This window comes from Serratia sp. (in: enterobacteria), from assembly GCF_052400455.1.
GTDB lineage: Bacteria > Pseudomonadota > Gammaproteobacteria > Enterobacterales > Enterobacteriaceae > Serratia > Serratia ureilytica.
On record NZ_CP185812.1, the window covers coordinates 4,323,701 to 4,381,371 of the forward strand.

The 57,671-nt window shown below is 59.4% G+C and carries 48 protein-coding genes, 1 tRNA gene and 1 pseudogene (2 of these 50 running past the window's edge); 35 read left to right on the forward strand and 15 right to left on the reverse strand.

Annotated elements, in window-relative coordinates; all coding sequences use genetic code 11:
* A protein-coding gene (gene hemW / locus ACORQT_RS20850) for a radical SAM family heme chaperone HemW (RefSeq protein ID WP_033651320.1) crosses the window boundary here: on the forward strand, window positions 1-537 show its final stretch. 606 nt of this gene lie to the left of the window's left edge; 537 of the gene's 1,143 nt are visible here — the last part of the coding sequence; its start codon lies beyond the left edge, outside the window; it ends in the stop codon at window positions 535-537.
* A gap of 36 nt (window positions 538-573) precedes the next feature.
* Here hemW and ACORQT_RS20855 read toward each other — a convergent pair.
* The 5 genes and pseudogenes from ACORQT_RS20855 to trmB all read right to left on the reverse strand — a co-directional run.
* Window positions 574-657, reverse strand: a pseudogene (locus ACORQT_RS20855) (DUF2442 domain-containing protein); the annotation flags it as partial.
* Between the two features lie 122 nt (window positions 658-779).
* The gene (locus tag ACORQT_RS20860; protein WP_038879295.1) at window positions 780-1,502 is read right to left on the reverse strand and encodes a DUF2884 domain-containing protein; all 723 of its coding nucleotides are present in this window, start codon (window positions 1,500-1,502) and stop codon (window positions 780-782) included.
* 30 nt (window positions 1,503-1,532) lie between these two features.
* Window positions 1,533-2,456, reverse strand: coding sequence for a glutaminase B (gene glsB, locus ACORQT_RS20865; protein ID WP_042785792.1), 924 nt, complete (start codon window positions 2,454-2,456; stop codon window positions 1,533-1,535).
* A 95-nt stretch (window positions 2,457-2,551) separates the two neighbouring features.
* Window positions 2,552-2,878, reverse strand: coding sequence for a YggL family protein (locus tag ACORQT_RS20870; RefSeq protein WP_004937412.1), 327 nt, complete (start codon window positions 2,876-2,878; stop codon window positions 2,552-2,554).
* Window positions 2,878-3,597, reverse strand: coding sequence for a tRNA (guanosine(46)-N7)-methyltransferase TrmB (trmB, locus tag ACORQT_RS20875; protein ID WP_004937410.1), 720 nt, complete (start codon window positions 3,595-3,597; stop codon window positions 2,878-2,880). Before trmB ends, ACORQT_RS20870 begins: the two co-directional genes overlap by 1 nt.
* A gap of 175 nt (window positions 3,598-3,772) precedes the next feature.
* On the opposite strand from trmB, the gene mutY reads away from it, so the two are divergent.
* The 3 genes from mutY (at window position 3,773) to mltC (ending at window position 6,282) form a co-directional block, all read left to right on the forward strand.
* On the forward strand, window positions 3,773-4,873 hold the full coding sequence (gene mutY / locus ACORQT_RS20880) for an A/G-specific adenine glycosylase (RefSeq protein ID WP_004937408.1): 1,101 nt from the start codon (window positions 3,773-3,775) through the stop codon (window positions 4,871-4,873).
* Window positions 4,870-5,142 (forward strand): oxidative damage protection protein, encoded by a 273-nt coding sequence (locus ACORQT_RS20885; protein WP_004937404.1) that lies wholly within the window; start codon window positions 4,870-4,872, stop codon window positions 5,140-5,142. The genes mutY and ACORQT_RS20885 overlap by 4 nt, the downstream gene beginning before the upstream one ends.
* Window positions 5,143-5,205: 63 nt before the next feature.
* On the forward strand, window positions 5,206-6,282 hold the full coding sequence (gene mltC / locus ACORQT_RS20890; RefSeq protein WP_033644661.1) for a membrane-bound lytic murein transglycosylase MltC: 1,077 nt from the start codon (window positions 5,206-5,208) through the stop codon (window positions 6,280-6,282).
* A 48-nt stretch (window positions 6,283-6,330) separates the two neighbouring features.
* Here the strand turns inward: mltC and speF are convergent, their stop codons facing one another.
* Window positions 6,331-8,496, reverse strand: coding sequence for an ornithine decarboxylase SpeF (speF, locus tag ACORQT_RS20895; protein ID WP_103101412.1), 2,166 nt, complete (start codon window positions 8,494-8,496; stop codon window positions 6,331-6,333).
* Between the two features lie 705 nt (window positions 8,497-9,201).
* Here speF and ACORQT_RS20900 point away from each other — a divergent pair.
* The 22 genes from ACORQT_RS20900 (at window position 9,202) to ACORQT_RS21005 (ending at window position 38,220) form a co-directional block, all read left to right on the forward strand.
* Window positions 9,202-9,277 (forward strand) — tRNA-Phe (locus ACORQT_RS20900).
* 947 nt (window positions 9,278-10,224) lie between these two features.
* Window positions 10,225-10,797 carry a sorbitol dehydrogenase family protein gene (locus ACORQT_RS20905; RefSeq protein ID WP_444859277.1) on the forward strand — a complete coding sequence of 191 codons (573 nt, stop codon included), beginning with the start codon at window positions 10,225-10,227 and terminating at the stop codon, window positions 10,795-10,797.
* A 3-nt stretch (window positions 10,798-10,800) separates the two neighbouring features.
* Complete coding sequence (locus ACORQT_RS20910) at window positions 10,801-12,456, forward strand: GMC family oxidoreductase (RefSeq protein ID WP_089192251.1); 1,656 nt, start codon at window positions 10,801-10,803, stop codon at window positions 12,454-12,456.
* A complete protein-coding gene (locus tag ACORQT_RS20915; protein WP_164057068.1) occupies window positions 12,453-13,868 on the forward strand; it encodes a cytochrome c in 1,416 nt (471 codons plus the stop codon). Before ACORQT_RS20910 ends, ACORQT_RS20915 begins: the two co-directional genes overlap by 4 nt.
* A gap of 232 nt (window positions 13,869-14,100) precedes the next feature.
* Window positions 14,101-15,303, forward strand: a complete 1,203-nt coding sequence (locus tag ACORQT_RS20920; protein ID WP_444859278.1) for a lactonase family protein — start codon at window positions 14,101-14,103, stop codon at window positions 15,301-15,303.
* Between the two features lie 1,024 nt (window positions 15,304-16,327).
* Entirely contained in the window at window positions 16,328-17,623 is a 1,296-nt protein-coding gene (locus tag ACORQT_RS20925) for a lysine N(6)-hydroxylase/L-ornithine N(5)-oxygenase family protein (RefSeq protein ID WP_042785378.1), read from the forward strand.
* A gap of 50 nt (window positions 17,624-17,673) precedes the next feature.
* Window positions 17,674-18,558: an ATP-grasp fold amidoligase family protein gene (locus ACORQT_RS20930; protein WP_033651313.1), complete on the forward strand. Its 885-nt coding sequence runs from the start codon at window positions 17,674-17,676 to the stop codon at window positions 18,556-18,558.
* A 614-nt stretch (window positions 18,559-19,172) separates the two neighbouring features.
* A complete protein-coding gene (locus ACORQT_RS20935; protein ID WP_164057067.1) occupies window positions 19,173-20,087 on the forward strand; it encodes an alpha/beta hydrolase in 915 nt (304 codons plus the stop codon).
* Between the two features lie 416 nt (window positions 20,088-20,503).
* The gene (locus ACORQT_RS20940) at window positions 20,504-20,914 is read left to right on the forward strand and encodes a GNAT family N-acetyltransferase (RefSeq protein WP_019453029.1); all 411 of its coding nucleotides are present in this window, start codon (window positions 20,504-20,506) and stop codon (window positions 20,912-20,914) included.
* A 27-nt stretch (window positions 20,915-20,941) separates the two neighbouring features.
* Entirely contained in the window at window positions 20,942-21,631 is a 690-nt protein-coding gene (locus ACORQT_RS20945) for a helix-turn-helix transcriptional regulator (RefSeq protein ID WP_033644646.1), read from the forward strand.
* Between the two features lie 20 nt (window positions 21,632-21,651).
* On the forward strand, window positions 21,652-22,953 hold the full coding sequence (locus ACORQT_RS20950; RefSeq protein ID WP_033644921.1) for a cytosine permease: 1,302 nt from the start codon (window positions 21,652-21,654) through the stop codon (window positions 22,951-22,953).
* Window positions 22,954-23,487: 534 nt separating this feature from the next.
* Window positions 23,488-24,102 carry a helix-turn-helix domain-containing protein gene (locus ACORQT_RS20955; RefSeq protein WP_033644644.1) on the forward strand — a complete coding sequence of 205 codons (615 nt, stop codon included), beginning with the start codon at window positions 23,488-23,490 and terminating at the stop codon, window positions 24,100-24,102.
* A complete protein-coding gene (locus ACORQT_RS20960) occupies window positions 24,103-24,999 on the forward strand; it encodes a queuosine precursor transporter (protein ID WP_033644642.1) in 897 nt (298 codons plus the stop codon).
* Window positions 24,977-25,816 (forward strand): NADPH-dependent 7-cyano-7-deazaguanine reductase QueF, encoded by an 840-nt coding sequence (gene queF, locus ACORQT_RS20965; RefSeq protein WP_033644641.1) that lies wholly within the window; start codon window positions 24,977-24,979, stop codon window positions 25,814-25,816. Before ACORQT_RS20960 ends, queF begins: the two co-directional genes overlap by 23 nt.
* Before the next feature lie 123 nt (window positions 25,817-25,939).
* Window positions 25,940-28,087, forward strand: a complete 2,148-nt coding sequence (locus ACORQT_RS20970) for a phosphocholine-specific phospholipase C (protein ID WP_042785380.1) — start codon at window positions 25,940-25,942, stop codon at window positions 28,085-28,087.
* Between the two features lie 86 nt (window positions 28,088-28,173).
* Window positions 28,174-29,310: an ABC transporter substrate-binding protein gene (locus ACORQT_RS20975; protein ID WP_033644639.1), complete on the forward strand. Its 1,137-nt coding sequence runs from the start codon at window positions 28,174-28,176 to the stop codon at window positions 29,308-29,310.
* 160 nt (window positions 29,311-29,470) lie between these two features.
* The gene (locus tag ACORQT_RS20980; RefSeq protein WP_033644638.1) at window positions 29,471-31,594 is read left to right on the forward strand and encodes a TonB-dependent receptor family protein; all 2,124 of its coding nucleotides are present in this window, start codon (window positions 29,471-29,473) and stop codon (window positions 31,592-31,594) included.
* A 186-nt stretch (window positions 31,595-31,780) separates the two neighbouring features.
* Window positions 31,781-32,707: an aminoimidazole riboside kinase gene (locus tag ACORQT_RS20985; protein ID WP_047573657.1), complete on the forward strand. Its 927-nt coding sequence runs from the start codon at window positions 31,781-31,783 to the stop codon at window positions 32,705-32,707.
* Between the two features lie 195 nt (window positions 32,708-32,902).
* Complete coding sequence (locus ACORQT_RS20990) at window positions 32,903-34,312, forward strand: carbohydrate porin (RefSeq protein ID WP_164057113.1); 1,410 nt, start codon at window positions 32,903-32,905, stop codon at window positions 34,310-34,312.
* Between the two features lie 63 nt (window positions 34,313-34,375).
* A complete protein-coding gene (locus tag ACORQT_RS20995; protein ID WP_033644635.1) occupies window positions 34,376-35,746 on the forward strand; it encodes a sucrose-specific PTS transporter subunit IIBC in 1,371 nt (456 codons plus the stop codon).
* Window positions 35,746-37,155: a sucrose-6-phosphate hydrolase gene (locus tag ACORQT_RS21000; protein ID WP_164057112.1), complete on the forward strand. Its 1,410-nt coding sequence runs from the start codon at window positions 35,746-35,748 to the stop codon at window positions 37,153-37,155. Before ACORQT_RS20995 ends, ACORQT_RS21000 begins: the two co-directional genes overlap by 1 nt.
* A 21-nt stretch (window positions 37,156-37,176) precedes the next feature.
* The gene (locus ACORQT_RS21005) at window positions 37,177-38,220 is read left to right on the forward strand and encodes a LacI family DNA-binding transcriptional regulator (RefSeq protein WP_033644632.1); all 1,044 of its coding nucleotides are present in this window, start codon (window positions 37,177-37,179) and stop codon (window positions 38,218-38,220) included.
* Between the two features lie 56 nt (window positions 38,221-38,276).
* On the opposite strand, the gene exbD is transcribed toward ACORQT_RS21005, so the two are convergent.
* Window positions 38,277-38,699, reverse strand: a complete 423-nt coding sequence (gene exbD, locus ACORQT_RS21010) for a TonB system transport protein ExbD (protein ID WP_004937307.1) — start codon at window positions 38,697-38,699, stop codon at window positions 38,277-38,279.
* 3 nt (window positions 38,700-38,702) lie between these two features.
* Window positions 38,703-39,680: a tol-pal system-associated acyl-CoA thioesterase gene (gene exbB, locus ACORQT_RS21015; protein ID WP_084587980.1), complete on the reverse strand. Its 978-nt coding sequence runs from the start codon at window positions 39,678-39,680 to the stop codon at window positions 38,703-38,705.
* Window positions 39,681-40,110: 430 nt separating this feature from the next.
* Here exbB and metC point away from each other — a divergent pair, with 430 nt between their 5' ends.
* Both metC and ACORQT_RS21025 read left to right on the forward strand, forming a co-directional pair.
* Complete coding sequence (gene metC, locus ACORQT_RS21020) at window positions 40,111-41,307, forward strand: cystathionine beta-lyase (protein ID WP_164057066.1); 1,197 nt, start codon at window positions 40,111-40,113, stop codon at window positions 41,305-41,307.
* 145 nt (window positions 41,308-41,452) lie between these two features.
* On the forward strand, window positions 41,453-42,115 hold the full coding sequence (locus ACORQT_RS21025) for a DedA family protein (RefSeq protein WP_033644630.1): 663 nt from the start codon (window positions 41,453-41,455) through the stop codon (window positions 42,113-42,115).
* Between the two features lie 10 nt (window positions 42,116-42,125).
* On the opposite strand, the gene ACORQT_RS21030 is transcribed toward ACORQT_RS21025, so the two are convergent.
* On the reverse strand, window positions 42,126-43,046 hold the full coding sequence (locus ACORQT_RS21030; RefSeq protein ID WP_042785382.1) for a LysR family transcriptional regulator: 921 nt from the start codon (window positions 43,044-43,046) through the stop codon (window positions 42,126-42,128).
* A 107-nt stretch (window positions 43,047-43,153) separates the two neighbouring features.
* Between ACORQT_RS21030 and ACORQT_RS21035 the strand changes: the two genes are divergently transcribed.
* Window positions 43,154-44,182: a zinc-dependent alcohol dehydrogenase family protein gene (locus ACORQT_RS21035; RefSeq protein ID WP_042785383.1), complete on the forward strand. Its 1,029-nt coding sequence runs from the start codon at window positions 43,154-43,156 to the stop codon at window positions 44,180-44,182.
* 19 nt (window positions 44,183-44,201) lie between these two features.
* On the opposite strand, the gene ACORQT_RS21040 is transcribed toward ACORQT_RS21035, so the two are convergent.
* Window positions 44,202-45,089, reverse strand: coding sequence for an AraC family transcriptional regulator (locus ACORQT_RS21040; RefSeq protein WP_232091456.1), 888 nt, complete (start codon window positions 45,087-45,089; stop codon window positions 44,202-44,204).
* A gap of 226 nt (window positions 45,090-45,315) precedes the next feature.
* Here ACORQT_RS21040 and yqhD point away from each other — a divergent pair, with 226 nt between their 5' ends.
* From yqhD to ACORQT_RS21055, 3 genes are all read left to right on the forward strand, one after another.
* Window positions 45,316-46,479 (forward strand): alcohol dehydrogenase, encoded by a 1,164-nt coding sequence (yqhD, locus tag ACORQT_RS21045; protein ID WP_042785795.1) that lies wholly within the window; start codon window positions 45,316-45,318, stop codon window positions 46,477-46,479.
* Window positions 46,480-46,766: 287 nt separating this feature from the next.
* On the forward strand, window positions 46,767-47,591 hold the full coding sequence (gene dkgA, locus ACORQT_RS21050; protein WP_042785384.1) for a 2,5-didehydrogluconate reductase DkgA: 825 nt from the start codon (window positions 46,767-46,769) through the stop codon (window positions 47,589-47,591).
* Window positions 47,592-47,733: 142 nt separating this feature from the next.
* Complete coding sequence (locus ACORQT_RS21055) at window positions 47,734-48,339, forward strand: transglycosylase SLT domain-containing protein (RefSeq protein WP_033644624.1); 606 nt, start codon at window positions 47,734-47,736, stop codon at window positions 48,337-48,339.
* Window positions 48,340-48,400: 61 nt separating this feature from the next.
* Here ACORQT_RS21055 and ACORQT_RS21060 read toward each other — a convergent pair whose 3' ends face one another.
* Both ACORQT_RS21060 and ACORQT_RS21065 read right to left on the reverse strand, forming a co-directional pair.
* A complete protein-coding gene (locus ACORQT_RS21060) occupies window positions 48,401-50,569 on the reverse strand; it encodes a YgiQ family radical SAM protein (protein ID WP_033651302.1) in 2,169 nt (722 codons plus the stop codon).
* Between the two features lie 80 nt (window positions 50,570-50,649).
* Window positions 50,650-51,384, reverse strand: a complete 735-nt coding sequence (locus tag ACORQT_RS21065; RefSeq protein ID WP_042785386.1) for a GntR family transcriptional regulator — start codon at window positions 51,382-51,384, stop codon at window positions 50,650-50,652.
* A gap of 659 nt (window positions 51,385-52,043) precedes the next feature.
* On the opposite strand from ACORQT_RS21065, the gene ACORQT_RS21070 reads away from it, so the two are divergent.
* Entirely contained in the window at window positions 52,044-53,441 is a 1,398-nt protein-coding gene (locus ACORQT_RS21070) for a purine-cytosine permease family protein (RefSeq protein WP_042785387.1), read from the forward strand.
* Entirely contained in the window at window positions 53,438-54,370 is a 933-nt protein-coding gene (locus ACORQT_RS21075; protein WP_042785388.1) for a PfkB family carbohydrate kinase, read from the forward strand. The genes ACORQT_RS21070 and ACORQT_RS21075 overlap by 4 nt, the downstream gene beginning before the upstream one ends.
* A gap of 34 nt (window positions 54,371-54,404) precedes the next feature.
* Here ACORQT_RS21075 and ACORQT_RS21080 read toward each other — a convergent pair whose 3' ends face one another.
* Window positions 54,405-55,655, reverse strand: coding sequence for a nucleoside permease (locus ACORQT_RS21080; RefSeq protein WP_047575471.1), 1,251 nt, complete (start codon window positions 55,653-55,655; stop codon window positions 54,405-54,407).
* 81 nt (window positions 55,656-55,736) lie between these two features.
* A complete protein-coding gene (xapA, locus tag ACORQT_RS21085) occupies window positions 55,737-56,558 on the reverse strand; it encodes a xanthosine phosphorylase (RefSeq protein ID WP_164057065.1) in 822 nt (273 codons plus the stop codon).
* A gap of 136 nt (window positions 56,559-56,694) precedes the next feature.
* Here xapA and ACORQT_RS21090 point away from each other — a divergent pair, with 136 nt between their 5' ends.
* Window positions 56,695-57,606 carry a LysR family transcriptional regulator gene (locus ACORQT_RS21090; RefSeq protein WP_164057064.1) on the forward strand — a complete coding sequence of 304 codons (912 nt, stop codon included), beginning with the start codon at window positions 56,695-56,697 and terminating at the stop codon, window positions 57,604-57,606.
* 17 nt (window positions 57,607-57,623) lie between these two features.
* Here ACORQT_RS21090 and ftsP read toward each other — a convergent pair whose 3' ends face one another.
* Window positions 57,624-57,671, reverse strand: partial view of a cell division protein FtsP gene (ftsP, locus tag ACORQT_RS21095; RefSeq protein ID WP_033644615.1) — the end only. The gene runs 1,368 nt beyond the window's last position; only the last 48 of its 1,416 coding nucleotides appear in the window; its start codon lies beyond the right edge, outside the window; its stop codon occupies window positions 57,624-57,626.

Sequence of the window (57,671 nt, forward strand, 5' to 3'; positions counted from 1 at the left end):
CTGTTCAGCTCGCGCCCGCCGGTTTTGCCGGACGACGATGCGCTGTGGGACATCTTCGAGCGCGGCCACCAGTTGCTGAGCGCCGCCGGCTATCAGCAGTATGAAACCTCGGCCTACGCCAAGCCGGGCTACCAATGCCAGCACAATCTCAACTACTGGCGCTTCGGCGACTATCTGGGGATCGGCTGCGGCGCGCACGGCAAGGTGACCTTCAGCGACGGACGCATCCTGCGCACCGCCAAGACCAAGCACCCGCGCGGCTTTATGCGCGGCGACTACATGGACAAGCAGCATGAGGTGGCGGCGGCGGATCGGCCGTTCGAGTTCTTCATGAACCGCTTCCGCTTGCTGGAAGCCGCGCCGCGCGCCGACTTCGCCAACTACACCGGGCTGGCGGAAAGCATCATTCGCCCGCAGCTGGACGAAGCGCTGGCCAAAGGCTATCTGGAAGAAACCGCGGAGCACTGGCAGATCACCGAGAAGGGCAAACTGTTCCTCAACTCGCTGCTGGAACTGTTCCTGGCGGACGACGAGTAAAAAAAAGCGCTGAATGATCAGCGCTTTTTTTCATGTTCAGACGGCATTATGAGGGCGATGCGTCACGTCGCCACGCCCCTTCAGCAATCCCTCAACGGAAACATCCTCGTCCCACGCGTCTCAAAGCTGACGCGTTTAGCCGAAATACTCATGCCAAGCCTCCAAAAACAATGCCTGATAGGTATCAACCAGAATTTCGCTTCGCCTCAGCGTCTCTGATATGGATATGCGATATCTATCCGTTACTTCAACGCCTTCAGCAGGTCCTTGCGCTGGGTTTCCAGTGCGGTGACGCGGTTGCACACGTCATGACCGAAGTTCTGGAAGTCCTGCTCCTGGTTGTTCCATTCGTTCTGGATCGCCTTCTGCAAGCCGCCCAAATTGCCCATGATCGCCTGCAGCGGGTTGCCGCCGCTGTTGGCGGCCTGTTTGACGCCCATTTCGTTCAGGCTGTCCTGCAGCACGCCGCCCATGCTCTGCTGCACGATGTTGCGGCCGTCCTGCTCCACCTGGTCGATCGCCTTGTGGTGGAAGGTCAGGCCGTCGCTGCGGTGCTCGATGATGCGGTTCATCTGCTGTTTCAGTTGGCCATTCAGGGTGGTCAGCCGGTTGCGCACGTTGCTGTTGCTACCCAGCTCTTTGACGATCACTTTATCCAGCGCTGCGCGGGCTTTCTCCAGGTGTTTCTGCGCGCCGTCGTCGATCCACGGCAGCTGCTTGCGCAGCGCGCTCTGGTAACTGAAGGCTTTCTGCCGCTGGCTGTCGCTCAGGCTCAGTGCCTGACCGTTGCGGATCACGTCACCATCCGGCGAAATTTGCAGGTCGCCGCTGGCGCCTTTCACCTGCACGCTCTGCGGGCTGATGATCACATCGTCCTGGGGTTTAACGCTGCACTGGTACTCGGCGTGGGCCTGCGCGGCAGTCGCCGCCAGCAGCAGTAAGGCTAACCCGGTTTTCTTCAACATAGCTTCTCCTGACTCCCATCCAGATTGGGATTAAAAAATCGAACGACCGATACGTTGAGACAACAGTTCCAGCGCCGCAGTTCCCGCCAGCGAGTTGCCGGAAGCATCCAGTTCCGGCGACCAAACGACGATCGACAGTTCGTCCGGCACGATGGCCACGATGCCGCCGCCCACGCCGGACTTGCCCGGCATCCCCACCCGATAGGCGAATTCGCCGGCGCCGTCGTACATGCCGCTGGTCATCATCAGGGCGTTGATCTGCCGGGCCTGCAGCGGGCTGATCACCGCCTCGCCGCTGAGATCGCGACCGTGATTGGCCAGATAGACGAAGCTGCGCGCCAGTTCCACGCAGCTCATGCGCAGCGCGCAGTAGTGGAAATAGGTTTGCAGCACGGTGATGACGTCGTTTTCGAAGTTGCCGAACGACTTCATCAGATAGGCGATGGCCGCATTGCGATCGGAGTGTTCGAACTCGGAGCGCGCCACCCGCAGGTCATAGGCCAGGTCGTCTTCACCGGCCAACTGACGCACCACCTCCAGCATGCGCTGTTTGGGGGCGCTGAGCCGGGTTTGCAGCATGTCGCACACCACCAGCGCGCCGGGGTTGATAAACGGATTGCGCGGTTTGCCCTGCTCCATCTCCAGCTGCAGCAGCGAATTGAACGGCAGGCCGGAAGGCTCTTTGCCGACGCGCCGCCAGATCTCATGCTCCTGATAGCGCGTCAGCGCCAGCGTCAGACTCAGCACTTTGGAGATCGACTGGATGGAGAAGCGCTCCGCGGCGTCGCCGGCCTGGAACAGTTCGCCATCCACCGTACACACGGCGATCGCCAGCCGATCGGCGGGCACTTCCGCCAACGCCGGGATGTAGTCGGCCACTTTTCCCTGGCCAATCAGCGGGCGCACCTGTTGCAGGATCTCTTCCAGCAACGCGTTATCCAATGTTGTTACCACCTCGGTCACACTCCGGGCAAAACAAAGGCGCCGTTAAGGCACCTTAGATCAATAAAACGGCGCGGCGCGAAGCCGCGCTCATCGGGCAAGCGCGATCAATCCCACCAGATATCGAACAGATCGCTGACCTTAACGTCGGTCAGTTTGCGCGCTTCCAGCCAGTTTTTCACCAGTTCGCGATGCTCGTCGGTACAGTGGCCGATCTTCTGCAGGCAGATCAAACCTTCCCACTGCAGGTAGCCGCTGCCGTCAAACGCCAGACCGTTCGGCTCGATCACTTCATCGATGAAGGTATCCAGCGTGCTGTCGATATCTTCCACCGACGTGCCTTCGGCGAAGCGCCAGGCTACGGAGAAACCCAACTCCTGAAATTCTTCAATGTGCAACTTTTTACGTAAACGACGACTGCGGTTCTTAGCCATTATTCTTTCCTCTCAAACATCAAGTCCCAAACGCCATGTCCCAGGCGCTGGCCGCGTAATTCAAATTTCGTCAGTGGGCGCGAATCCGGACGCGGCACATAATCATTATCGCTGGAAAGATTACGGTAGCCTGCGACCCCGTTCATAACCTCTAACATATGTTCCGCATAAGGTTGCCAATCGGTGGCCATGTGGAAGACGCCGCCGGTCTTCAGCTTGCGCAGCACCAGTTCGACAAACGGCGTTTGCACGATGCGGCGCTTGTTGTGGCGCGCCTTGTGCCAAGGATCGGGGAAGAACAGCTGCACCATGTCCAGCGAGCCGTCCGGGATCATGTTTTCCAGCACTTCAACCGCATCGTGGCACATTACGCGCAGGTTGCTCAGCTTCGCCTCGTGGGCGTCGGCCAGGCAGGCGCCCACGCCCGGCGAGTGTACTTCGATCCCTAAAAAGTTCTGCTGCGGGTTGTTGCCCGCCATGGTCACCAGCGAGGCGCCCATGCCAAAACCGATCTCCAGCACCGTCGGCGCTTCGCGGCCGAACAGCGCGGCGAGATCGACAGCGTCAGCCTGATACTCCACGCCCATCACCGGCCAATAGTTCTCCAGCGCATGCTGCTGGCCTTTGGTCAGCCGCCCCTGGCGGCGGACAAAACTGCGGATACGGCGCATCGCGCGGCCGTTCTCATCAAATTCCGGGGAGATGACGTCATTAATCATAGTGCTTTCTGTCTGTTTGGCTGCCAATTAGGGAAACGCGCATTATGCAAAGATACATTGGTTTAGCAAGTGTTCATCTTCTGTACCCGCCGTGCGGCGTCGGAAAGTTCCGGTTTACAGCATCATGACTCTATGCTGCAATCTCGCTTCATTTTCTGCCGGATAACGACTCTTCATGATGCAAGCACAACAATTCGCACAGGTGGTGCTTGACTGGTACCAGCGCTACGGCCGCAAAACCCTACCATGGCAGCTGGAGAAAACCGCCTATCAAGTATGGCTCTCCGAAGTGATGTTGCAACAGACTCAGGTTGCCACCGTCATTCCTTATTTTCAGCGCTTTATGGCCCGTTTTCCCAACGTGCGCGCGCTGGCGGAGGCCCCGCTGGACGAAGTGCTGCATCTGTGGACCGGCCTCGGCTATTACGCCCGCGCTCGCAACCTGCACAAAGCGGCGCAGACCATTGTCGCACAGCACGGCGGCGAGTTCCCGACAACCTTCGCAGAAATCGCCGATTTACCGGGCGTCGGCCGCTCCACCGCCGGCGCGGTGCTGTCGTTGGCGCTGGGCCAACACTATCCGATCCTCGACGGCAACGTGAAGCGCGTGCTGGCTCGCTGCTACGCGGTGGAAGGCTGGCCGGGCAAAAAAGAGGTCGAAAATCGGCTGTGGAAAATCAGCGAAGAAGTCACCCCGGCCCAGGGCGTCGGCCAGTTCAACCAGGCGATGATGGATCTGGGCGCCATGGTCTGCACCCGCTCCAAGCCCAAGTGTGAACTCTGCCCGCTCAACGTCGGCTGCCTGTCTTACGCCAACCACAGCTGGGCCAACTACCCCGGCAAGAAGCCCAAGCAGACCCTGCCGGAAAAAACCGCCTACTTCTTATTGCTGCAGCACGGCGACCGCGTGTGGCTGGAGCAGCGCCCGGCGGTGGGCCTGTGGGGCGGCCTGTTCTGCTTCCCACAGTTCAGCGCGCGCGTGGATTTGGAACTCTGGCTGCAGCAGCGCGGTCTGAAAGGCAAGCGCCTGGAACAGCTGACCGCGTTTCGCCACACGTTCAGCCATTTCCATCTCGATATCGTGCCGATGTGGCTGTCGCTCGACGCGGCAGGCAGCGGCATGGATGAGGGCGCGGGTCTCTGGTATAACTTAGCGCAGCCGCCGTCGGTCGGGCTGGCAGCGCCGGTGGACCGCCTGTTGCAACAGCTGGCGAAGCAGCCCCCGATCCAACAAAACTTATATGGCGATAGCGCCATCGATGAGGAATTAGCATGAGCCGCACCATTTTTTGTACTTTCCTTCAACGCGACGCCGAAGGCCAGGACTTCCAGCTTTATCCCGGCGACGTCGGCAAGCGCATCTACAACGAGATCTCCAAGGAAGCCTGGGGCGAGTGGATGAAGAAGCAGACCATGCTGATCAACGAGAAGAAGCTGAACATGATGAACGTGGATGACCGCAAACTGCTGGAAGAGGAAATGATCAAATTCCTGTTCGAAGGGCACGACGTGCACATCGAAGGCTATACGCCGCCGAGCGAATAACGCTGTTGGGGCCAGGCGCTGGCCCGCTTCAATCCTCTTATACTTCTTCCAAACGGCTTTAAGATGAAGAAAATTTTAGCTTTGCTCGTAATAGCGCCTTTGCTGATCTCCTGTTCCGGCAAAAAAAGTGAAGAAATCAACGAAGCCTGGATCAAAGACACCAACGGCTTCGACATTCTGATGGGCCAATTCGCCCACAACATCGAGAACATCTGGGGTCTGAACGAAGTTCTGATCGCCGGGCCGAAAGACTACGTCAAGTACACCGACCAATACCAAACCCGCAGCCACATCAACTTCGACACCGGCGCCATCACCGTCGAGACCATCGCCACCACCGATCCGGCCGCGCACCTGCGCCAGGCGATCATCAGCACGCTGCTGATGGGTGACGATCCGGGTTCGATCGACCTCTATTCCGACGCCAACGATATCCAGATCAGCAAAGAGCCGTTCCTGTACGGCCAGGTGCTGGATAACAAAGGGGCGCCGATCCGCTGGGAATGGCGCGCGGCGCACTTCGCCGATTACCTGCTGCAGACCAAGCTGCAAAAACGCACCTCCGGCCTGCACGTCATCTACTCGGTCACCATCCAACTGGTGCCGAACCACCTGGACAAACGTGCGCATAAATATCTGCCGATGGTGCGCAAGGCGTCGGAAAAATATGGCGTGGACGAGTCGCTGATCCTGGCTATCATGCAGACCGAATCGAGCTTCAACCCGTATGCGGTGAGCGGTTCGGACGCGCTGGGCCTGATGCAGGTGGTGCAGCACACCGCCGGTAAGGATGTGTTCCAGATGCGCGGCAAATGGGGCACCCCGAGCCGCAGCTACCTGTTCGATCCGGAGAACAACATCGATACCGGCACCGCCTACCTGGCGATCCTGCAGAACAACTACCTGGGCGGCATTCAGAACCCGACCTCGCGCCGCTATGCGGTGATCACCGCTTACAACGGCGGCGCCGGCAGCGTGCTGCGGGTGTTCTCCAGCGACAGAACGCGCGCGGTGGGCATCATCAACGGCATGCAGCCGGGCGACGTGTACCAAACGCTGACCACCAAGCACCCGGCCGCCGAGTCGCGCCGCTATCTGGTGAAAGTGAATACCGCGCAGAAGAGCTACCGCAGAAAGTAGCGCTTCCCGCGTGGATAGAAGAAGGGCCGGTGCGAACCGGCCCTTTTTTCATGGCTTGATCATATAGCCGAAGATGCGCTTCCAGCCGTGATCTTTTTTCTCGATGTAGACCCCCTGCAGCTCCGGCGAGAAGCCCGGCAGGCGGTTGATGCCCTCCTCGAGCGCCAGGAAGTAGCGCTGCACCGCGCCGCCCCACACTTCGCCCGGCACCACGCACAGCACGCCCGGCGGATACGGCAGGGCCCCTTCCGCCGCGATGCGCCCTTCCGCCTGGCCGATCGGCACCAGCTCGACGTTGTCGCGGATAAACTCCACGTTGGCGTCCTGCGGGTTCATCACCACCGGCGGGAAATGATCCTGACGGAACATCTCCTTTTGCAGCTGCTTAACGTCAAAGCTGACGTACAGATCGTGCATCTCCTGGCACAGCCGACGAATGCTGTAGCCGCGGTAACGCTGCTCGTTCTTGCGGTACACCGTCGGCAGCACCACGCTCAGCGGCGCATCCTCTTCGACATAGCGTTCGAACTGCGCCAGCATCTCCACCAGCTGTTCCATCTTGGCCGGGTTCTCCGCCGGGGTCAGCAGGAACAGGATCGAGTTGAGATCGCACTTCTCCGGCACGATGCCGTTCTCGCGTAGGAAGTTGGCCAGAATGGTGGCCGGCACGCCGAAATCGGTGTATTGGCCGGTCGCGGCGTCGATGCCCGGCGTGGTCAGCAGCAGCTTGCACGGATCCACCAAATACTGATCCTGGGCGTAACCTTCGAAGCCGTGCCACGTCTCCCCCGGTACGAAGGTGAAGAAGCGCGCGTCGTTGGCGATCAGATCGGTATCGTAATCCTGCCAGTCCTTGCCCGCCACCTGCAGCGGAATAAACGGCTTCAGCTGCGAGCAGCGCGTGAGCAGCTGTTTGCGCGTCTCGATGCCCAGCTTGACGCAGTCCATCCACATGCGGCGCCCGGCGGGGCCGGCGTGCATCTTGGCGTTGACGTCCAGCGCGGCGAACAGCGGATAGAACGGGCTGGTCGACGCATGCAGCATGAACGCGTTGTTCAGGTGCTTGTGGTTGCAGTGGCGCTTTTGCCCTTTGATATGGTCGTCTTTCTTATGGATCTGCGAGGTCTGCGAGAACCCCGCCTGCTGTTTATGCACCGACTGGGTGACGAAGATGCCCGGATCGTGTTCGTCCAGCTCCAGCAGCAGCGGCGAACACTCTTTCAGCATCGGGATAAAACCTTCGTAGCCCACCCAGGCGGAGTCGAACAGGATGTAATCGCACAGGTGGCCGATGGTGTCGATCACCTGGCGAGCGTTGTAAATCGTGCCGTCGTAGGTGCCAAGCTGAATGATCGCCAGCCGGAACGGCCGCGCCGCCGTGGCCTTCTCCGGCGCCACCTCGCGGATCTGCTCGCGCAGGTAGCGCTCATCGAAGCAGCGCGCATCGATGCCGCCGATAAAGCCGAACGGGTTGCGGGCGGTTTCCAGATACACCGGCGTGGCGCCGGCCTGGATCAGCGCCCCGTGGTGATTGGATTTGTGGTTGTTGCGATCGAACAGCACCAGATCGCCACGGGTCAGCAGCGCGTTGGTCACCACCTTGTTGGCCGCCGAGGTGCCGTTGAGCACGAAGTAGGTTTTATCGGCGTTGAACACCCGCGCCGCATGCTTTTGCGCATCCTTGGCCGAGCCTTCGTGGATCAGCAGATCGCCCAGCTTAACGTCGGCGTTGCACATGTCGGAACGGAAAAGGGTTTCACCGTAGAAATCGAAAAACTGCCGGCCGGCCGGGTGCTTGCGGAAGAACTCGCCGCCCTGATGTCCTGGACACGCAAAGGTCGAATTCTCCATCTCGACGTAGGTCTTCAGCGTTTTGAAGAACGGCGGCAGCAGCGCCTGCTCGTAGGCGTCGGCAGCGGCCTCCAGCTGCGCCATGTAGAATGGCTTGCTGGCGCCGGCCAGCAGCGCAAAGACCCCGCTGACAAACGGCAGATAATCCGGGGAAAGATGCTCGTCCCCTTCCACCGCCACGAAGGTCGGAATATCGAACCCCGTCGCCTGCAAGCGCGCCAGAATGCCGGCATCCACGTCGGCGACCGACACCACCACCGCCGCCACGTCGGTGTAGTCCGTCTGCTCTACGCGCACGATCTGGCGCAGCGTCTCAATGGTGGCGACCAGGCTGGCGCTGGTTGCGATTTTCAATTCTTTCATCATGCTGACTCTCAAACGGTGAAGGATGAGGGTGTGCCACCGGCACGGTAATGAGATAACGCGGTTATCCCGGTAAAAGCGATACCCGGGCACGGCAGCATAAGCGGCGTGCGTGACCGCCTCATGATCGGGGACCATCAGGCAGCTATCGGGGAAACTGGTCTTGGCAGCGTCCGACAGGCATCAGTAAAATCAGGGCCGCAGCGCTGGCTTTACGCATGCCTAACAGCGAGCATCAGGCGGCCTTACCGCATGATCGGCAGGCGTATTCGGACGGATGGCGTTCGGAGCAAGCAAAGACGGAACGGTGGCGGCGTCAGAGGTCTGGTGCGCGACAGCGCTTGAGCGACAAAACCAGTCATGCCAATAACCCTCTGACTTATAAGAAGCGGGAACACCGTCAGGGAACGGAGAGTGCTAAAATTTGCGCAATGATTGCATGATTCGTTACGAGGTTCAAGCGAGAATCATCTGGGTTGAGCTTGCGTTAACGCAAGCATAACTTATTGTTACTTAACAATAAACATGAAAAACAACATTGATAAAGTGGTATAAATACACGTTTTTTATGCATATTTATTGGGTGCCGATATCGCCACAGGCTCTAGCGCTTCGGGTTCGCTGCCTGAAAATAGAGCAACCGATCGGCTTTGTGACAGAAAGCGATTGACGCCATCCGGCCAATACGGTTTAATGCGCCCCGTTGCCCGGATAGCTCAGTCGGTAGAGCAGGGGATTGAAAATCCCCGTGTCCTTGGTTCGATTCCGAGTCCGGGCACCATATTCAGAAGAACCCGCCTATGGCGGGTTTTTCGCTTTCTGGGGTACGGACTCTCCATCGAACTGCGTTCGATTATTCGGCCAAGGGCCTCCCCCTGCGGGCCAGCGCTGAAGCGCTGTTCAACGCGGCGCCAGCGCCGGTTGTCCGAGTCCGGGCACCATATTTAGAAGAACCCGCCTATGGCGGGTTCTTCGCTTTCTGAGATACGGACTCTCCATCGAACTGCGTTCGATTATTCGGCCAAAGGCCTCACCCTACGGGCCAGCGCTAAAGCGCTGTTCAACGCGGCGCCAGCGCCGGTTGTCCGAGTCCGGGCACCATCTTTAGAAGAACCCGCCTATGGCGGGTTTTTCGCTTTCTGGGGTACGGACTCTCCATCGAACTGCGTTCGATTATTCGGCCAAGGGCCTCACCCTGCGGGCCAGCGCTGAGACCTTGAATACCGAGCAGAAGTGCTCCTGTTCCTATCTCTTTAACCTAAATCTCGGCCTTTATATTCGCAGTCTTAATTGATGCCCGCCCCCTGCCCTGTGTTTACGGCACTGTATTATTTCCATTTGCGCCATAACCCAACCCTCCTTATTTTCGCCGTCATTTGAATTAATACGCAAACACGGGATACCATTAATGTTTTCATTCTGCGCCTGATAAAAACCCACAGCCACAAACCGATAAAAACATTAAATAACAATCAATTAAACAGAGCCCCATCACATAATCCCCTGCCGTTATTAAAAATAAACCAAAAATGCGGTCGGCACTCACCTTGTGATTTTTTGATAAATACCGTCCGTTGCCGCTGCTAATTTACCGACAGGCGTTCTTAAAACATCACATCGGTGAAGATCGTCATATCACCGTAATAGAACGCTTAATTTAGCCTGCTCACCCACTGATATTTTGGCCTTTTTTGGCTCTGGCATTAAACACCCGTTGAGAAAAAACATATGGAATATGGATTATCAGACAATGGCGAACAGCCGGATCAACATGGCAAGGGCGTCAGCCGCAGAAATGTCTTGCTCGGCCTGGCGTCAACGCTTGTCGCCACCGCATTGGCCGGCGCCCCATTCCTCACGCTGGCGGAACAGCATACCGCCGCGCAAAACCCCCTGCTTTTTGCCCGTTTCTTCGCGCTCTCCCGGCAATTGACAGAACGTCAGGATATTGACCCTAGCATTTCGGCTCGTATTTTCACTGCGTTGAGCCTCGCAAACCCGCAATTCTCATCACAGGTTGAGCGATTAAGCGCACGCGTGAAGGCCGGACAAAGCGCCCGGAAACTTCAGCAAATCGCCGGCCAACTGGGGCTCTCGGCATTGGTCTCGGCCATCGTCACCGCCTGGTATACCGGTACCGTGGGCCAGGGGGCAAACGCCAGTCTCATCGCTTATAAAGATGCCCTGATGTATCGCCCGGTTAAAGACGCCTTGATTGTGCCCACCTATTGCGGCAACGGCCCGCTTTGGTGGACCGCCGCCCCGCCTGAGTTTAACGCCTTACTGCCCTCTGAGAGCTGAATCATGAAAAAACCGGTATTCACGGCTGATGGCGATGCCTCGGCCGATATTGTCATCGTCGGCTCGGGGATCGTCGGCGGCATGATGGCGGACCAGTTGGCCGGCCAAGGCTATTCCGTGCTGGTATTGGAGGCGGGCCTGCGTATCGATCGCGCGCAGGCCGTCGAAAACTGGCGCAATATGCCGTTTGATAACCGTGCGGGCTCCGATTTTCAAGGCTTGTACCCGCAATCAGCCTACGCCACCGCGCCGCTCTATTTTCCGCCAAACGATTATGTCGCGTTAAGTGGCCCAAGCGCGGACAGCTTTAAGCAGGGCTATTTACGCACCGTGGGCGGCACGACCTGGCACTGGGCGGCCTCCTGCTGGCGCCATCTGCCAAACGATTTCAAAATGAAAACGCTGTACGGGGTTGGCCGCGACTGGCCCATCGCCTATGACGATCTCGAGCCCTACTACTGCCGCGCGGAGGAGGCGATTGGCGTCGCCGGCCCAAACGATCCGGCCAAACAATCGCCTTCAGCACGCAGCAAGCCTTATCCCATGGATATGGTGCCCTGGGCCCACGGAGATACGCGCTTCGCCGAAGTGGTCAACCCGCACGGTTACCGCTCCGTACCGATCCCCCAAGGGCGCAGCACGCGACCATGGCAGGGACGGCCCACCTGCTGCGGCAACAATAACTGCCAACCTATCTGCCCGATTGGCGCCATGTATAACGGCATCCATCACATCGAACGCGCCGAAATGAAAGGAGCGCTCGTGCTGGCGGAAGCGGTGGCGTACAAAATCGATACCGATGGGCAAAATCAAGTTACCGCCGTGCATTGGCTGGACAACCAAAAGCGGTCGCACAAAGCCAGCGCCAGCGCGTTCGTCCTGGCATGCAATGGCATCGAAACCCCGCGCCTGCTGTTGATGGCCGCCAATGCGCAAAACCCGAATGGGATCGCCAACAGCTCCGATCAGGTTGGCCGCAATATGATGGATCACTCCGGCTTTCACTGCACCTTCCTGGCGAAAGAGCCGCTGTGGCCAGGACGCGGCCCGGCGCAGAGCAGCTGTTTGGTCGGCCCGCGCGATGGGGATTTCCGCAAGCATTACTCAGCCAACAAGATGATCCTCAATAACATCAACCGCGTTTTGCCGGCTACGCGTCAGTCCTTGGCGCAGGGCCTGGTGGGGAAAGCGCTGGATGACGAGATCCGCCGCCGCGCGGCGCACGGCGTCGATTTGTCCATCAGTCTGGAACCGCTGCCCGATCCAAATAACCGTCTGACGTTGAGCGCAACGCGCAAAGACGCCCACGGTTTGCCTTGCCCGGACATTTACTATGACGTGGGGGACTATGTGCGAAAAGGGGCTGAAGCGGCGCACCGGCAGCTCAAGCATATTGGCCAATTGTTTGATGCCGATGAATTCACCATCACCACCAGCCTGAATGCCAATAATCACATTATGGGCGGCACCATCATGGGCAACGATGAGAAAAATTCCGTGGTGAACGGCGATTGCCGTGCGCACGATCATCCGAACCTGTGGCTACCCGGCGGTGGCGCCATCCCTTCAGCCAGCGTGGTGAACAGCACGCTGACGATGGCGGCCCTGGGCCTTAAAGCGGCGGACGACATTGCCCGCAAACTGGCGGTGAAATCATGAGAAAACCTGCAAGGATAGCCTGGCTGGCGCTGCTCCTCGCGGCGGGCGGCTCGGCGTTCGCCGCCGACGAAGGACCGTATTTCAGCACCGAGCTGATTGAAAAAGGCGAGCGGCTCGCGGTAGCGGCGGACTGCCAGGCCTGCCACACCCAAACGGGAGGCGGCGAGCGATTTGCCGGCGGTTACAGCATCGCCACGCCGGTAGGCGTGATTTACACCACCAACATCACACCCGACAAGGAAACCGGCATTGGCCGCTACAGCGAAGCGCAATTCGCCCGCGCCGTGCGTGAAGGCATTCGCGCGGACGGCACCCCGCTGTACCCGGCAATGCCTTATACGTCATACGTCAAATTGAACGACGAGGACATTCACGCGCTGTACGCCTACTTTATGAACGGCGTCGCCCCCGTCGTTCAGCACAACAGGCGAACCGAACTGCCCTTCCCCTTTAACCTGCGCTTTATCATGCCGGCCTGGAACAGTTTGTTTCTGGAAGAGGGGCATTTCAGCGCCGACAGCAGCGAAGATGCGCAATGGAACCGCGGCGCCTACCTGGTCAACGGCCCTGGACACTGCGATACCTGCCATACGCCGCGCAACGTGTTACTGGCTGAATACAGCGGGCAACCGCTTTCCGGCGCCATGGTCGGCAGTTGGTATGCGCCCAATATTACTTCCGACCCGATCAGCGGCATTGGCGGATGGAGCCAGGCTGAGCTAATCCAGTATTTGAAAACCGGGCGCGTGGCGGGAAAAAACCAGGCGGCGGGGGGCATGGCGGAAGCGATAGAAAACAGCCTGCAATATTTGTCGGACGACGATCTGGCCGCGATTGCCGCTTACCTGAAAAACAGTCCGCCGATCAGAGATCGACGCGATACGCGGCCGGCAGACAGCTTTGGCAAGCCGTTCAACGTTGAACCCGAGCTGCGCGGCGCGCATCCGCCGACCGCCAACGAGACGGTGATTGACGGCGTCGCCTTGTTCAGCGGCAACTGCGCCAGCTGCCACCAACCCGACGGCAGCGGCAGTCAAAACCAGGCCTATCCATCGCTGTTCAACAACACGGCGACGGGCTCGCGCAATCCCTCCAATCTGATCTCGGCCATTTTGTTCGGCGTCGAGCGCCGCGTCGGGGATCAACATATCCTGATGCCGAATTTCGGCCCGCAATCCTATGTCAATCCCTTGAACGACCAACAGATTGCGGCGATCGGCAACTATGTCTTGCAACATTACGGCAACCCCGCGGCGCACGTCACCGCCGAAGACGTTGCGATCCTCAGACGAGGGGGCCCGGCGCCCTTGCTGGCCGAGATGCAGCCCTATATGGCACCGGGGTTGGGCGGCGGCGCGCTGGCGCTACTGGCCGCCATCGCGTGGCGGGTGCGCAAACGCCGCGGCGCGTGATTCACGCCAATTAAAGCTCCCTACGCTGGCGGCCGCAGGGAGCTTGTCTGCCGGCGCGCAAGGCTCTGATGCCATACGCCAATGATGTGCTAAAAATAGGCCCCGCCGGCGTTTTGCACTATTTTGGTTATGTCTGCCTGTTCATTCTAGGCGGTGCCTCGCTACGACGATAAACCCTGTACACCGTTCGCCTCGGTCACAAAACACAGTCAATCACGCCAGGAGCCCGACCATGAAAAACGCAACGTTCCCCAGCATCGCCAAGTTTTCCTTTCTGTCTTTATTATTGCCGGCCTGGATCACCCAGGCCGCTCCCCCGCAGCCGCAGCCGGGCAGCACCGCGCAAATCGTTTTGATTGGCACCTGGACAGGGGAAAGAGACGGCGATCGGGTTCAGCCGCCCGTTTATCCCAGCCAGGGGATGTATCGGTTGGCGCTCAACGAAGACGGCAGCCTGCTGCCATTGAATCGCATAAAAATGGACAGCCCTTCCTGGATAGTTCTGAGCAAAAATCGCCAATTTGCCTATACCACCAATGAAACTCAGCAAGGCCAAATCAGCACGCTCAGGCTCGGCAAAGGCGGCGAGCCGCAACGCATCAGCGGCATCGACTCGCAGGGACAAGAGCCGACGCATGCCGCCATCAGTCCAGACGGGCGCTACTTATTGGCCGCCAATTACTCCAACGCCCCCGGGCATGCCAGCGTCATCGTGGCCCCCATTCTCCAGAACGGTGAACTCGGCGAGGTGCTGCAGCGCTTTCCCTTCACCAAGGGCTCAGAGGCCGTTGCCGAACGGCAAGCCAGCGCCCATATTCACTCCGTCAACTTCACCCCCGACGGGCGCATGATGTACGCCGCCGATTTGGGCGGCGACATCATTCATGCCTTCTTCTACGACGCGGCAAATAAGGCCGCGCCGTTCAGGCTCGCGCCGGATTACGATTTGTCGTTTCCACCGGGCACCGGCCCGCGACATATGATCTTTTCCGCAAATGGCAGATTCGCCTACGTGATCAGCGAAATGTCGGCGAATATTTTTGCCTACCAGATTAATAACGATCGGTTGGAGAACATCCAGACATTAGCGCTGACGGAAAGCGCCCGCGCGGATGCAAAGGGCGGCGGCGGGCTGGCGTTTTCCCCTGACGGAAAATACCTCTATGCGAGCAATCGCCAAAAAACCAACGAAATCGTGGGTTATAAAATTAACCCGGAGAATGGCAAACTCACGCTGATTGGCCGCACGCTTTCCGGCGGAATCGAACCGCGCGCTTTCGCCTTCGATAAAAGCGGAAAGTTTCTGCTAATCGCCAATGTGTTTAGTAATAACGTTACCGTATTACAACGCGATCTGGATACCGGCGAATTATATGGCAACGGCGTAAGCGTCCAGATAGGTACGCCAACTGACGTTAAATTTATCCACGAGTAAATTATTGCTGCGGCAATCCGTTTGTCGCAGCGCCAACATCGATTCTCTTGCCCACGAGCGCCATACTTTACCCCATTCCCATGGCGTTTAACGTTCAGGTAATGAGAATCATCATCAGCGGCAAAGGAATTATAAAAGAGAAGCGCCAAAACAATTCAAACCGGGTCGATATCATGGCGGCTACATTCAGGTAAGTTCCGGCGGCACACGGATATCCTTGCACGTCACGCCGTCGCTGAACCTAAACGAACCTAAACGTCAAACTGTCGGCCAATCGGTTTTTAATTGGCGCTTTTCCAACGTCAACAGGCGCCTCTGTATATAACATGAACATTCACTCATTGAAATTAATGCATATAGGGATAATTTCCCGCCATACAGGCCCGCAAACAACAAAACTGGGCGCATTGGCCGGTGTGAAAGCGGATACCCCCATGCCGCCCAGACGCAATAGCTCTCGCATCCAAAAGATAATAACACATTGAATACAATGATAAAAATACCATCAAAACGGCCTAATTTCATAATTTCACTTTAATTTCATCTTTTCAAAAAGCGCTCAACGCCTAATATCATGTTATTTCACCTTCCCAGAATCCCTTTTAACGCTATTCTAAGCAGCGAATACCTGATTCAAGAAACACAAGCCGAACGCAGAACGGCGTATACACGTTAACAGTCAATAGTCGATGCCAATCCCATGCGGCTTATCCTCTTTGCGGAGTGTCGTTTACATGGAATGATGAACGCGGTTTCTAAGATTATTGCTTAAGAATATTAATTAAACACATACGCAAACTTTCGCAGGGACTTTCATGGAAAGAAATACACCCGTAGCCTTTACCTGATGTGCTACCGAATTCTAAACGGGCATTTAAAAATGACGCATTTTTAACCCGCATATCTTTTAATTATTTTTAATTCATGTCGTTTACTTATAAGAAAAAGGCAGCCTGGTTGCTATAAGCCAACCCCTTTGCAGCCGTATTTCTGGGTATTATTCTCATTATACTGGAGCTTATTAATGAATCAGCGTTTCGATATCATCGGTATTGGCCTTGGCCCGTCGAATCTTAGCCTGGCGGCCTTAGGGAGCGAAATCGAGGGATTTACGGGGCAATTCCTTGAGCGCAAACCTCATTTCTCCTGGCACCCGGGCATGATTTTGGCTGACTGCAACATGCAAACCAACTTTTTAAAGGATTTGGTGAGCGCGGTTGCCCCAACCAATCCCTACAGCTTTCTCAACTATCTGGTAAAAAACCGAAAATTCTACCGTTTCCTGACGACCGAACAGCGTACCGCATCGCGTGAAGAGTTCGCCGATTACCTCACCTGGGCCGCAAGCGGGATGGGATCGTTGGCGTTCAATCAAGACGTTCAGCGAGTCGAGTTTGACGATCGGCAACGCCAGTTCGTGGTGACCACCTCACGGGAGGTCTTCCACGCCAGACACGTAAGTATCGGTATTGGCAAGAAAATAAAGTTACCTGATTGCGTGACGGCGCAAAACGATCGCTGTTTCCACGCCAGCGAAATGATGCTGCGCAACCCTAATCTGGCAGGCAAACGCGTGGCGATCGTCGGCGGCGGCCAGAGCGGCGCCGATCTGTTCCTGAATATTTTTAAAGGGGAATGGGGGCAGCCGGAACAACTCGACTGGATATCGCGGCGCAACAATTACAACGCGCTTGATGAGGCGGCCTTTGCCAATGAATATTTCACGCCAGATTACGTCGAGAGTTTCTACTCACTGGACAGCGCGGCCAAGCGGCATATGCTGGCCGAACAAAAGATGACCTCAGACGGCATCACCAGCGAGTCGCTGCTGGCCATCTATCGCGCCATGTACCACCGCTTCGACGTACTGCGCGAGAAATTATGGGTGCGCCTGCTGCCCAGCCGTTCGCTGACGGCCGTAAAACACACGCTGGATAACGCCTACCAACTCGAAACGCGTCATCATCTCGATCACGGCGAGGAAATCTTCAAGGCGGACGTGGTGATCTTTGCTACCGGTTATCAATCGGCGACGCCTGAGTTCCTTGCGCCTCTGGCCCACCGACTGTTGACCACGGCGGACGGCGAGTACCGCATAGCCCCGGACTTTACCTTTGAGTGGGAAGGCCCGGCGGAGAACTGCTTATTTGCGATGAACGCCAGTATGCATAATCACGGCATTGCCGATCCTCAGCTGAGCCTGATGGCGTGGCGTTCGGCCCGCATTCTTAATCGGGCGTTAGACCACCAGCCATTTGATTTGGGAACAACGCCGACAGCCATTCAATGGCGCAGTGAAGGCGCGCCACCCGCGTTTTAAATACAAGAACGTCTTAATCATTGTCACTATGCTTTGATGGAATTACGTATATGAAAAGACAAATAAACAAGTTCATTATGAATCAGTTGGCCGTATTGGCCCCCGAATTCAAGGCCAGATTGATCTACAAAAGAGCATTTGGCAAACCGCTGAACTTGCAGGCGCCATCGACCTGGAATGAAAAAATCAATCACCTTAAGTTGAATGACTACAGTAAAAACGCCTTAGTCACTCAATGCGCAGATAAATATGCGGTTAGAGAGTACATCAAGGCAAAAGGATGTGAAGAGATCCTAAATGAGCTGTACTTTGCCTGTGATTCGGTACAGGAGATCCCATGGGAAACGCTGCCTGAGAAATTTGTCATCAAGGGAAATCACGGCTCAGGATATAATTTAATTTGCCAGAATAAACAATCGTTGAACATTAAAAGCGCCTCCCAGCTGATCGATGGCTGGATGAAAGACGATTACTGGAAAACCTATGTAGAACTCAACTACAAAGGGATACAAAAAAAGATCATTGGAGAAAAGTATATCGAATCGGCCAATGGTCACGGGCCTGAAGACTATAAAATTTATTGTTTTCGCGGTGTGCCTTACTGCACCTTGCTGTGCGTCGGCAGGGATACCGGGACGCCGAAATATTACTTCTTCGACAAAGATTTCAAGTTCCTTTGCTATAGCGAGGACTGCCTGGCGTTGAGCCAGGAGGAGATAGACGCCTTCGTGAAACCGGAGGGATACGATGAGCTGTTTGAGTATGCCGCTCGTTTGTCGGCGCCCTTCGAGTTCGTGCGCGTTGATTTCTACATCTCTCAGGGCCAAATCATTTTCGGTGAGCTGACCTTTACCCCCTCGGCCGGGCTGGATACGGATATTCTGCCACCGACCGATGTTTTGCTTGGCAAGATGCTGACGCTGCAACAGCACTGATTATCATCAACAAAAGGCGGCGCAATTCCCCTGCGTATCCATCAAACAGGAGATACCGGCCGGCGTTTTCGCAGGCCGCCCGCCGGTATCTCACTGTGGGGCGGCGGGCCGGCACCGCCCCGCCACCTGCGCTTTATCCACAGCGGAGTGGCTTGCACCGCAACGGGAACGTTCCCTCTTGGGCGACATAACCCTTTGAAAAACAATGGCATTATAACATTAATAAGAATCGTTTACATATTTATAATAAAATGTTCTATATGTATAGGAAGCTATAATATAAGATACCGGAAAGTTTCCCTGGTGTTGTTGTGTGTCTTTGCCCTATTTTATAGGGCTTTTTTTCGCTAACACCCATTGATGATTGAGTGTTTTTGCACCCATCAGCAGATTATCCCCTCCAAAAAAAACATAATCATTTCTAATTAATCGTAACCCTTCTTATTCCTGACTTGCCAATAATAACAATGAGTTGCTATTAACCCTGCGAAGCATCAGGCAGCCACCGCCTGATCCCGGCCGCACTTCGCCACTGAAATACCCGCCCGAAGGAGAGGTTTTTACTGGGCGCATACCGATGCTAATATCAGCCTTTTTCGAGGACGCTGCCCCGCATGTTATTGTCTCACCGGCATTTTATCTGCACGCTTCTGGCGCTCGCCATCGGCTTTTGGTTGCCGACTGCCGTGCAGGCCAGGCCCGATCTGGAACGAAGGATCGGCGTGACCGTCGCCGATAGCGACTCTGAGGATTACCGCTTCAGCGATCTGCGCTTCACCTCCGCCGATGGTCAACGGCGTTACCGCGTCCGTATCGCCCAGCCTCGTCGGGCGCCTGCGCCTGACGGCTATCCGACGATTTATTTCCTCGACGGCAATGCGGTGCTGATGGAGCTGAACGCCAGCTTACTGGCCAGATTGGCGACGGCGAAGCGGCCACCGGTGCTGGTGATGATCGGCTATGACAACGATCTGCGCATTGATGCCGCCGGCCGCGCCTACGACTATACGCTGCCTCTGCCGACGGGCATGAAGAAACCGCCGCAGGCGGGCGGGGGCGCGGAGGCCTTCCTGCAATTGATTGAAACGCGGATCAAACCGGCGATCGCCGCCAAACTGGCGGTCGATCAGCAGCGGCAAACGCTATGGGGCCATTCCTACGGCGGGCTCTTCGTTCTGCATACGTTATTCAACCATCCCGCCGCCTTCCAGCATTATATCGCCGTGGAACCCTCGCTGTGGTGGGGCAACGGCATGATCCTGCAAGAGGCGCAGCAGTGGGCGGAACGGCATCCGACGCCGGCGGCAAGGCTGCAGTTGTGGGTGGGTCTGGCGGAGCGCGAGCGCGCGGCCCCGCCCGGCGTGAAGAGCCCTGCTCTGCCGGCGAACGCGGCGCAAATGCTGGCGGAACGCCTGGCAAAGCTCGACGGTCTTACCGTCGGCTATCGGGAGTGGCCCGACTTGGGACACGGCGCCATGCTGGGTGCCGCCATCGAGCCGGCACTGAGCAGCGTGGCATATGAAGACTAAAGGAGGGTATCGACCGCATTTTCATCGGCGGCTCATATCTTCTGATAAGAAGAGCGTTTAATATCTGAGACAGCGCGCAGTCATCGCGGAACGGATGCGCAAAAACAAAGTGGCTCCCCCGTCGGCAAGTTAGCTTGCTCTATCCGGTGGAGCCGTACAGTACTGCAGTTTTCCCGGTGGGGCCCTGGTGAGGCGCAAGTAGGAAAAGATGGTGTTGGCAGGGCATTTCAGCGTTTTAATACTGCCTGTTTCGCTATTTTCTTCACCCTGTGATGCTTACTATAAGCGCCCGCCTGCACGGCGGAAAAGGGTGAAAACCACCCTTGAAATACATTAATAAAAGTGATAATAGAAGCGGTTGGGGCGAAAGCGTCTAGTTCAGATTTGAATAATTAAATCAGGGAATTATATTAAAAATGAATATTAATATCACCGACAAACCCAACCCGCAGGATGAAGAGTTCGTTATCGACAGCCTCTGGGCGCACAACCATAAAACCCAGCCCGTAGACATTCACCCGCTGTTCCTGACCGTCACCGACGACAACCAGCAGATCGTCGGCGGTCTGGTCGCACGTACCTGGTGGGGCGGCCTGGAAGTACAGTATCTTTGGGTCGGCGATCAATGCCGCAAAAGCGGTTACGGTCGCCAACTGATGCAGCTAGCCGAAGAAGAAGCCCGCAAGCGCGGTTGCCATATGGCCTACGTCGATACCTTCGATTTCCAGGCCAGAGGCTTCTACGAAAAACTGGGCTACCGAGTCTATGGCGAGCTGGGTGACTATGCGCATCGCCATACCCGCCATTACCTGGCTAAAAGCCTGTAACGCGGCCTGAGCGGCGCAGAGGTGGGTATGGGTTCATCGCATAAAAATAATGAATCTTATTTCAAGGGCCTCATCACCATGATGGAGCACCTGAGCGAGCCCTGGGGCATCAAAGACCAGCTGTCCCGCCACCTCTATATGAACCGCGCCGCTTATCTCTATACCAATACGCCGCTGAATTTCGACGTCGCCGGAAAATATGACCACGAATTCCCCGCCGACTGGGCCGATTCCGCCGCCGACTTTATCGAGCATGACAAGATGACCGAAGCAGCGCGCGATCGGGTCACGGTCATCGAGACGCACTACTGGTATGGCAAAGACAGCCTGACGCCGTTTATCAGCGAAAAGCTGCCGGTCTACAACGATGACAAACAGGTGATCGGCGTGATCTGGAACGCCAAGCCGATGAACAGCCTGTCGCCGCTGAAATACATCAATCAGCAAAAACCCAGCATCTTGACCACCGAAGTTAACAACGAGCTGTTCACCCGCGCCGAGCTCGATGTCATTTTCCTTATGCTGCAGCGATTTACGGTGAAAGAGATCGCCAAAATCTATAACGTCAGCAATAAGACCATCGAAAACCGCATTTATAATATTTACCAGAAGGCCAACGTGCATACTCAGCAACAGTTTGAGGAGTATTGCAAATACGCCAACCTGGATAACTACATTCCCGATCGCCTGATAACCAAGGGCATTCAGTTTATTTGAACCGCAAGGAAGATCTCACCGTGATAAAGATCGAAGATTATCCGCTCACCCGGGTGCCGCAGGATAAAAGAGTCTCGTTTTTAAGCGTGGCCATCGTGCATATGGGCATGCTGACCGCGTTGGACCAGTTCATGCTCGGCGCCGTGCTCGGCAACTCCATGACGCTGATTGACGCCTTCACCGCCATTTTCGTCGGCAGCCTGATCTTCGGCGTGGTGACCTATGGGCTTGGGATGGCGGGCATGCGCGAAGGGATTTCTGGCAGCCTGCTGGCGCGCTGGTGCGGCTTTGGCCGCCTGGGCTCGGTGCTGATCGGCGTGGTCGTGGCCGTCAGCCTGCTGGGTTGGTTCGGCATTCAAAACGCCATTTTCGCCAAGTCGCTCGATTTCGCGCTCGGCAATAAGCTGGGCTTTGGCCTGGCCGCCGGGCTCTCGGGCACGCTGTTGACCATCCTGGTGGCATTCGGCTTCAAGGCGTTGCGCATCGCCGCCCGTATCGCGGTGCCGATGTTCATTATGCTGGTGGCCTATATTTCAGTGACCGCGCTTTCCGGCCATAACCTGCAGGAGATCATCCAGCTGGCGCCGCCGGGTGAACCATTGACCATCAGCGCCGGCATCACCATCGTCGTCGGCGGCGCCATCGTGGCCAGCCTGATGACGCCCGATCTGACCCGTTACTCCAAAAACGGCAAACACGTGCTCGGCGTTACGATCTTCACCATCGTCGCCGGCGAGTTCGTGGTGAATGGTCTGGCTATCCTGATCGCCAAAACCCTGGGCACCGCGGATGTGGTCACCATCATGTCGCAAGCGGCCGGCGGCGCCGGTTTGCTGGTGGTGGTGTTTTCCACCCTACGCGTCAACGATCTCAACCTGTACTCCTCTTCGCTGGGCATCGTCAACGCGGTGGAAGGCATCACCGGCAAAAAGCTGAAGTACACCTACACCACGTTGGCGATCGGTATTCTGGGCACCACGCTGTCGGTGCTGGGCATTCTCGACCGCTTCGTCGACTTCCTGACGGTGCTTGGCGTGGTCTTCCCGCCCATTATCGGCATCATGCTGGTGGACTATTACCTGCTGCGCAGCCACCGCAAAATCCTGGACGAGAGCCGCCGTACGGGCCAGTTGCCGAACGAAACCCCAACCATCGGCTGGGCGGCGATCGTCGCCAGCATCGCCGGCGGCGCCGTTGGCCTGGCGACCGAATGGGGCGTACCGACCATCAACTCACTGGTGGCCGCCAGCCTGCTGTATTGGGTGCTCAAGCTGGCCTTCAGTCGGGCGCAAAAACCCCTGGCCTCGCAGAAGTCGCTCTGATTTTCGCACAGGCGTTAACGCACTCCTCCGATGACGGGGGAGTGTTTTATTGCTCGCAAAATGCGGAGTTCAGCGCAAAGGAATAGGCCGATCGCGCAGACAAACGGCCGTGGTGATGAGGGTCCCTGGTGTCGGTAGCAAGCTATCCATTATGCTCAGAGTGCGGGAACATCCCCCTCTGAGCTTTTTATTATAAAAGTCGTTAGCTTCAGTGTTTTGATCGTAAAGAAAAACTTCAGCTTGCATGAACAGTAGCCCATGAAATCGCCTTTGGTCAACATAAAAGTGAACATAAAATTGGCTTTTGTGTTCACTTTTCCATAAGCAAAAGCTAATCAATTGATTTGCACAGCTTTATCATTTCCCCAAACCGCCTTCCGCATCCACGTCGCCCGTCCCCCGCCAAGCCGCTGACAGAAAGCAATAATTAACGAAAATAATCAGTCTGTTATCCTATTCCCTGCGCCTTTTTATCTGGACAACGCCAACGCGTAAGATATAGTGAAGCCAGCGTAATGTTTGTAAGGACAGCCTATGAAAACCCCCAACGCACAGCGCAAAATCAACATCATTAAAAATATTGAATATCTAATGCGTACCCGCGGTGAAACCAAGGCTTCCTTTTCCAACCGCAGCGGCCTGACGCGCACTACCCTATACAAAATTCTTGATGGAAGAGTGAACAACGTTCAGCAATCCACCGTTAATCGGATTTCCGATTTTTTCGGTGTCTCCTGTGAAGAGATCGAAGACTACGATCTGGAAAAACTGGAGCTGCTCAACGAAACGTTGTCCACCGAAGGCAACAAGAACCCTTCCGCCATTCCGGTGATCCCGCAGTCGCGCTATCTGGCCGTCTCGCAGCGCAAGATCGGGCAACTGGTCACCGAGTTTCCTTTGACTTATTTCTTCGGCGATGAGTCGAACATGTTGGCAATGAAAATAGAGACCGAAATTAAAGGGTCATTCATTCCGGGCGAAGTCATTATCATTAAACGTCCGCCGGTACTGATTTGCGATTCACCTTTGCTGTATCACTCGGGAAAAAGCGGCTTCTTTGTGGTTGACGACAAAGACAGCGAAAGCATGGACAAACGCCTTCAGGAGACGGTGCAATTCCTGGGTTATATCGTTGGAGAAAGGTTATAAATGGAACCGAATCAGAAGTTCAAGCTGTTGGGCTTCACCCGACATGGCACCATCGCGGCCAATGTCATGGTATTGGCCACCGGCAAAACCATTACCATGGGGCTCAATGAGCTGGCCGACAGCGAAATATCGGAAGATCTGAGCCGGCACGAGCTGCAGGCGCTGTACCGTAAACTCTACGGCGACAATCAACAAAAAACCGCCTATGAGCTCAGCGATCGCCATGAACGTTCCTGGTACGCCTACCTGATTATTACCGTGGCGCTCAGCGTGATTTATATCTTCTCGACGCTGTGCGGCGTCAAGCCGATCCAAATTCCGGTGCTGAATCTCATCACGCCGCCGGCGATCTTCATCTATCCGCTCACGTTCATCCTGGTGGACATTCTCAACGAGTTCTATGGGTTGCGGCTGGCCAGACGCACCATCATCATCTCGTTCATCGCCAACCTGACCTTCGTTCTCGGCGTCTGGGTGACGACGCTGGTGCCGAGCATTCCACAGTGGGAGTACAGCGAGACCTACAACGGCATCGTGCACAGCATCATGGCGGTGCTGGTGGCCTCTTCGGCGGCCTATCTGATCTCCGAGAACGTCAACTCCTATCTGCTTTGCAAGATCAAAGAGTTGACCAACTCCCGCTACCTGTTCGTGCGCGTGATCACCAGCACCGTAATCGCATCGGCCATCGACAGCGTGGTGTTCTGTACGCTGGCGTTCTACAACGTGCTGAGCTGGGACATCATCAAAACCATGATCCTGTCTCAGTTCCTGATCAAGGTGGTTTACGCCCTGCTGGGCGTCGGGCCGATTTACGCCACCCGCAGTCTGTTTAACCGCTACATCAATACCGAACAAGCAAAGGGCAATGAATATGCATATCCAAAAGCAAGATAAGATCACCCATCTTGGCGCGAACTCCGATTATCCGGACCAATATGCTCCCGCATTGCTCGAAGCCTTGCCGCGCGCACGCGGCCGCGATCTGATCGGCGTGGACGAACGGCAGCTGCCGTTCAGCGGCTTTGATCTGTGGACCGCCTTCGAGTTGTCGTGGCTCAACGGCAAGGGCAAACCGGTGGTGGGCATCGGCGAATTTACCTTCCCGCACTCCTCTTCCAACCTGATCGAATCCAAATCGTTCAAGCTGTATCTCAACAGCTTCAACCAAACGCGCTTCGACAGCGTGGAACAGGTGAGCGCCGCCATGCAGAAGGATCTGTCGCAGGCGGCCAATGGCCAGGTCACCGTCAAGCTCTATCCGGGTCTGGAAGGTTATCCGGCGCAGATCGATCGTCTGCCGGGCATCAACATCGACGATCTGGATATCGCGGTCGACGACTTCGCCTTCAAACCGGAATACCTGAGCGGCGCGGCCGATCAAGGGGAGCACGTAGCGGAGACGCTGTCTTCCAATCTGCTGAAATCCAACTGCCTGGTCACCAACCAGCCGGACTGGGGCAGCGTGGTGATCCACTATGAAGGCCGCAAAATCGATCGCGAAAGCCTGCTGCGCTACCTGATCTCCTTCCGCCAGCACAACGAATTCCACGAGCAGTGCGTCGAGCGCATTTTCAACGACATCAAGCAGAGCTGCCGCCCGGAAAAACTCAGCGTGTTCGCGCGTTACACCCGCCGCGGCGGCCTGGACATCAACCCCTTCCGCAGCGATTTCGAAACGGCGCCGACGCTCGGCCGCCTGATCAGACAGTAAGCCCCATCCCCCAATGCTCCCGCCAGGGAGCATTGTTTCTCTCGCTTTCATCTCCCTGTTATTTTTCGCCATTATCGTCGTCAGCGGCTATCTTCAAAGCACACTGACGGAGATTAACGACGCATGCCTGACCTTTCTCGCAGAGACATCCTGCGGGCTGCCGCCATCGGATCGGCGTTCTCGCTGTTGCCCGCCTCGATTCGCAAAGCGCTGGCCATTCCCGCCAATAACCGCACCGGCACCCTGCGCGACGTCGAACACGTGGTGATCCTGATGCAGGAGAACCGCTCTTTCGATCACTACTTCGGCACCTTGCCGGGCGTGCGCGGCTTCAGCGATCGATTTACCATTCCACTGCCCGGCGATCGCCTGGTCTGGCAGCAACAGGGCGCCGAACGGCTGGTGCTGCCCTACCATCTGGACAGCAAACGCGGCAACGCCCAGCGCGTCACCGGCACGCCGCACTCGTGGGTGGATGAGCAAGCCGCCTGGGATCACGGCCGCATGAGCGCCTGGCCCACCTACAAAACGCCGGCCTCGATGGGCTACTACCGCCAGCAGGAGCTGCCGTTCCAGTTCGCGCTGGCCAACGCCTTCACCCTGTGCGATGCCTATCACTGCTCCATCCACGCCGGCACCAACACCAATCGGCTGTTCCACTGGACCGGCACCAACGGCCCGTCCGCCGCCGACGTGGCGGTAGTGGTCAACGAATGGGACAGCCCCGGCCCGGCAGAGATCGGCTACCGGTGGACCACCTATCCGGAACGGCTGGAGGCGAGCGGCGTCAGTTGGAAGGTGTACCAATTCCTGCCGGACAACTTTACCGACAACCCGCTGGCGGGCTTTCGCCAATACCGCGCCGCCAGCATTCAGGTGGGCAACCCGGCTCGGCCGCCAAAAGACTTCAACGCCTTCGTGCCTTATCGCGACGAGCTCAACGCGACCGCGCCGCTGTACAAAGGCAACGGCAACACCCTGCCGGCCGCCGACGGCAACGATCTGGACGCCATGCTGGCCGGATTCCGCACCGACGTGCAGCAGGGCAAACTGCCGCAGGTCAGTTGGATCATCGCGCCGGCGGCCTATTCGGAACATCCCGATCCCTCCAGCCCGGTGCAAGGCGGCTGGTTCACGCAAGAGATCCTCAACGCGCTGACCGACAACCCGGAGGTGTGGAGTAAAACCGTGCTGCTGGTCAACTACGACGAAAACGACGGCTTTTTCGATCATATGCCTTCGCCTTCCGCGCCGTCGCTGCGCGAAGACGGCAGCTTCGCCGGTAAATCGACGGTGCCGTTCGATACCGAGATCTTCCAGCACGTGGCGCCGCCCGGCTCGCAGGACCAGCCGCCGCCGGACGGCCGCATCTACGGCCCCGGCCCGCGGGTGCCGATGCTGGTGCTGTCGCCCTGGAGCCGCGGCGGCTGGGTCAATTCGCAGGTCTTCGATCACACCTCGGTGCTGCAATTCCTGGAAAAGCGCTTTCAGGTGCATGAACCCAACATCAGCGCCTGGCGCCGCGCGGTGTGTGGCGATCTCACCTCGGCGTTCAACTTTGTCGATCCTAACGGCGAAGCATTGCCGAGCCTGCCCGCCACCAGCCGCCACGCCGCCGACGGTCTGCGTCAACGCCAGGAGCAGCTGCCGCAGGTGCCGCTGCCGCCGCCCGCCCGCCAGCGTTTGCCACACCAACGCCGCCTGGCGCGCCCTTCTCGCGCACTGCCCTATCAACTGCACGTCGAGGCCAGCGTCGCGGCCGAGCAGCGGCGCGTAACGCTGAACCTGTTCAATACCGGCGAGCAAGGAGCGGTGTTTCACGTCTACGACCGGCGAGATCTGACGCAGATCCCGCGCCGCTATACCGTCGAGGCCGGCAAGGCGGTCAGCGACGACTGGCAGACGGAGGACGAGTACCATCTGTGGCTGCTCGGCCCCAACGGTTTTCATCGTGAAATGCGCGGCGCGTTGAGCCGGCCGCAGCCGGAAGTGCGTTTGCGCCCGACGGGCCGCAGCCTGCTGCTGCAGTTGGATAACCCGGGTGCCGAAACGGTGACGGTCACTCTCGACCGCTGCCCTTACTCGCAACAAGGCCCGTGGCCCATCACGCTGCCTGCGGGCGGCAGCCACCGCCAAACGCTTGACGCCCGCGCCAGCGGCGGTTGGTATGATCTTGCGCTGCACAGCGCCGGAGGCTGGCGCCGCCGCCTGGCGGGCCGACTGGAGGATGGCGAACACAGCGTCAGCGACCCGCTGATGGGCCAGGAGTAGCCTATCGACAGCGAAGAGGTTCAAAAAGCGAAAGGATATCGCTTATCATTGCGTTCTCGTTCCTAGCCGATTACTCAAGGATCTCCATGTCCGCTGTTCTTATCGCCAAAGCCGGCCGCTGGCTGGCCGCCTGCGTTTTGCTGTTGGCCGGCGCCGCTCAAGCCGCGCCGATCGTCGTTACCGATGTCGCCGGCCGTCAGGTTACGCTGCCGCAACCGGCCAAGCGCGTTATCCTGGCCGACGCCCGCGCGCTGTTGGCGCTGAATATTCTGCATCCGCAGGAGCCGCTGAAAAACATCATCGCCTGGGACAACTCGCTGAAGGTCAAAGCCCCGGATCTGGTTGAGGCCTATGCGAAAAAATTCCCGCAGGTCATGCAAATCCCCACCTTCGACAACCCCTACACCAGTGACTTCAGCGTGGAGAGCGCGGTGGTGCGCCAACCGGATCTGATCATTTTCGACATCGGTCTGCTGAGCAAATTGAAGGACAGCGGCGTACTGACCCAGCTGGAAAAAGTCGGCATCCCGGTGCTGATCATCGATTTCCGCCAGCAGCCGCTGACCAACACCGTCGCCAGCATGGCGCTGTTGGGCAAAGTGTTTGACGAGCAGCCCAACGCCGACGCCTTTATCCGTTTCTATCAGCAACGCCTCGAGCTGGTGCGCCAGCGCGTCGCCACGCTGAAACCGGAGCAGCGCCCCAGCGTCTTCATCGAACGCAGCGCCGGCATCAAAGGCGAGCAGTGCTGCAATACCTTCGGCAAAGGCAGCTTCGGGCAGTTTATCGATACCGCCGGCGGCGACAATATCGGCAGCAAACTGTTTTCAGACATGGGCGGTGAAGTGAACGTCGAACAGGTGATCGCCAGCAATCCGGATTTCTATCTGCTGACCGGCGCCGACTGGAGCCGTGGCCATCGCGGTACGCTGGCCGTGCCGCTGGGCTACACCACCGATATGGCCACCAGCCAAAAGAAACTGGCGCATCTGCTGGATCGCACCGGCATTAACGTGTTGAAAGCGGTGAAAGAAAAACGCGTGATGGCGATTTATCATCAATTTTACGACACGCCGCTCAACTTTATCGCGGTCGAGGCGATCGCCAAATTCCTGCACCCGGCGCTGTTTAAAGATATTGATCCGCAAGCGGATATCGAAAGCGTGCACCAGAAATTCACCGCGCTGGATTACAGCGGGGTCTTCTGGCTTACGCCGCAATAATCCCCGCCAGGGCCCGCCAACCGGGCCCTGCTACCGGCATCCTTCATGTAGTTACCCGCTTAACTATTCCATAACAATTCTATTTACTTGCCAATAATTATCATTAAGATTGTCGTTTCTAAAAAAACACATCCGGGTCTGAAACTTCTAAGGCATTATTATGTCAATTCTTTTTCGCCTCTCCCTGCTGGCGACCTCTATCGCCGTTGCTTTCCCCATCCTTGCTGCTGATAACTCATCTCAAAACGATGCCGATACGGTAACCGTCGTCGGCAACTGGCTGGACAACCCTGATACCAGTTCGGTGCTGCTCAACCATCCGGGCGCGCGATCCATCGTCACTCAGCAGCAGATGCATGAGCAAGGCGACCAAACCATCGCCGACAGCCTGCGCGGTGTGCCCGGCGTGCAGGTGCGCGACAGCAACGGCACCGGCGGCAGCGACATTTCGCTCAACGTCGGCGTGCGCGGCCTGACCTCACGCCTTTCTCCGCGCTCCACCATTCTGATGGACGGCGTTCCGTTGGCCGTCGCGCCTTACGGCCAGCCACAGCTGTCGATGGCGCCGCTGTCGATCGGCAACCTGCAATCGGTTGACGTGGTGCGCGGCGGCGGCGCGGTGCGTTACGGGCCACAAAACGTCGGCGGCGTGATCAACTTCGTCACCCGCGACATTCCAAAAGCGTTTGGCGGCACCGCCGGCGTGCAAACTCAGGGCGCCAGCCACGGCGGCCTGAAGACCCTGACCAGCGCCTCGGTGGGCGGCACCGCAGATAACGGCTTCGGCGCCGAGCTGCTTTACTCCGGCCTGCACGGCCAGGGCTACCGCGACAACAACGACAACACCGACATCGACGATTTCATGCTGAAAACGCGTTATGCGTTCACCGATCGCGACGAACTGCTGGCCAATTTCCACTACTACGACGCCAAAGCCGGCATGCCGGGCGGGCTGAGCAGCGCGCAATACGCGCAGAACCCGTTCCAGTCCACGCGTCCCTGGGACCAGTTCGAAGGCCGCCGCAAGGATATGTCGTTCAAATACAAACATCAGGAAGACGACAAACAGTTCGAAGTGTTGACCTACTTCACCGACAGCTACCGCGGCAGCAACATCGAGTCGGAAGGCACCGGCAAAAATGCCGGGTTGCGGCGCATGGTGTCCTATCCGCGCCACTATTCGACCTGGGCGATCGAACCAAGCTATTCGCAGCTGTTTCGCTTCTGGGATATGGCGCACGAGATCACCCTCGGTTACCGCTACCTGAATGAAACCATGGATGAAAAGGCGTCGCGTTCGGCCTGGTATAACCCGGCGAATGTCGGCGCCACGCCGGATACCCCGGACTATTACCAGCACACCTCCGGCGGCACCGCAGCCAACGCGTTCTATATCGACGATACCATTAACGTCGGCAACTGGACGGTCACGCCGGGCCTGCGTTATGAAAGCATTCGCACCCACGTGGACGATTCATTCAACAACATCAGCCGCGAGAAAAGCTACAGCGAACCGCTGCCGTCATTGAACGTGATGTACCACCTGTCCGACGCCTGGAAACTGTTCGCCAACGCCAACACCTCGTTCGGCAGCATGCAGTATTTCCAGCTGACCAAAGGCGGCAACGGCAACCAGCCTGCGCCGGGGCTGACGGCGGAAAAAGCGCATACCTATGAGTTCGGCACCCGCTACGACGACACCGTGGTCAAGGCCGAAGCCACGCTGTTCTATATCGACTTCGATAATCAGCTGCAATACATCAGCAACGATGTGGGCTGGACCAACATGGGCGCCACCAAGCACAAAGGCATCGAGTTGGCGCTCAGCTACGATCTCAGCGAGCTGAACCGCGCGCTGGACGGCGCCAGCGTCTACACCAGCTATACCTACACCAAGGCCAGCACCGACAAGGGCGACTTCGCCGGTAAAGACCTGCCGTTCTACTCGCGCCAGGTCTATACCGTCGGCACGCGCTACGCCACCGGCAACTGGGTATGGAATCTGGACGGTTACGCGCAGTCCAAACAGCATTCGCCGGGCACCGGGCCGGAGTACGTCACGCAGGAAAGCGCCGATGGTCAATTCGGCAATATCGCCGGTTACATGGTGTGGAACATGCGCGGGGAATATAATTTCGGGCCGCAGCTATCGAACCTGACGCTGGGCGCCGGGGTGAAAAACCTGTTCGATCAGCGCTACTTTACCCGCTCCAACGACAATAACTTCGGCAAGTACGTCGGTGAACCGCGCACCTTCTTCGTGCAGGGTTCCGTCGCATTCTGACACCACAGGCGCTTCGCTCATCCATACCGCCCGCTCGCATCGCGGGCGGTATTTCCTGCGCCTGACCCGCCCTATTTTTTGATCTTCCTCACTCCCCAAACGCCTGACGCATTATTTCATTGCTTTGCTAAACCGGTTCTTCTATTTTAGCCACCCATCAGACATCGGTAGAAACAGGGATTAAGCATGGCGAATCGCGTATGGGTGCTGGGCGACGCAGTGGTCGATTTGGTGCCAGAAAATTCAAACAGTTATCTTAAATGCCCCGGCGGCGCGCCGGCTAACGTGGCGGTGGGCGTCGCCCGCTTGGGCGGCGACAGCGCCTTTATCGGCCGAGTGGGGCAAGACAGCTTCGGCGCCTTTCTGCAGCAGGTGCTGAGCGAAGAAGGGGTGGATATTGACCATATGCTTTCGGATCCCGAACACCACACCTCCACGGTAGTGGTGGATCTCGATCAGCACGGTGAACGCTCATTCACTTTCATGGTACAGCCCAGTGCCGATCTGTTTTTACAGCCTGACGATCTGCCGGCCTTCCAACGCGGCGAGTGGCTGCATCTCTGCTCCATCGCGCTGTCGCAGGAGCCCAGCCGCAGCGCGGCCTTTACGGCAATGGAAAACATTCGGGCGGCCGGCGGGCGGGTCAGTTTCGATCCCAATATCCGCGAAGAGATCTGGCGCCAACCGGAAGCGCTGCGCCCCTGCCTGCAAAAGGCGTTGCTGCTGGCGGACGTGGTGAAACTGTCGCGCGAAGAGCTGGTTTTCATCAGCCATCTTGACGATGTGGAGAACGGCATCCGCTGGATGATGCAAACCTACCCGTTGCGCCTGTTGCTGGTCACGCTGGGCGGCGACGGCGTCTACGTGCATGACGGCCAACGGCTGCGTCATTTCCGCGCGGCGCCTGTCGTGCCGGTCGATACCACCGGTGCCGGCGACGCGTTTGTCGCCGGGCTGTTAGCGGCGCTGGCGCGCCTTCACGCATTGCCGCAAGAAGCGCAATGGCCGGCGATTATCGCCCAGGCTCAGGCCTGCGGCGCGTTGGCCACCACCGCCAAAGGCGCCATGACCGCCCTGCCCCGCGCCGAAGAGCTCGCCGCTTTTCTGCGCTGATCCTCTGCATCCACGGCGACCCCCTGGGCGCCGTGGTCTTTTAACCCCACGATTTGCGCACTCGATCACAATAGCTGAATCGGGTTAGCAAACTTGATTGCCAGTCCGCTTCTCGATCGTTATCTTTCGCCATGAAAAACCGGTTTAGCAATTTAGCAAAAAATAATAACAACCCTTCCCGGATGATAGACGATGATGAAAAAACTCAGCTATTTGGCGATAACAACAGGGCTTTTCCTCTCCACTTCTGCCGCTGCGGCCTCCGGCGACGGCAGTATCGAGACGCGTCTTAACGCGCTGGAACAACGTCTGGCGCAGGCGGAACAGCGCGCCGCTCAGGCTGAAACCCGCGCCACGGCGGCGGAACGCCGGGCGCAACAGCTGGAGCAGCGCACCGCCAGCACCGAGCGGCAAACCGCGCGGGTCGCGCAACGCGCCGCCGCGCTGGAAACGCAATCCCCCGCAACCGGCGCGCTGAAACTGAACGGCTTCAACGATCTGAAGCTCTACGGCGACGTGGAGTTCAATCTGGACGGCGCCAGCCGCAGCGGCCAACTGACGTCGTTGAAAGGCAGCGATCACAAGGATTGGAAACCCGGCAACAAAGAGCGCTGGGACATCAACGGCCGCATTCTGGTGGGGCTGGACGGCTATCGCCGCAATCCGGACGGCAACTTCTCCGGTTTCAGCGTCCAGCCGCTGGCGGACATGACCGGCAAAATGAACCTGGACGACGCCGCTTTCTTCTTCGGCAATGAAAAGAACTGGCAAACCAAAATCGGCCGCTTCGAAGCCTACGACATGTTCCCGCTGAATCAGGACACTTTCATTCAGTATTCAGGCAACACCGCCAACGATCTTTACGCTGACGGCTTTGGCTATATCTATATGATGAAAGAAGGCCGTGGCCGCAGCAGCAGCGGCGGAAACCTGATGTTGAGCAAATACGCCGGGGATGTCTATTTCGAACTGAACACGCTGGTGGAAGACGGCACCTCACTGTTCCAGGACAACAGCTACCACGGCAATGCGCTGAACAATAAGAAAAACGTCGCCTATTTGCGCCCGGTGATCGCCTGGAAGAAAGAGGCCTTCAGCATCGCGGCGGCGATGGAAAGCAACGTGGTGAATAATGCCTACGGCTATCAGGACAGCCAGGGCCGCTTCGTCGATCAATCCAAGCGCAACGGCTACGGCATGACCATGAGCTGGAACACCAACGCGGCCGATCCGGATAACGGCGTGGTGGCCAACCTGAGCACCGCCTACCTGGACGCCGCCGGCGAGCAGGACTTGACCGCCGGCGTCAACGTGCTGTGGCGGCGCTTCGAACTGGGTTATATCTATGCGCACAACAACATCAAAGAGTTCAATACCGCCGGGATCGCCGCCGATATCCACAATCCGCTCAGCGAGCCGGGCAACTACGACATCCACACCGTTCACGCGTCGTATCAGATACCTAACATTATGAATATGAAGAATTTCAATGTGTATTTAGGCGCCTATGTTTCGCTGCTGGAAGCCAACGCCGAGAACAAGATCGCCAACGGCGACAACGACCAGCGTTACGGCGTGCGCGCCAGATTCAAGTATTTCTTCTGACATCGATGAACGTATTTCCGCCGCGCAGAGCGCGGCGGCATTTTAATTCAGCAAGGGGACAACATGGACATTACCGCAACCGCCAACGCGCTGTTGCCGCTGCTCGGCGGTAAAGAGAACATCGCCAGCGCCGCCCACTGCGCCACGCGCCTGCGCCTGGTGCTGGTGGACGACAGCAAGGTGGACAAAGAGGCCATCGGCAAACTGGACGGCGTCAAAGGCTGCTTCAGCAACGCCGGTCAGATCCAGGTGATCTTCGGCACCGGGCTGGTCAACAAGGTGCATGCGGAATTCATCAAGGCGGCGGGCGTCAGCGAATCCAGCAAGGCCGAAGCCGCCGATATCGCGGCGAAAAAGCTCAACCCGCTGCAGCGCATCGCCCGCCTGCTGTCGAACATCTTCGTGCCGATCATCCCGGCCATCGTCGCCTCCGGCCTGCTGATGGGGCTGCTCGGCATGGTGAAAACCTATGGCTGGGCGGATGCCGACAGCGCGCTGTTCGTGATGCTGAACATGTTCAGCTCGGCGGCGTTCATTATCTTGCCGATTCTGATCGGTTTCACCGCCGCCCGCGAATTCGGCGGCAACCCCTATCTGGGCGCCACGCTCGGCGGCATTCTGACGCACCCGGCGCTGACCAACGCCTGGGGCGTCGCCGGAGGGTTCCATACCATGAACTTCTTCGGTCTGGAGATCGCCATGATCGGCTATCAGGGCACGGTATTTCCGGTGCTGCTGACGGTGTGGTTCATGAGCCTGTTGGAAAAACGCCTGCGCAAGGTGATCCCCAACGCGCTGGATTTGATCCTGACGCCGTTCCTGACGGTCGTGATCTCCGGGTTTGTCGCCCTGCTGTTTATCGGCCCCGCCGGCCGGGCGCTGGGCGACGGCATCTCCTTCGTGCTCAGCACGCTGATCGCCCATGCCGGTTGGTTCGCCGGCCTGCTGTTCGGCGGCCTCTATTCCGCCATTGTCATCACCGGCATCCATCACAGCTTCCACGCGGTGGAGGCCGGGCTGCTCGGCAACCCCAACATCGGCGTCAACTTCCTGCTGCCGATTTGGTCGATGGCCAACATCGCTCAGGGCGGCGCCTGCCTGGCGGTGTATTTCAAAACGCGCGATGCCAAAATCAAAGCCATCGCGGTGCCTTCAGCCTTTTCCGCCATGCTCGGCATCACCGAGGCGGCGCTGTTCGGCATCAACCTGCGCTTCGTGAAACCGTTCCTGGCGGCGCTGGCGGGCGGCGCGCTCGGCGGCGCCTGGGTGGTGGCCAATCATGTCGGCATGAATGCGGTCGGGCTGACGGCGATCCCCGGCATGGCGATCGTGCAGGCCAGTTCCCTGGTCAGCTATATCATCGGCCTGGCGATCGCGTTTGGCAGCGCCTTCGCCCTCTCCCTGCTGCTGAAATATAAAACGGACGCGCAATGATGGAGGAACTCAGCTTAATCAAACAGGCAATGCGGGCGGTCATGAACGGCCTGCCACTCGCGCTGCGCGATCCGCACCGCCCGGCCTGGCATCTGGCGCCCAGCGTTGGCCTGCTGAACGATCCCAACGGCTTCATTCAGCACAACGGCGTTTATCATCTGTTCTATCAATGGAATCCGCTGGGCTGCGACCATCGCAACAAGTGCTGGGGACATTGGCAGTCGACCGACTTGCTGCGTTGGGCGCATCAGCCGATCGCCCTGGCGCCGGGCGCCTGTTACGACAGCCACGGCTGTTACTCCGGCTCGGCGGTGGTGGCGGAAGACAAAATCACGCTGATCTACACCGGCAACGTGAAATTCCCCGATGGCTCACGCACCGCTTACCAGTGCCTGGCTCAGGAAAGCGATCGGGACGAGTACCGCAAACTCGGGCCGGTGCTGCCGCTGCCGGCGGGCTACAGCGGGCACGTACGCGATCCGAAAGTGTGGCGTCATCAGAATGCGTGGTACATGGTGCTCGGCGCGCGGGACTTGCAGGATCGCGGCAAGGTGCTGTTACTGCGCTCCGCCGATCTGCGCGGCTGGCAACCGTTGGGCGAGATCGCCGGTTCCGGCCTGAACGGCTTAGGCGAATTCGGCTACATGTGGGAGTGCCCGGATCTGTTCTCGCTGGACGACGCCGACGTGTTGATCTGCTGCCCGCAGGGGCTGACGCCGCAGCCGGAACGCTACCTCAATCGCTATCAGGCCGGTTATCTGATCGGCAAGCTGGATTACCGCCAGGCGGCCTTCCGTCACGGCGAATTCCGCGAACTGGACGCCGGCTTCGAGTTTTATGCGCCGCAGACGACGCTGGCGGAAGATGGCCGCCGCTTGCTGTTCGGCTGGATGGGCGTGCCCGAGCAAGATGAAGAAGCCCATCCGACGCGCCGCTACGGCTGGATCCACACCATGACCTGCCCGCGCGAGCTGTCGCTGCGGCATGGCCGCCTCCAGCAGCGTCCGGCGCGCGAGCTGCAACAGCTGCGCGGCGAACGAACATGCTGGCAGGGCCGAGCCGATGACGCCCCCGCCTGCGCGCTGGGGGCCGCGGAGCTGCAGTTGGCGCCACAGGGCGCGTTCAACGCCGCCTTTGGCGACGCCATGACGCTGAACTGGGACGGCGAAAGGCTGCGGCTGACGCGTGCTTCCCTGGCCGACGGCCAGCCGGAGCACCGTTACTGGCGCGGCCCGGTCACGCATCTGCAGCTGCTGTTCGATCGTTCCAGCGTGGAGATCTTCATCAACCGCGGCGAGGCCGTGATGAGCGCGCGCTACTTCCCGGCCATTGAGCCGCAACTGCGGCTGTCCGGAAACGCGCCGCTGGCGTTGGAATACTGGCCGCTGACGCCATGCATGCTAGAATGACGCATCCTCCGATGACTTCAGATGGCGTCAGTGAAAAAAAATAAACGCATTACCATCAGTGACATCGCCACGCTGGCCGGGGTGTCGAAATCGACCGCCAGCCTGGTGCTGAACGGCCGCAGCAAGGAATACCGGGTGTCCGACGACACCCGCGACCGCATTCTGGCGCTGGCGCACGAGCACCATTATCAGCCCAGCATCCACGCCCGCTCCCTGCGTTCCAACCGCAGCCACACGCTGGGGCTGGTGGTGCCGGAGATGACCAACTACGGCTTTGCGGTGATTTCACGCGAGCTGGAAACGCTGTGCCGCGAAGCCGGCCTGCAGCTGTTGATCGCCTGCACCGATGAAAACCCGGCGCAGGAGATGATGGCGGTGAACAGTCTGGTACAGCGGCAGGTGGACGGCTTGATCGTCGCCTCCAGCCAGTTGAACGACGCAGAATACCAGAAGATCAACGCCGGGCTGCCGGTGGTGCAGATGGATCGCCTGATCGCCGGCTCCGAACTGCCGCTGGTGATCACCGATTCGGTCAATTCGACCGCCGACCTGGTGGAAACGGTCGCGCGCCAACATCCGGATGAGATCTATTTTCTCGGCGGGCAGCCGCGCATTTCGCCGACCCGCGATCGCCTGGCCGGCTTCCAGCTTGGCCTGGAGCGCGCCGGCGTAACGTGCAAACCGGAATGGATCATCAACGGCAACTATCACCCCAGCTCAGGTTACGAGATGTTCGCTCAGCTGTGCGCACAGTTGGGGCGTCCGCCCAAAGCGCTGTTTACCGCCGCCTGCGGCCTGCTGGAAGGCGTATTGCGTTATCTGACTCAGCATCAGCTGATGGAGAGCGACATTCACCTGTGCAGCTTCGACGATCACTACCTGTTCGACTGCATGACGCTGAAGATAGACACGGTCGCGCAAGACTGCCTGGCACTGGCGCAACATAGCTTCGACAACGTCACCGCGCTTATCGACGAGCGGCCGCTGGAACAGAACGCGCTGTATCTGCCGGGCCGCATCCACTGGCGCCATGCCGGTTCCAGGGATTTATTGGCAAAGGCGTGACATCTCTTTAGCCGTAAAAAAAGGGCGCCTGAGCGCCCTTTATCGTTTTGCTGCCGCTACTTGGCGGCGCCTTCCATGCCCACCAGCCCCACTTTCAGGTAACCGGCTTTACGCAGGGTGTCCATCACGCTCATCAGCGTTTCATAGTCCACGCTCTTGTCCGCCTGGAAGAAGATGGTGGTTTCTTTGTTCGCCTGAGTGCGTTGATCCAGCACCGAGGTCAGCTGATCGGCATTCACCGGCTGATCGCCGACGTAGAGCTGCTTGTCGGCCTTCACCGACAGGAAGACCGGTTTTTCCGGCCGCGGCTGCGGCTTGGCGGAAGAAGCCGGCAGATCGACGCGGATATCTACCGTTGCCAGCGGCGCGGCCACCATAAAGATGATCAACAGCACCAACATGACGTCGATAAACGGCGTCACGTTGATTTCATGCAGTTCGCCGCTGTCGTCCAGATCTTCATTTAAGCGCATCGCCATGACTCACCCCGCCCGCAGTTGATGTGCGTGCTGTGAGCGCTTGGCTTCCGCCGTTGCGGCCAGATCCAGATCGCGGCCCTGCAGCAGCAAGACCTGTGCCGCCACGTCGCCCACCTGGGCGCGATGGCCGCTGATGACGCGGGCGAAGATGTTGTAGATCACCACCGCCGGGATCGCCGCCACCAGGCCCATTGCGGTCGCCAGCAGCGCCTCGGCGATGCCCGGCGCCACAACCGCCAGGTTGGTGGTCTGCGAATGGGCGATGCCGATGAAGCTGTTCATGATGCCCCATACGGTACCGAACAGGCCGACGAACGGCGAGATGGCGCCGATGGTGGCCAGAAAGCCGTTGCCGCGGCCCATGTTGCGGCTGTAGGCCGCCACGCGGCGCTCGAGGCGGAAACCGGTGCGCTCTTTGATGCCGTTGTTATCGTCAGACTCGGCGGACAGCTCCAGCTCGTTTTGCGCATCGTTCAGCAGCACCGCACTGACGCTCTCCGGGGAGAAATTTTGCGCCAGCTCGGAAGCTTCATCCAACGAGCGCGCGTCGGCCAACGCCGACTGCTCGCGGCGCAGACGGCGCTTGGCGCGCAGCAGTTCGCTGCCTTTGGCGAACAGAATGGTCCAGGTCACGATAGACGCCAGCACCAGGCCGATCATCACCGCTTTCACCACCGCGTCGGCGTGCTGGTACATGCCCCAAATGGACAAGTCCATACCGCGGGTTTCCGGTGGCTGGATCGTGGGCGCCGGGTTCACCGGCGTGATGCTTTCCGGCGCGGCGGCTGCAGGCGCAGGCGTGGTGGCCGGCGCAACGCTTTCGGCAACGGCCGGATGGGTCGCCGGCGCAGCCTGCGCGCTGCCGGCCAACCCTACGACCAGCACCATTGAAGCCATCAGGCTGCGGCCAAAGGCCTTGCCCCACTGCGCCCGGCCCTGGCCGAACGATCCTTGATTTAAATTCTTGCCAGCCGTTTTCACGCTGTGCCTCCACCCATTACCGATCAAAATTAAGGAATAATTCAGCGTGCGATCATATCAAACCAACCGGGGATTGATAGTAGTTCTCATTATTATTTACCAAATAAACGAGAAAATTTTAGACACCTCCGCAACCAAACGCCAATCCACGCCCGTTCACCGCTAAAAGCCCCTTTTATAGGGCGATTTCGTTACTTTTCTCCCACAACGGCGCAACAACGCCACGCTGCCGAACGGCGTCTCGACCGATGAATGGGCTTCTCTCTGGCCGCTCGGCAGAAGGATGACGCGAAAAATGCGCGGGCGGCAGCCAATTATAGCCGTTTCTATATCCAGAAGTTAAAACGTCTGGATGGCTATAATAACTCATGCTAACGTAAGGGCTATCGCAAACGGGCAGTGCAGAGCAACCAGAGGTGAGCCAGGTACCATGACGTCAAAACACATCGAAACCACGCTGATCGGCGCCGGCCGCGGCAAACGCTACACCCAGGGCTCCGTCAACCCCGTGACTCAACGCGCCTCTTCCCTGGTCTTCGACTCCGTCGCCGCCAAAAAACAGGCCACCGCGCAACGCGCCCACGGCGAGCTGTTTTATGGCCGACGCGGCACGCTGACCCACTTCGCGCTTCAGGATGCGATGGTGGAGCTGGAGGGCGGCGCCGGCTGCGTGCTGTACCCCTGCGGCGCGGCTGCGGTGGCCAATGCGATCCTGTCGTTCGTCGGCGCCGGCGATCACCTGCTGGTCACCGGCTCAGCGTATGAACCGACCCAGGACTTCTGCACCCACATCCTCGGCCGCATGAACGTCAGCACCACCTATTTCGATCCGCTGATCGGCGCCGACATCGCCACGCTTATCCAACCCAATACCCGCGTGGTGTTCCTTGAGTCCCCCGGCTCCATCACCCTGGAAGTGCAGGATATCCCGGGGATGGTGCAGGCCATTCGCGCCGTGGCGCCGGACGTGGTGATCATGATAGACAACACCTGGGCGGCGGGCGTGCTGTTCAAGGCGCTGGATTTCGACATCGACATTTCCATTCAGGCCGGCACCAAATACCTGATCGGCCATTCCGATTACATGCTCGGCACCGCCGTCGCCAACGCGCGCTGTTGGGAGCAACTGCGCGAGTACTCCTATCTGATGGGGCAGATGGTGGATGCCGACACCGCCTACATGGCGAGCCGCGGCCTGCGCACCCTGAGCGTGCGGCTCAAGCAGCACGAACGCAGCAGCATTGAGGTCGCCAACTGGCTGGCCGAACGGCCGGAGGTGGCGACGGTCAATCACCCGGCCCTGCCCAGCTGCAAGGGCCACGCGTTCTACCGCCGCGACTTCAGCGGCTGCAACGGGCTGTTCTCTTTCGTGCTGAAAGAGCGGCTGGATGAGGCGCAGCTGGCCGCTTACCTGGACAACTTCAGCCACTTCAGCATGGCCTACTCCTGGGGCGGCTTCGAGTCGCTGATCCTAGCCAATCAGCCGGAAGAGCTGGAAGCGATCCGCCCGGCGGGCGGCGTCGATTTTTCCGGCACGCTGGTGCGGTTGCATATCGGTCTGGAGAACGTCGAAGACCTGATCGCCGATCTGGCGGCCGGCTTCGATCGCCTCAACGGCGTGCGCTAAGGCGGATTCCGGTAATTTTCTTCGTCTCGTTTAATGTCGGCTTAAGCTATTAGCGGTACACTAACCGGGTAACTGTCAGATACGGTAACCGCCGCATCCTGGAGAACGTGACCCCGGGCGCAACCGGCATGCAACAGGACATAAAATGGATGTATTACGAGAGATTATTCATGCGCTTTGGCAGCAGGACTTCATCGCCCTCGCCGATCCCAGCGTGATTTGGGTGGTTTACGCCGTACTTTTCACCACCTTGTTTTTGGAAAACGGACTGCTGCCCGCCTCCTTCCTCCCCGGTGATAGCCTGCTGTTGCTGTCGGGCGCGCTGATCGCCAAAGGCGTGATGGGCTTTGCCCCCACCCTGTTGATTCTGACCGCCGCCGCCGGCCTCGGCTGCTGGCTGAGCTATATCCAGGGCCGCTGGCTGGGCCACACCAGCCTGGTGAAAGGCTGGCTGCTGCAACTGCCGGCGCAATACCATCAGCGCGCGCATAACCTGTTCAACCGCCACGGGCTGACGGCGCTGCTGATCGGCCGCTTCCTCGGCTTCGTGCGCACGCTGCTGCCGACCATGGCCGGCATTTCCGGGCTCAACAGCTCGCGCTTCCAGGTTTTCAACTGGCTGAGCGCAGCGATCTGGGTCTGCGCGCTGGTCGGCCTCGGCTACGCTTTCAGCCAAATTCCGCTGGTGAAACGCCACGAAAGCCAGGTGATGACCGGCCTGATGCTGCTGCCGCTGCTGCTGCTGTTCGTCGGCCTGCTCGGCGCCATGCTGGTGGTCTGGCGTAAAAAACGCGCTTCCTCTTCCTGATCCCGGCGCGCTACAGCGCTTTCTCGACCAACGCCAGGCGAGGCGGCAACTTGCTCACCAGCGTATCCACCGCCAGCCGCACCTTCAGCGGCAGGTGAGGCGTGTGCGGCCACACCGCATGCGCTTCAAAGGCGGCGCCGGGCCGATCGCGCAGCAGGCGCACCAGCGCCCCGCTCAACAGCTGCTCACGCACCAGCCAACACGGCAGCCAGGCGATGCCGAACCCGGCCGTCGCCGCATCCGCAATCGCCTGCAAATCGTCCATCTGCAATCGGTTATTCGGCATCACTTCCTGCGGCTCGCCGTTCTCGTCCAGCACCCGCCAGCTGCGCCGCGCGCCGGCGCGCATATAGGTCACCGCCTCGTGCTGAGCCAGTTGCTCAATGCTGTGCGGTTCGCCGCACCGCTGCAGATAGGCCGGCGAGGCGCACAGCGTCATGCGGTGATCGCCGATGCGCCGCGCCACCAGCCCATTGCTGTTGGCCAGCGTGCCGTTGCGGATCGCCATATCGAAGCCGTCCTCAATCAGATCCACCACCCGATCGCTGAACGACAGCTCCAGCTCCAGGCCGGGATGCTCACGCGTCAGCTCGGTCAGCAGCGGCGCGATGCACATGCGGCCAAACAACACCGGCATCGATACCCGCAGCCGGCCACTGACCTGCCGCTTGCCCGACTCCAGCAGCGTTTCCGCGCCGCGGATCTCCTCCAGCGCCCGCAGGCAACGCTCATAGAACAACGCGCCATCGTCGGTCAGGCTCTGGCTGCGGGTGGTGCGATGAAACAGCCGCACGCCCAGCCGCTGTTCCAGCCGGGCGATCGTTTTCCCCACCGCCGAGCGCGACAGGTGCAGCCGACTGGCCGCCAACGCAAAACTGCCCGCCTCCACGGCGGTGACGAATACCGAAATGCCGCTCAATCGATCGCTCATGGTTTGTCGCTCTAAAAGAAACAATCTGCGGAAATCTTATCGCCACTGGCGAACCTTCATCAACGATATTATCGACAGGTCGTTAATCGCTGACTTTGGAGAACATCATGACCGACACGATGCAACGCTGGACGATGGACGCCCTCGGGCGTGAACACCTGCAGCTGACCACCGACGCGATCCCGCAGCCGGGGCCGCGCGAGATCAGAGTGAAAGTGAAGGCGGTAGCGCTCAACTACCGCGACAAAATGATGATTGAAAGCGGCATGGGGCTGACGCTGCCGCAGTCGTTCACCCCCGCCTCGGACATGGCCGGCGAGGTCGACGCCGTCGGGCCCGGCGTCAGCCGTTTCCAACCTGGCGCCCGAGTCATTTCTACCTTCAGCCCCGGCTGGATCGACGGCCGGCAAAAACCGTACGGCGATGCGCGCCAGGTGCCTTACCACACCCTTGGCGGCTTCTATCAGGGCGTGCTGGCGGAATACGTGATTTTGCATGAAGAGTGGCTGGTGGCGGCGCCGGCGTCGCTGGACGACGTGCAGGCCAGCACCCTGCCTTGCGCCGGGCTGACCGCCTGGTTCGCGCTGGTGGAACAGGGCAAACTGCATGCCGGCGAGACGGTACTGGTGCAAGGCACCGGCGGCGTGGCGCTGTTCGCGCTGCAGATCGCCAAAGCCCACGGCGCGGAGGTCTATGTCACCTCCGGCAGCGATGAAAAGCTGGCGCGAGCCCTGGCATTGGGCGCCAATCATGGCATCAACCGGCTGGACGGCGATTGGGTGGAGGCGATTTATGCGCTGACGCAGGATCGCGGCATCGACCATGTGATCGATACCGTCGGCGGCCCGAATTTGGGCAACTCGGTGCGCGCCGTGGCGGTGGGCGGCCGCATCTCAGTGATCGGCGTGCTGGCGGGCGCCGAGATCACCGCCCCCGCCGGCCTGCTGCTGCTGAAATCGGCGGCGATCCAGGGCATCGGCGTCGGCCACCGCCGCGCGCTGGAAGATCTGGTGCGCGCCGTGGACGCCGTCAACCTGCAGCCGGTGATCGACCAGGTATACCGGCTCGATCAACTGCCGCAGGCGTTGGATCACCTCGATCGCGGCCCGTTCGGCAAGATCGTGCTGACCCCATAGCCCGCCGCCCGGCGGCGGCTCACCCCTCCAGCATCAGCGGATTGGCGTCGCGCAGCCGGGCGACTTCATCCCCCGGCGTGACGCCAAACAGGCGTTTGAATTCACGGCTGAACTGCGACGCGCTCTCGTAGCCGACGCGGATCGCCGCGGTACTGGCCTTCAGGCCGTCATGCACCATCAGCAAACGCGCCTTGTGCAGCCGGTACGACTTCACGTACTGCAGCGGCGAGGTGTTGGTCACCGCCTTGAAGTTATGGTGAAACGCCGACACGCTCATGTTGACCTCGCCGGCCAACTGCTCGACGTTGAGGCTCTCGGCATACTGATTTTCTATGCGCCGCAGCGCCTTGGCGATCTGACTGAAATGGGTATGACGGTTGACCAGCTCCTGCAGCGACGCGCCGCAGGCGCCGCGCAGCACGTAGTAGAGGATCTCGCGCACGATCTGCGGCCCCAACACCCGAGCGTCGAGCGGCTTGGCCATCACGTCCAGCAGACGTTCGGTGGCGCACAACAGCTCTTCCGTCAGCTCGGCCAGGTTTACGCCGTTGCTCTCCGCGCGCGGCTGCATCAGGTAGTCGTCGTCGCCGATGTCGATCAGCAAGTCCTGCAGCATTTGGGTATCGATATTGACCGCCAACCCAACCAGCGGCAGCTCCGGGCTGGCGAAGGTTTCGCACTCGAACGGCAGCGGCACCGTCATCAGCAGGTAGTTGCGCGGATCGTACTGAAACACCTTGTTGCCGCAATAGCCGACCTTGTGCCCCTGAAAGATGATGACGATCCCCGGTTCGTACATCACCGGCTGGCGCGGGCAGTGGCGATCGACATACAGGATCTTCACCCGCGGCACCGGTGACGGCGTATAGCCGTTGTCGGTGGCGATAGCCATCGCCTGGCGCGCCATGCGGCTGCGCAGCGCATCGATTTCAATCACGGAAACACCCTCTTACAGTCAGAACGATTCGGCATAAATCATAATTTAAAACTCTCCATTTCTACAGTCAGCTGTAGAAATAGGCAAGAACCAAACAGGAATGTGCATTGTGCGTTACCGCCAGGTTGCTGACAATACGGGCCAGAAACCTTTGCGCCGCTTTGGCGCCCGCCTGACAGAAAGAGAGAAATCAACCATGCAAAACTTCATTCTGCATACCCCAACCAAAATCCTGTTCGGCAAGCAGCAAATCGCCGAAGTGGCCGGCCAGATCCCGGCGGACGCGCGCATTCTGATCACCTACGGTGGCGGCAGCGTGAAGAAAAACGGCGTGCTCGACCAGGTGTATAGCGCGCTGGCCGGCCGCGACGTACGGGAATTCTCCGGCATCGAACCTAACCCGACCTACGAAACCCTGATAAAAGCGGTCGAGGTGGTGAAAACGGAAAACATCGATTTCCTGCTGGCGGTCGGCGGCGGTTCGGTGGTTGACGGCACCAAGTTCATCGCCGCCGCGGCTCGTTATACGGCCGACAGCGATGCCTGGCATATTCTGCAGACCGTCGGCAGCCACATCACTGACGCGGTGCCGATGGGCTGCGTGCTGACGCTGCCGGCCACCGGTTCAGAATCCAACAGCGGCGCGGTGATCACCCGGAAGAGCAGCGGCGACAAGCAGCACTTCTTCTCACCGCTGGTGCAGCCGCGCTTCGCCGTGCTGGATCCGGTGGTGACCTACTCGCTGCCGCCGCGCCAGGTAGCCAACGGCGTGGTCGACGCCTTCGTACACACCCTGGAACAGTATCTGACCTACCCGGTCGACGCCAAGGTGCAGGATCGCTTCGCCGAAGGCCTGCTGTTGACCCTGCTGGAAGACGGCCCGCGCGCGCTGGCCGAGCCGGAGAACTATGCGGTGCGCGCCAACGTGATGTGGAGCGCCACCATGGCGCTGAACGGCCTGATCGGCGCCGGCGTGCCGCAGGACTGGGCGACCCACATGCTGGGTCATGAGCTGACCGCCATGCACGACCTCGACCACGCGCAAACGCTGGCCATCGTGCTGCCGGCGCTGCTGCACGAGAAGAAAGCGCAGAAACGCGAAAAGCTGCTGCAGTACGCTGAACGCGTCTGGGGCCTGCGCGAAGGCAGCGAAGACAGCCGCATCGACGACGCGATCGCCGCCACCCGCGCCTTCTTCGAGCAGATGGGCGTGCCGACCCGCATGGCGGATTATCAGCTCGACGGCAGCAGCATTCCCGCGCTGCTCGACAAGCTGCAGCAGCACGGCATGACCGCCCTGGGCGAGCATCAGGACATCACCCTGGACGTCAGCCGCCGCATTTATGAAGCGGCGCGTTAATCGCAAAACGGCGATTTTTTGCTAGGCTTTAGTCTTCGCCAGCCATTTTTCGCCGCATTCTGCGCTCGGCCGATCGCCGGGCGCAGTCGGGCGCCTCAGCGCGCCGCCGCTCGTTTCGCACCCTTCGTCTTACCGCTCATTCGCAGGGAGAGCGGGGAGAAAATCGCCCTCCCGCCACCGCTGAAATTAGGCTGGCAAACCCGGCAACCGCCCATTTTGCCAACTAGAATTTATCTATAGCCGTTTCGGTGCCGCAGGCGCCGCAATCCGTACACAAGGAGATGCGCATGACAACGCAACAACCCATCATCAAACTCCACGATGGTAATCTGATGCCGCAGTTGGGTCTCGGCGTTTGGCAGGCGAGTATTGAAGAGACCACCCGCGCGGTCAGCAAAGCGCTGGAGATCGGTTACCGCTCCATCGACACCGCCGCGATCTACAAGAACGAGGAAGGCGTCGGCGCCGCGCTGCAGTCCAGCGCGCTGCCGCGCAGCGACCTGTTCATCACCACCAAGCTGTGGAACGACGATCAGGGCGATCCGCTGGCGGCGCTGGAAACCAGTCTGGAAAAGCTCAAGCTGGACTACGTGGATCTGTATCTGATCCACTGGCCGCGCCCGCAGCAGGATCAATACGTCTCCGCCTGGCGCGAGCTGATCAAACTGCGCGAACAAGGCCTGGTGAAAAGCATCGGCGTGTGCAACTTCCATACGCCGCACCTGCAGCGTCTGTTGGATGAAACCAACGTGGCGCCGGTCGTCAACCAGATCGAGCTGCACCCGTTGCTGCAACAGCGCCAGCTGCGCGCCTGGAACGCCACGCACCATATCGCCACCGAATCCTGGAGCCCGCTGGCGCAGGGCGGTGAAGGGGTATTCGACCAGCCGCTGATCAAGGTGCTGGCCGAGAAATACGAGAAGACTCCGGCGCAGATCGTGGTGCGCTGGCACCTGGACAGCGGCCTTATCGTGATCCCGAAATCGGTCACGCCGTCGCGCATCCGCGAAAACTTCGAGGTGTTTGATTTCAAACTCGATAAGGACGAACTGGGCGAGATCGCCAAGCTGGACGTCGGCAACCGCCTGGGGCCGGATCCGGATACCCTGTAACCCCCCTCAAGCCCTCTCCCGCCGGAGGGGGCTTTTCCTTCCTGCACATTGCTCCTTTGCGCCGCCTGACGTTATGATGACGACGCCGGAGGCTCCGGCCACCGGTTAACGCCGTTAAAAAAACAGACAAGCACGGAGCACCATGAAATTCTCTTTCTCACACGGGTCACGGCTGGGCATGCTTTGCATCATGCTGGTGCTGGCGGGTTGCGCCGGCAAGAAACAGCGCGTCAGCTACGATCGCCACGCCTTCGATAGCGCCATTCAAGACGCCGCCAGCGAATACGGCGTGGACGCCAAGCTGATCACCGCCATGATCCAGGTGGAGTCCGGCTTCAACCCTTCCGCAGTGAGCAGATCCAATGCGATCGGTCTGATGCAGCTGAAAGCCGATACCGCCGGCTGCGACGCCTACCGCTACAAAGGCAAACGCGGCTGTCCGGACGACGATGACCTGCGGGATCCCGACACCAATATCGATCTCGGCGCCGCCTATCTGGCCACCTTGCAAAAACAACAGCTTAAAGGGATCGCCAATCCCGTCACGCTGCGCTACGCCACCATCATCGCCTACGTCAACGGCACCGGGGCCCTGCTGCGCACCTTCTCCAGCAACCGCCAGCAGGCGATCGCGATGATTAACAACCTGTCGCCGGAAGCCTTTAACTGGCACGTGCGCAAATACCATCCCGCCCCGCAGGCGCCGCGCCATTTGATGAAAGTGGAAGCCGCTTACGAACGGTTGTAATTAGCCAAAGTAAAAGGAGAACCCGAGGGTTCTCCTTTTTGTTTGCGCGCGGGCCTCGTCGTTACGGCTTGGCCTTGCGAATCGGTTTGCGCGGCGGCCGGTTGGACGGCGTGCGCTGCCGATTGATGTCGGTATGCTTGGTCAACGCCGGTCGGGTGTGGCGCTGCAGCCGTTTCGCTTCGCGCTGCTCGTCGATGCTCGGCGCCGGCACCAGACACTCGCGGCGGCTGCCGATCAGGTGCTTCAGCCCCATCTCTTCCAGCGCGGTGCGGATCAGCGCCCAGTTGGCCGGATCGTGGTAACGCAGCAGCGCCTTATGCAGGCGACGCTGGCGCTCGCCGCGCGGCACCACCACGTCTTCACTCTTGTACCCCACCTTGCTCAGCGGGTTTTTGCCGCTGTAATACATGGTGGTGGAGTTGGCCATCGGCGAAGGATAGAAGTTCTGCACCTGATCGAGGCGGAAACGGTTCTTCTTCAGCCACAGCGCCAGGTTCACCATGTCTTCATCGCGGGTGCCCGGGTGCGAAGAGATGAAGTACGGGATCAGGTACTGCTCTTTGCCCGCCTGCTTCGAATAGTGATCAAACAGCTGTTTGAAGCGATCGTAGCTGCCCATGCCCGGTTTCATCATTTTCGACAGCGGGCCTTCTTCGGTGTGCTCCGGCGCGATCTTCAGGTAGCCGCCGACGTGGTGGGTCGCCAGTTCCTTGATATAGCGCGGATCTTCCACCGCCAGATCGTAACGTACCCCGGAGGCGATCAGGATCTTCTTGATGCCCTCCAGCGAACGCGCGCGGCGGTAAAGCTTGATGGTCGGCTCGTGGTTGGTATCCATATAAGTGCAGATCTCCGGATACACGCACGAGGCGCGGCGGCAGGTCTGCTCGGCGCGCGGGTTGGTGCAGCGCAGCATATACATGTTGGCGGTCGGGCCGCCCAGATCGGAGATCACGCCGGTAAAGCCCGGCACTTTGTCGCGGATCTCTTCGATTTCGCGAACGATCGAATCTTCCGAACGGCTCTGGATGATGCGCCCTTCGTGCTCGGTGATCGAACAGAACGAACAGCCGCCGTAGCAACCGCGCATGATGTTCACCGAGAAGCGGATCATGTCGTAGGCAGGAATGCGCTCCTGACCGTAGGACGGGTGCGGCACGCGCTGGTAAGGCAGGGCGAAGACGCTGTCCATCTCCGGCGTGGTCAGCGGGATCGCCGGCGGGTTGATCCACACGTAGCGATCGCCGTGTTTTTGCATCAGCGCGCGGGCGCAGCCGGGGTTGGTTTCATGGTGCAAAATGCGCGAGGTGTGCGCATACAGCACCTTGTCGCCCTTGACTTTCTCGAAGGACGGCAGCAGCACGTAGGTCTTCTCCCACGGCTTCGGCTTGGCGGCGCGCACCGTGACAGGCTTGGCTTCCGGCTCCTTCGGTTTGGCGCCGTCGGCGCACGGCAGATCCTCGCCGTACGGGTTCGGGATAGGTTCGATGCGGCCCGGCTTGTCGAGGCGGGTGGAATCCACGCCGCTCCAGCCCGGCAGCGCTTCTTTACGCATCACCGCGGTATTGCGAATATCGTGGATATCGCCGATCTTCTCGCCGGCGGCCAGACGGTGCGCCACTTCCACCAGCGGGCGTTCGCCGTTGCCGTAGATCAGCATGTCGGCTTTGGAGTCCACCAGCACCGAGCGGCGCACGGTATCCGACCAATAGTCGTAGTGGGCGATGCGACGCAGGCTGGCTTCAATGCCGCCCAGCACGATCGGCACGTCTTTATAGGCTTCTTTGCAGCGCTGGCTGTAGACCAGGGTGGCGCGATCCGGGCGTTTGCCGCCGACGTTGCCGGCGGTGTAGGCGTCGTCGTGGCGCAGTTTGCGATCGGCGGTATAGCGGTTGATCATCGAATCCATGTTGCCGGCGGTGATGCCGAAGAACAGATTCGGTTTCCCCAACCGCATGAAGTCTTCTTTGTTGCTCCAATCCGGCTGCGCGATGATGCCGACGCGGAAGCCCTGCGCTTCCAGCATGCGGCCGATGATCGCCATGCCGAAGCTCGGGTGATCGACATAGGCGTCGCCGCTGATGATGATCACGTCGCAGCTGTCCCAACCCAGTTGATCCATCTCTGCTCGCGACATCGGTAAAAACGGCGCGGTGCCATAACATTCCGCCCAATAAGGCTTATAAGAAAACAGTTCACGATCGGGTTGGATCAGGCTGGTGGTGCTCATTCTGCTGCTCTTTTTACAGGTTAATTAATCGCCGGGCGGCGATTATACGCACTAGTGGCAAAAAGAGCATGGTTATTTCGCTAACCATTCACCTCGAATTCATAAACGTCGCTGCGGCACAAGATATCGCTGAACTCCAGCGCCTCGCCCCGGGCGTTGCGGCTGGTTTGGATGATGTGCAACAACGGCGCGCCGCACGGTACGTTGAGCAGCTCGGCGACCTCGCCGCTGCAGGACACCGCCTTCAACAAAAAGTGTTTATCTTCAGGCACGATGCCGCGCGATTGCCATAACGCATACAGCGAATGCTCCAGCTGCGCCGGTTCAGGCAGGAAGCGCAGCGGAATATAGGTGGTTTCCAGCGAGACCGGGCTGCCGTTCAGCAAGCGTAAACGCCGCAGTTTGACCACCTCATCCCCTTCCGCGATCCCCAGCGCCGCCGCGGCCTTGGCCGGCGCGCCGACCCGTGCGCGCAGCAGCCATCGGTTGCTGACGCTGCTGCCGTGACGCAGCGCCTGAGCGGTAAAACCGCTGTCCTTATCGAGGGAATAGCCGATACGCATCGCCACGCGGGTGCCAACGCCCTGCTGCCGCGAAATCAGCCCCTTCTCCTCCAGCAGTTTCATCGCCTTGCTGACGGTGACGCGCGACAGCCCCAGGCCTTCCGCCATCTGCCGCTCCGGCGGCAGAAATGCCTCCGCCGCCAGCACCTGCTGCCTGATCGCGGTTTCTATCGCCGTCGCCAGCTGAATATAGCGCGGCGCCGCCGCCCCCTGCGCCAGATGTTCACGCAGCCAGGCCATAAAATCCGTCATTCGCCCGCCCTCTTGTTCCGCCCTATGCCCAAACTTCGCTTTCTCCTATCGCCGATCCGGCGATAAAGCCTCTCACCATAACTAAAATATTGCTAATGTTTTCAGAGGGACATCACAATTTTTATTCAATGGACTTTCATTGGATCTAGATCGCGCGTAATCTGTGCTTATTGATGTTGAAACATCAATGGCACCAACACCAGGGATCCACCTTTAAAACAACTAAAAATCCGCTGCCGACCAGACAGGACGCACCTGATGGTCAGGCAGCGGGCATACGCTGTCCGCATCCCGTTCGCTGAAGCGGATGGGCGACCCTTTGGGATGAATTGCCCGCTTCTCGCCGTACCCGATGGGTCACGTTGCCCAAGACGCCACTACAAATGACAAATAATAAGCAACGGTGCTAATGGATAGCTTGCTCACGGCTCATCATCCCCTCGCGCGATCCCCCTTGCGCCGGGTGAAACGGACTGATGCCTGCAAATAAAAACGTTCTCTCTCTTCCAAACTCCGCTGCAGACCCACTCTTTGTCTACACTCATTGGCGCCGTGCGGTCGGCAAGCCTCATCCGAGGCGGCGGCCGCAGCGCCAACAAAATCGCTTTTCAGTTAACTGCGGCGGCCCTCAAGGCCCTGCGCAACAGGGATCAATTGCTATGACCGATATCAATCGCAATGAAGCATGGAAGGTAGAGAGCACCGGTATCGACCGGGTGCCGGATGCGGAACAGACCGGGCGGCCCATCGAGCTGTTTTGGATCTGGTCTGCAGCCAATATCGGCATTCTCGGCGTGGTGTATGGCGCCATCATCGTCGGCTTCGGCTTATCCTTCCTGCAATCGGTGCTCGCCGCCTTGTTCGGCGTCGCCAGCTTCGTGCTGGTTGGCCTCACCAGCTTCGCCGGCAAGCGCGGGCGCACCTCTACGCTGACGCTGTCGCGAGTGATTTTCGGGCTGAAGGGCAACGTGGCGCCTACCCTGTTCAGTTGGATCAATCTGATGGGCTGGGAAGCGGTCAACGTGATCACCGGCACCCTGACGCTGGCGGCGCTGTTCGAGGCCTTCGGGCTGGGGGCCAGCCATCTGCTGACCGCGCTCAGCCTGTTGCTGTTCGCCGGGCTCACTATCGTCGTCAGCCTGCTGGGGCAGAATACCGTAGTCTGGATGCAAAGCTGGTTCAGCCGCATCTTCGGCACCATGACGCTGATCGTGGTGCTTTATATCCTGTTCAACACCGAGTGGAGCCAGGTGCTGGCGCTGCCTTCCGGCAGCTGGCTGACCGGCTTCCTGCCGGCGGTCTCGGTGATCGCCGCCGGTACCGGCATCAGTTGGGCGATCGCCGGCGCCGATTACAGCCGCTATCAAAGCCCGAATTCGTCGAGCAAAAGCATTTTCGCCGCGGTGATGGGCGGCGCCTGTTTGCCGCTGATGCTGCTGATGCTGGCCGGCATTCTGCTTTCCGTGCAGCTGCCCGATCTGGCCAACGCCGCCAATCCCATCGCGCTGATAGGCTCAGTGCTGCCCGCCTGGATGGCGATCCCTTATCTGCTGGCCGCCACCGCCGGCATCGTCACCATCGCGGTGCTCAGCCTGTATTCCGCCAGCCTTAACCTGCTGACCATCGGCGTGCAGGTCAAACAGTGGTTGGCGGTATCGATCGACGCCGTGGTAGTGCTGGGTATCGCCCTGTATGTGCTGTTCATCTCCGGCGATTTTATGGGGCCGTTCATCTCCTTCCTGGTGTTCTGCGGGGTGTTCCTGGCAGCCTGGGAGGCGATTTTCCTGCTCGATTACCTGTGCCTGCGCCGCCGCCACGGGTATGATGGCAACGCTTTGTACGGCCTGCATGGCCAGAACCGCGGCGTGCGCAAAGCCCCGCTGTTCTGCTGGTTCCTCGGCGCCCTGTGCGGCCTGCTGGTCACCAAAACCGGTTTTATCGACGGCCCGCTGGCTAAAGGCTTGTTTGCCGACTCCAGCCTGGGGCTGTTTGTGTCGTTTGCGGTTAGTCTGATCGCTTACGGTCTGTACCTGACCCAACGCAGAGAACATCAATGAATGAGTGGGAAGCTGTAACGCCTGTCCTGGTGATAGGGGGCGCGGTCGGCGATCTGGTGATGACGCTGCCGCGCCTGCCGACCAGCGGCGAAGATATCGAAGCCCAGCCGCAGGCGCGGCAAATCGGCGGTTGCGCGTTCAACGTGGCGCGCGCGCTGACGCGCCTTGAAGTGCCGGTGATCAACGGTATGCCGGTCGGCAACGGCGAATGGGGCGCGGCGATCGAAGCCGCCATGGGCGAACTGGGGCTGGAGGTGCTGTTGCGCCACGGCCAGATGGACAATGGCTGGTGCCTGGCGCTGGTGGAGCCGAACGGCGAACGCACCTTCATCACGGTTTCCGGTTGCGAAAGCCAATGGAATAAAGCGCAGCTGGCCACGCTGCCGCTGACGGAACACACCCTGATCTACGCCAGCGGCTACGAGCTGGCGGGCGAAAACGGCGAAGCGCTGCGCGAGTGGCTGACGCGCATGCCGTTCGACCAACCGCGTCTGATCGATCCCGGCCCGCGCATCGCCCAGCTCAGCGAAGATTTCTTCGCCATGCTCAGCGACAGCCACACCCTGCTGACGCTCAACCGCGACGAAGTGGCCGCGCTGTGCGGCGCCGGCGACGCCGTGGATGCCGCGCAGCGCTATGCCGCCGCCCGTAACCTGACGCTGATCTGCCGCCTGGATCGCGACGGCGCCTGGATCTGCGACGGCCGCACGCCGCCGCTGCACGTTCCCGCCTATCCGGTGGACGTCATCGATACCATCGGCGCGGGCGATGCCCACTGCGCCGGTTTGCTGGCGGGGCTGTCCGCCGGCTGGCCGCTGCCGCGGGCGGTCGATCTGGCCAACCGGGTCGCCGCCTGCGTGGCGGCCAGCCTCGGCGCCGCCAATCCGCCGGACCGGCATCAACTGCAACAACGCTTCCCGCAGGCCTGACGTTTCAGGGCGCCACCATCCAGCGCCCTAAGCCTTACTGCGCCGCCGCCGCACTCTCCTGCGGCGAGTGGCGATAGTTGAAGCTCAACGCGAACACAATCCCCAGCACCAGCGTATACAGCGCAAACACCAGCCAGATGCTCTGCCAGTCTTTCACGCCGTCATGGCTGAAGAAATCCACCACTTCGCCGCTGGCGAGCGCCCCCACATAGGCGCCCAGACCGTTGACCATGGTCATGAATAGCCCCTGCGCGCTGGCGCGGATGCGGTGATCGGCCTCCTTCTCGACGAAAATGGCGCCGGAAATATTAAAGAAGTCGAACGCGCAACCGTAAACGATCATCGACAACAGCAGCAGCACGAAACCAAAACCGACCGGCGTGCCGTAGGCCAAGAACAGGAAACGCAGCGTCCAGGCCGCCATACTGATCAGCATCACCTGCTTGATGCCGTAACGGCGCAGGAAAAAGGGAATGGTGAGGATAAAGAACACTTCAGAGATCTGCGACAGCGACAGCAGCACCGCCGGATACCGGACGCTGAGGCTGTCCTGATATAGCGGATTGAGCGACAGATCGTGCAGGAACGGGTTGCCGAAGGTGTTGGTTATCTGCAGCGCCGCGCCGAGCAACATGGCGAACAGGAAAAACAGCGCCATGCGCCGCTGGCGAAACAGCACCAGCGCATCCAGCCCCAGCACGCTCACCCAGCGCTTCGACTCGGCCGCGCGGTTGGTCGGGCAGCGCGGCAGCGTCAGCGAATAGGCGGACAGCAGCAGCGACGCCGCAGAAGCCAGATACAGCTGCAGATTACTGAGCTCGATTTGGCTGAAACCGACCAGCCACATTGCCAGAATGAATCCCACGGTGCCGTACACCCGCACCGGCGGAAAGTCCTTTACCGTGTCAAAGCCGTGCTTCTCCAGGCAAAAATAGGAAATGGCGTTGGAGAGCGCGATGGTCGGCATATAGACCATGGCGTTGAACAGCATTACCCAGAACATCAGCATCGGTTGCTCAACCTGCGCCGCACAGTACAGCGCCAGCGCCCCGAGCAGGTGGCAAAGCGCATACAGGTAGTTGGCCCTCACCCAACGATCGGCAATGATGCCCGCCAGGCCCGGCATGATCAGCGCCGCGATCCCCTTGGCGCTGTACACCATTCCCACCTGCATGCCGCTGAAATGCAGCGTGTTGATCATATAGGAGCCCAGCGTCACCAGCCAGGCGCCCCAGATAAAGAACTGCAGGAAAATCATCACCTTCAATCGTGTTTTTATCGCCATCGCCATCACCTTGTTATTATGCTTTCAACGATGATTGGTGCGGCGGGCCCCCTGCAGCCCGCCGCCGGTTTGCTTACGGTGTCACAGCGTTTTGAACAGCTCGCGGATCAGGCGCATGAAATCGTCCGCCGCCAGCGCCGCGCAGCTGAGCGTTTGTTCGTGAGAAAGAGGCGTATCCGACAGCCCTTCGGCGTAGTTGGTCATCGCGGACACCACCAGCACCTTGAGACCGCAGTGGCGCGCCGTCAGGACTTCCGGCACGATCGACATGCCCACGACGTCGCAGCCGAGGGTCTGCATCATGCGGATCTCCGCCGGCGTTTCGAAGTTCGGCCCGGTGTAAGCGGCGAACACCCCTTCCGCCAGCGGGATGCCCGCGCTTTCGGCCACCGCCGCCAGTTGGGCGCGCAGATCGCGATCGTAGGCGTTCGCCAGGCTGAAGAAGCGCGGCCCGAAGCGCTCGTCGTTGGCGCCGACCAGCGGCGATTCCGGCATGAAATTGATATGATCGGTAATGGCCACCAGGCTGCCCGGCGCCACCGAGCGGCGCAGCGAACCGGCGGCGTTGGTCGCCAACAGGAATTCGCAGCCCAGCAGTTTGAAGGTGCGCACTGCGGTGGTCATCACCTGCATGCCGCGCCCTTCATAGAAGTGGCCGCGCCCTTTCATGCACAAGACCGGCACGCCCTCCAGCTTGCCGGCGACCAGTTGCCCGGCGTGGCCGGCGACGCCGCTCACCGGGAAGCCCGGCAGCGCCGCGTAATCGAGGGTGACGGTTTCGGTCATCACCTCCGCCAGAGCGCCGAGACCGGAGCCGAGAATCAAGGCCGCTTTAGGCTGAAAACCGGGCAGACTTGCGCGGACAACATCGGCGCAAATAAAAGCATCTTCTTGATTAAACATCGTATTCTCTCTTTAAGCGGGGGACAATAAGCCCCATAGTAGAGAGCGAGGCGCGGCCGAGACCAATACATTCTTGGCGGCCGATTTATTCCATTTATCTATAAGTTGAGCTGCGTCACAGGAGGCGATACCCCGGATGAACCCGCCCCATGCCCTGCCCGATCCCGGTCGAATTAACTTCCGCCTGCTGCACTATTTCCGCGTGGTGGCGGAAGAGATGAATTTCACTCTGGCGGCGCGGCGGTTGAATATGTCACAGCCGCCGCTCAGCAAGCACATCAAAGAGCTGGAGAACCAGCTCGGCGTGGTGCTGTTCAAACGCACCACCCGCTCCATGACGCTGACGCCGGCCGGCCGCACGCTGCTGCGCAACGTCGAGCGGCTGCTGGATCAGGCCGACAGCGCGCTGCATCAGGTGCAACAAATGGGGCGCGGCGAAGGCGGCCACATGGTGGTCGGCATGGTCGGCACCTCGGCCTGGGGCGGCTTGATTGCGGCGCTGCGGCGGTTCAGCGAGCAGAGCGTCGGCGCTACCTGGTCGTTGAATGAGCTGACGCCCAGCCAGCAAATCGCCGCGCTGCAAAAGCGGCATATCGATATCGGGGTATGGAGAGAGGCGCAGCAGCAGACGCTGCCGGGATTGAGCTGCCAACGGCTGGCGCGCGAAAGCATCGCCGTGGTGCTGCCGCTCGATCATCCGCTGGCACAGAAGGAGAATATCCCGCTGGCGGCGCTGCAAAACGACAGCTTCATCGTGCTGCCGCCGCATGAGGCCAGCCTTGGGCTGTATCTGCACAATCTGTGTCTGCAGCAGGGATTTTTGCCGGACGTCGCTTATCAGGTCAATGAACCGCAAACCCTGCTGGCGCTGGTGGCGGAAGGCTGCGGCATTACGCTGCTGCCGGACAGCTACGGCCGCATCCCGTGGCCCGGCGTGCGGTTTTGCTCGCTGCAGCAGGCGCCCCCGGCGGATCTGTATGCGGTATACCGTACCGACAGCGTCACGCCGGTGGTGCAGGCTTTTTTGGCGATGCTGCGGGCGCCCTAAGCGGCCCGCAGAGCGGGTTACATCGTCGGCTGCACCATCAGCTGGCCGGCGGTGCCGCGATCGGC

What these genes read in the sequence shown, in the direction of transcription:
- ACORQT_RS20860 (WP_038879295.1), bottom strand. Translation starts at nt 1,502, where the DNA reads ATGTTGAAGAAAACCGGGTTAGCCTTACTGCTGCTGGCGGCGACTGCC.
- ACORQT_RS20870 (WP_004937412.1), bottom strand. Translation starts at nt 2,878, where the DNA reads ATGGCTAAGAACCGCAGTCGTCGTTTACGTAAAAAGTTGCACATTGAA.
- trmB (WP_004937410.1), bottom strand. Translation starts at nt 3,597, where the DNA reads ATGATTAATGACGTCATCTCCCCGGAATTTGATGAGAACGGCCGCGCG.
- mutY (WP_004937408.1), top strand. Translation starts at nt 3,773, where the DNA reads ATGATGCAAGCACAACAATTCGCACAGGTGGTGCTTGACTGGTACCAG.
- ACORQT_RS20885 (WP_004937404.1), top strand. Translation starts at nt 4,870, where the DNA reads ATGAGCCGCACCATTTTTTGTACTTTCCTTCAACGCGACGCCGAAGGC.
- mltC (WP_033644661.1), top strand. Translation starts at nt 5,206, where the DNA reads ATGAAGAAAATTTTAGCTTTGCTCGTAATAGCGCCTTTGCTGATCTCC.
- speF (WP_103101412.1), bottom strand. Translation starts at nt 8,496, where the DNA reads ATGAAAGAATTGAAAATCGCAACCAGCGCCAGCCTGGTCGCCACCATT.
- ACORQT_RS20905 (WP_444859277.1), top strand. Translation starts at nt 10,225, where the DNA reads ATGGAATATGGATTATCAGACAATGGCGAACAGCCGGATCAACATGGC.
- ACORQT_RS20910 (WP_089192251.1), top strand. Translation starts at nt 10,801, where the DNA reads ATGAAAAAACCGGTATTCACGGCTGATGGCGATGCCTCGGCCGATATT.
- ACORQT_RS20915 (WP_164057068.1), top strand. Translation starts at nt 12,453, where the DNA reads ATGAGAAAACCTGCAAGGATAGCCTGGCTGGCGCTGCTCCTCGCGGCG.
- ACORQT_RS20920 (WP_444859278.1), top strand. Translation starts at nt 14,101, where the DNA reads ATGAAAAACGCAACGTTCCCCAGCATCGCCAAGTTTTCCTTTCTGTCT.
- ACORQT_RS20925 (WP_042785378.1), top strand. Translation starts at nt 16,328, where the DNA reads ATGAATCAGCGTTTCGATATCATCGGTATTGGCCTTGGCCCGTCGAAT.
- ACORQT_RS20930 (WP_033651313.1), top strand. Translation starts at nt 17,674, where the DNA reads ATGAAAAGACAAATAAACAAGTTCATTATGAATCAGTTGGCCGTATTG.
- ACORQT_RS20935 (WP_164057067.1), top strand. Translation starts at nt 19,173, where the DNA reads ATGTTATTGTCTCACCGGCATTTTATCTGCACGCTTCTGGCGCTCGCC.
- ACORQT_RS20940 (WP_019453029.1), top strand. Translation starts at nt 20,504, where the DNA reads ATGAATATTAATATCACCGACAAACCCAACCCGCAGGATGAAGAGTTC.
- ACORQT_RS20945 (WP_033644646.1), top strand. Translation starts at nt 20,942, where the DNA reads ATGGGTTCATCGCATAAAAATAATGAATCTTATTTCAAGGGCCTCATC.
- ACORQT_RS20955 (WP_033644644.1), top strand. Translation starts at nt 23,488, where the DNA reads ATGAAAACCCCCAACGCACAGCGCAAAATCAACATCATTAAAAATATT.
- ACORQT_RS20960 (WP_033644642.1), top strand. Translation starts at nt 24,103, where the DNA reads ATGGAACCGAATCAGAAGTTCAAGCTGTTGGGCTTCACCCGACATGGC.
- queF (WP_033644641.1), top strand. Translation starts at nt 24,977, where the DNA reads ATGCATATCCAAAAGCAAGATAAGATCACCCATCTTGGCGCGAACTCC.
- ACORQT_RS20970 (WP_042785380.1), top strand. Translation starts at nt 25,940, where the DNA reads ATGCCTGACCTTTCTCGCAGAGACATCCTGCGGGCTGCCGCCATCGGA.
- ACORQT_RS20975 (WP_033644639.1), top strand. Translation starts at nt 28,174, where the DNA reads ATGTCCGCTGTTCTTATCGCCAAAGCCGGCCGCTGGCTGGCCGCCTGC.
- ACORQT_RS20980 (WP_033644638.1), top strand. Translation starts at nt 29,471, where the DNA reads ATGTCAATTCTTTTTCGCCTCTCCCTGCTGGCGACCTCTATCGCCGTT.
- ACORQT_RS20985 (WP_047573657.1), top strand. Translation starts at nt 31,781, where the DNA reads ATGGCGAATCGCGTATGGGTGCTGGGCGACGCAGTGGTCGATTTGGTG.
- ACORQT_RS20990 (WP_164057113.1), top strand. Translation starts at nt 32,903, where the DNA reads ATGAAAAAACTCAGCTATTTGGCGATAACAACAGGGCTTTTCCTCTCC.
- ACORQT_RS20995 (WP_033644635.1), top strand. Translation starts at nt 34,376, where the DNA reads ATGGACATTACCGCAACCGCCAACGCGCTGTTGCCGCTGCTCGGCGGT.
- ACORQT_RS21000 (WP_164057112.1), top strand. Translation starts at nt 35,746, where the DNA reads ATGGAGGAACTCAGCTTAATCAAACAGGCAATGCGGGCGGTCATGAAC.
- ACORQT_RS21005 (WP_033644632.1), top strand. Translation starts at nt 37,177, where the DNA reads ATGGCGTCAGTGAAAAAAAATAAACGCATTACCATCAGTGACATCGCC.
- exbD (WP_004937307.1), bottom strand. Translation starts at nt 38,699, where the DNA reads ATGGCGATGCGCTTAAATGAAGATCTGGACGACAGCGGCGAACTGCAT.
- metC (WP_164057066.1), top strand. Translation starts at nt 40,111, where the DNA reads ATGACGTCAAAACACATCGAAACCACGCTGATCGGCGCCGGCCGCGGC.
- ACORQT_RS21025 (WP_033644630.1), top strand. Translation starts at nt 41,453, where the DNA reads ATGGATGTATTACGAGAGATTATTCATGCGCTTTGGCAGCAGGACTTC.
- ACORQT_RS21030 (WP_042785382.1), bottom strand. Translation starts at nt 43,046, where the DNA reads ATGAGCGATCGATTGAGCGGCATTTCGGTATTCGTCACCGCCGTGGAG.
- ACORQT_RS21035 (WP_042785383.1), top strand. Translation starts at nt 43,154, where the DNA reads ATGACCGACACGATGCAACGCTGGACGATGGACGCCCTCGGGCGTGAA.
- ACORQT_RS21040 (WP_232091456.1), bottom strand. Translation starts at nt 45,089, where the DNA reads ATGGCGCGCCAGGCGATGGCTATCGCCACCGACAACGGCTATACGCCG.
- yqhD (WP_042785795.1), top strand. Translation starts at nt 45,316, where the DNA reads ATGCAAAACTTCATTCTGCATACCCCAACCAAAATCCTGTTCGGCAAG.
- dkgA (WP_042785384.1), top strand. Translation starts at nt 46,767, where the DNA reads ATGACAACGCAACAACCCATCATCAAACTCCACGATGGTAATCTGATG.
- ACORQT_RS21055 (WP_033644624.1), top strand. Translation starts at nt 47,734, where the DNA reads ATGAAATTCTCTTTCTCACACGGGTCACGGCTGGGCATGCTTTGCATC.
- ACORQT_RS21060 (WP_033651302.1), bottom strand. Translation starts at nt 50,569, where the DNA reads ATGAGCACCACCAGCCTGATCCAACCCGATCGTGAACTGTTTTCTTAT.
- ACORQT_RS21065 (WP_042785386.1), bottom strand. Translation starts at nt 51,384, where the DNA reads ATGACGGATTTTATGGCCTGGCTGCGTGAACATCTGGCGCAGGGGGCG.
- ACORQT_RS21070 (WP_042785387.1), top strand. Translation starts at nt 52,044, where the DNA reads ATGACCGATATCAATCGCAATGAAGCATGGAAGGTAGAGAGCACCGGT.
- ACORQT_RS21075 (WP_042785388.1), top strand. Translation starts at nt 53,438, where the DNA reads ATGAATGAGTGGGAAGCTGTAACGCCTGTCCTGGTGATAGGGGGCGCG.
- ACORQT_RS21080 (WP_047575471.1), bottom strand. Translation starts at nt 55,655, where the DNA reads ATGGCGATAAAAACACGATTGAAGGTGATGATTTTCCTGCAGTTCTTT.
- xapA (WP_164057065.1), bottom strand. Translation starts at nt 56,558, where the DNA reads ATGTTTAATCAAGAAGATGCTTTTATTTGCGCCGATGTTGTCCGCGCA.
- ACORQT_RS21090 (WP_164057064.1), top strand. Translation starts at nt 56,695, where the DNA reads ATGAACCCGCCCCATGCCCTGCCCGATCCCGGTCGAATTAACTTCCGC.